The organism is Bradyrhizobium monzae (assembly GCF_021458635.1).
Classification (GTDB): Bacteria; Pseudomonadota; Alphaproteobacteria; order Rhizobiales; family Xanthobacteraceae; genus Bradyrhizobium.
Genome location: NZ_JAIRDQ010000002.1, coordinates 857,975 through 915,645, shown reverse-complemented (window position 1 = coordinate 915,645; position 57,671 = coordinate 857,975). Strand labels below are relative to the sequence as shown.

Genomic DNA, 57,671 nt, shown 5'->3' with positions numbered 1-57,671 from the left:
CGACGTCGTGGTCTGGGGCGGCGCCAACAGGCTCGCCTATCACGGCGTCGCGCCGCTCGCCGACGGCGAGCATGCGCTGCTCGGCCGCAAGCGGATCAATCTGACGTTTCGCAGGACGCGCTGACGTTTAAGGTTTCGGCGGGTGAATGAACGCCCACGGACTGACTTCGGAGTCCCGAGTCACCTCGACCGAGATCAGATACGGTCCGCCATGGCTAAGCGCCTTCTCCATCGCCGCCTTGAACTGGTTCGGCGCGGTGACGCGCGCGGCAGCAACGCCGAAAGACTCTGCAAGCTTGACGAAGTCCGGATTGACGAGATCGGATGCCACCACGCGGCCGTCAAAGCGTTCGCGCTGGTCGCGGCGGACATTGCCGTAGGCGTTGTTGTTGAACACCAGCGTCACCACGCCGATGTTGAACTGCACGGCGGTGGCAAGCTCCTGCACGCCGAACATGAAGCCGCCGTCGCCGGTGATCGCCACCACCGGCTTGTCGGGATTGGCGACCTTGGCGCCGAGCGCGGTCGGGAAGCCGGAGCCGAGCGTGCCCTGATAGCCCGAGGTGATGAAGGTGCGCGGCTCGTAGATCGGAAAGCCGTACCAGGAAGCGAAGCCGAACTGCGACAGCTCGTCGGTCACGATCGCGTTCGCCGGCAATACGTCGCGCAGGATGTTCAGATACGCCATCTGCGGCTGGATGCGCTGGATCTCCTGCTGTGCGATCGCCGTCGCCTCGCGGATCGCGGCGCGGCGGCCGGCGGTCTTGCTGTAGCCGGCCTTGCTGACGGCGGCGGCGAGATCGGCCGTGGCCGCCTTCGCATCGGCGACGATGGCGGTGTCGGAGATGAAGCGCCGCATCTCGACCGGATCGATGTCGATGCGGATGCTCTTCAACCCGTCGGGGCGATAGGGCCAGCGCGACATGGTCGGCAGCTCCAGCCGCGAGCCGATGCCGATCATCAGATCCGTCTTCGGCCACAACTTGTAGGCGGCGGCCATGGTGAGGCCGAGGTCATGCGCATTGGAGACGATGCCGCGGCCGCTGCGGAAGGCGACGACGGGTGCGTCGATCATCTCGGCGAGCTCGAGGATCTCCTCGCGCGCGTCGATCGCGCCGCTGCCGACGAAGATCATCGGCGCCTTACTGCGCTTGATCAGCGCTGCGGCCTGCTTGATCATGTCAGGGTCGGGCCGGGGTGCGGGCAGGGGCTCCAGCACCTGCGCGGCGGCCGTGTCGGCGCGCTGAGTAAAAATGTCCCAGGGCATTTCGACCGAGGCGGGGCCGCGCCGTCCCGATGTCATCTCCTGGAAAGCACGCGCCACGGTCGTCGGCGCATTGCCGGGATGTTCGATGCGATCGGCCCATTTCACATAGGTGCGCAAGGTGGCGAGCTGGTCCGGCATCTCGTGCAGATGGCCGCGGCCCTTGCCGAGAAACTGCGTCGGCACCTGGCCGGTCACGCACAGCACCGGCTCGTTGCAGCCGTAGGCGGTGAGTAGCGCCGCGCTGGCGTTGAGCACGCCGGGGCCGGGCACAACGCTGAACACGCCGGGCCTGCCGCTGGCGCGTGCATAGCCGAACGCCATGTAGCCACAGGCCTGCTCGTGCCGTGCCCCGATCACCTTGAGCTGGGCCTGGTGGAAGGCGTCGAACAGGCCGTAGACCTGCGCGCCGGGCAGGCCGAACACGGTGTCGACGCCATGGGCGACGAGCCCGCTTACGATCGCTTCGCCGCCGGTGAGGGTGGTCATCATATTATTCCACTTCGATTGTTAGGCTTCGTCGACGACACCGTTGCGTAAGGATCCGATGCCCTCGGCTGCGACCTCGATGACGTCACCAGGCTTCAGGTAACGCGGCGGATCGAACCGCGCACCGGCGCCGGTCGGCGTGCCCGTGACGATGATGTCGCCGGGAACCAGCGTCGCGAAGGTCGAGATATAGCTGATGAGATAGCGGAACGGAAACATCAGGCGGCTGGTACGGTCGTCCTGCCGCAGTTCGCCGTTGACATGCGTGGTGAGGCGGATGTCGGCGATCTGGGATTCCCTTGTGTAGGGTACGAGCCACGGCCCGAGGCTGCCGCTGGAATCGAAATTCTTGCCCTGCGTGACGTTGAATTTGGCGTGGCGCAGCCAGTCGCGCACCGAGCCTTCGTTGCAGAGCGTGAGCGCCGTGATGTGGTCGAGTGCGGCACTCTCCTTGATGTGCCGGCCGGGCTTGCCGATCACCAGCACGATCTCGCCCTCGTAGTCGAGCTGCGCGGATGCGCGCGGCCGCACCAGCGGCGTGTCGTGGCCGACGAAGGAACGGGGCGAGCGCATGAACATGCTCGGATATTTCGGCGCGTCCTGGCCGTCCTTGTACTCGGCATTGCGGTCGGGATAGTTGACGCCGATGCAGATGATCTTTTCCGGCGCCGGCACCGGCGGCAGCCAGGTGATCTCGCTGAGCGCATGAACTGGCGTGCGGCCAGCGGCCTCTTCGGCGAAGCTCACGAGCTTTCCGGCTGCGATGACTTCGCGCAACGTCGGATAGTCTTTTGCGTAGCGCGCGGAGAGATCGACGATGCCACCCTCCAGGACGGCGCCGTAGCGGGTTTCACCCTTCACGGAATAGGTGGCGAGGCGAGGGAGCTTCATTGCTTAATCCGCCACCAGCACATCGGCCACGAACTTTGGCTCACGCACGGCCTGCCCCGAGAACGGCGAGCCTTGCTCGAACCATGAGCGCGGCGCCGGCGCGCCCCACAGCGTCTGGCGGCGCGGATCGCGCAGCGACCAGCGCAGCGGCTCGTGGTCGTGATCGCCTGTAAAGTAATCGCTGGTGTAGAGCTCGAGGCGGTGCCCGTCAGGATCGCGGACGTAGAGGAAGAACGCGTTCGAGATGCCGTGGCGGCCGGGGCCGCGCTCGATGTTCTTCACAAAGCCTGCCGAGGCCATGACGTCACAGAGATGGATGATGTTCATCGCCGTTGGCGTCCAGTAGGCGAAGTGATGCAGCCGCGGGCCCTTGCCGTTGGTGATGGCGAAATCGTGGACGTTGCCCTTGCGATGCATCCAGGCGGCGGCGATGCGGCCGTTCGGCCCGTCTTCCTCGGCGTATTCGGTGAGGCGGAAACCCAGCCGCGCATAGAACTCGACGGTGTCCTGCACTTCGGCGGCGAAGACGTTGAAATGGTCGAGCCGCTGCGGGTGACAGCCCTTGTAGAGATCGAAGCGACGGAGCAGATGCGGCCGCCGGTCCATCGACGCATAGAGCTCGATCTGGAAGCCGAAGGGATCGGTGAATTGCAGCGTGCGGCCCTGGAACGGCTGATCAGTGAAAGCGTAGCCGAGGCCGTTCTCGGAGAGGAACTTTGCCGCCTTGTCGAGGTCTCCGTCGTTGCCGACCTTGAAGCCGAGCCTGTTACAGGCGGACACGGCGGCCTTGCGCAGCACCAGCGAGTGATGCTGGTGCTCTTCGGCCGCGCGCAGGTACACCACATTGTCGTCGGCGTCTTCGACATGCAGGCCGACGACGGTCTCGTAGAACGCGCGGCTCAGCTTCAGATCGGTCACGTCGAGCACGACATGGCTGGAGCGGATGATGTTGAACGGCGGCTCGAAGATGTGTTGCGGTACGGGCATTGCGTTTCCCCTCGGAACGACGAGCGTCAGATTCCCAGTTTCTGAATCTTGTGCGTGCCCCGCGCCAGCGAGACGTGCTTGGTTTCCATGTAGAAGTCGAACGAGTAATCGCCGCCGTCGCGGCCGATGCCTGAGGCCTTCATGCCGCCGAACGGGGTCGGCAGATGGCGGACGTTTTCCGAGTTCAGCCAGATCATGCCGGCCTCCAGCGCATCGGCAACACGCAAGGCGCGACCGACATCGTTGGTCCAGACATAGCCGGTCAGGCCATAGCGGATGTCGTTGGCGATCTCGATCGCCTCTGCCTCGTCCTTGAAGGGCAGCACGGTGAGGAAGGGACCGAACACCTCCTCCTGCGCCACGCGCATCTTGCTGCTCGCGCCGGTCACCAGCGTGGGCTCGACATAATGTCCGCCGCCCGGGCCGTCATAGGCCTTGCCGCCGACCGCGATCGTGGCGCCGTCCTGGCGTGCGACGTCGAAATAGGAGCAGACTTTTGCAAGGTGCCGCTCGTGGATCAGCGGCCCGATCTCGGTGGCGGGATCGAGGGGATGACCGACCCTGAGCGCCCTCACGCGCGCGGTCAGCTTCTCCACGAACTTTTCGGCAGTGCTCGCCTGGATCAGCAGGCGGCTCGACGAGGTGCAGCGCTCGCCGTTGAGCGAGTAGATCATGAACACCACCGCATCGAGGGCGCGGTCGAGATCGGCGTCGTCGAACACGATGACAGGGTTCTTGCCGCCGAGCTCGAAATGCACGCGCTTCAAGGTCGGTGCGCCCTGAACCATGATCGCGGAGCCCGTCGCGCTCTCTCCGACGAAGCCGATCGCCTTGATCGCGGGATGCTCGGTCAGCGCCTTGCCGGCCTCTTCGCCAAAGCCGTGCACGGTGTTGAGCACGCCGTCGGGAACGCCGGCTTCCTTGACGAGCTTGGACAGAATGGATGCCGTCACCGGCGACCATTCGGCCGGCTTGTGCACGACGGTGCAGCCGGCCGCCAGCGCGGGGGCGATCTTCCAGGTCGAGAGCATGAATGGCGTGTTCCACGGCGTGATCACGCCGACGGGGCCGATCGGCACGCGGGTCGAGACATTCCAGTGCTCGTCGCTCGGCGTGTTGAGGCCATCGCGTGCCTCCGCGCATTTGTCGGCGAAGAAGCGAAAGTTTTCGGCGGCGCGGATCGCGGCCTTGGCCATGAAGCGATAGGCTTGGCCGGTGTCGATGCATTCGAGCACTGCGATGTCTTCGGCATTGTCCTCGATCGCATCAGCCACCCGATGCAGCAGCTTCTTCCGCATCGCCGGTCCCATGTCGCGCCAGGACTTGAAGGCAAGCGCTGCAGCAGTGGCGGCAGCGTCGATGTCCTCGGCATTGCCGCGGGCAACGCTTGCGAGCGTCGCACCATCGACCGGCGACTTCGTCTCAAACCTCTCGCCGGCGATCGAGGGCACGATCTTGCCGTCGATCATGTGACCGATGCCGTCGGCGCCGAGCTTCTTCAGCAGAGGTGCTGCGCGATCGCGGTTGGCCTGGAAGACATCGGCTTTGGGCGTGGGCTTATCCATGGGCAGTCTCCACTTTCAGAGCTTCGTGGATGTTGTTGCGCTTCCAGCTGGTGTCCTTGTCATTGATCTGCATGTCGAACGACAAAGCGAACTTGCTGGCGGCGAAGACGGGATCGAGATGTTTTGACAACGCCTGGAACACATGCTCTCCGGCCTTCTGTCGCGTCGGAAGGTCGCGGCCCTCGCCGATGCGCAGCACCATGTCGAGAAAGCCGTAATCGTGCCTGGCATCGGCGACCGCATAATGCTCACACCTGACGGCGCGGACGCGGATGCCGCCGAGCGGGAAGATGCCAGTCTCGACCGCCGCCTTGCGCACGACTTCGCAGACGGCGGCAATGTCGAGACGGCTGTCGAGGTTGGCGGAATATTCGATCGTGAAATGCGGCATGGCGGTTTCACTCCCCGTGTATTCTTGTTGCTTTCTAAGCGAAGTAGCAGCTGACCGAGCCGTAGGCGCCATAATCGGCCTGAATTGTGTCGCCCTTGCGGGTCTCGATCGGACGGATGAAGGAGCCGGCCAGCACGACCTGACCCGGCTCGAGCGCGAGGCCGAGCGGCGCGATCTTGTTGGCGAGCCAGGCCACAGCAGTCGCGGGATGATTGAGCACGCCGGCGGCAAGGCCGGTCTCTTCGAGCTGACCGTTCTTGAAGCAGAGCGCGCCGATCCAGCGCAGGTCGGCGTCGAGCGGGCGGATCGGCCGCCCGCCGAGCACGATGCCGGCATTCGCGGCGTTGTCGGCGATGGTGTCGTAGATTTTGCGCGTGGCTTTGGTCTTGGGATCGACGCGTTCGATCCGTGTATCCAGAATCTCCAGCGCCGGAACCACGAAGTCGGTGGCGTTGAGCACGTCGAACATCGTGCAGTCCGGTCCCGCCAGCCGCTTGCTCATGACGAAGGCAAGCTCGGCCTCGACACGCGTGGCGATGAAGCGCTCGGTCGGAACGAGGCCGCCGTCGGCGAAGAACATGTCGTCGAGCAGCACGCCGGAATCCGGCTCGTTGATGTCAAGCGCGCTCTGCATCGCCTTCGACGTCAGTCCGATTTTGTGGCCTTTGACGAGGCGCCCTTCGGCGATCTTGATGTCGACCCACGCCTTCTGAATCGCGTAGGCATGGGCGATAGTGATGTCAGGGAAATCCTGCGAGAGCTGCCGGATCTGCACGCGGGTCTTCTCCGCCTGGTGCAGACGGTTCGCGCAAGCAAGGATATCGTCTTTGGAAAGCGCCATTGATGATCGGCCAAAATCGTGGTGCCCGGAAATACTTAACATGTTAAGTGAATCCGTCAAACTGAATCTGGGCTTGCTGCACTGCAAACTTTTTGCGGCTTGAAAGGGCGATATGGCGAAGAGACCGGCTGATCCCACCAACGGAAGCGCGACTGCCGCGCGCCAGGTGCCGATGCGCGATTTCTCGCGATCGCTGCCGATGTCGCTGCTGCGGGCACGCGAGGCTGTCATGCGGCAATTTCGCCCAGCGCTGCGCGAGCACGGCCTGACCGAGCAGCAATGGCGCATCCTGCGCGCGCTTGCGTCCATCGAGGCCGCCGAGGTCACGGAACTCGCGCGCACCGCGTTTCTCCTTGGGCCGAGCCTGTCGCGCATCCTGCGCGATCTCGAGGCGCGCAATTTGATCGAGCGCAAGACGGCGAAGACGGATCAGCGCCGCAGCATGGTCTCGATTTCGAAAGAGGGCGTGAAGCTGATGGCCTCCGTCGCGCCGTCGTCCGAGGCGATCTATGCCGAGATCACGGAGCGCTTCGGCGCGCGCAAGCTCGCCGAGTTGCAGGAGATGCTCGGAGAGTTGGAATTCTGCCTCGCTTCCGCGAATGCGCGTGACGAAGTCACGGACGATGCGTAGCGGCAAATTTGCATGATGACGTTCCTGCCACGCATGACTGTCATCATTGCATAGTGCGTGGGCAGCGTGCGTGACGTGAAATGCGGGAAAAGCCCGGAAAAAGTAGCTGAGAATAGATCGCCGTCGCAGGTGTTAATCATCTCTGGGACGCGCGCTCTCCGTAGTTAGTCGATGATCTCTCAATATCAATTTACTCACGCCGGGAGAGTCCGTAAGTAGCATCCGGCTCTGTATTCAGTGACAAAGCCAAGATAGCGCTAAGACCAAGAAGGGCCGACAAGGATGCCCGGCCCCAGGGAGGAATTTATGAGACTGACGAGACGCGATTTCGCTGCCGGAATTGCTGCCGGTGTTGCCGCGCCATACCTCATCAAGAGCGCAAATGCGCAGGGTGCCACCATCAAGATCGGCATGTGTGCGCCCGTCACGGGTCCCGCCGCCGAATCCGGCGGTTACGCCATCAAGGGCGCCAAGCTGGCGCTCGAAGCCGTCAACAAGGCCGGCGGTATCCTGGGAAAGCAGGGCGAGCTGATCGTCGAGGACGACCAGACCACCAATCCGGGCATCGTGCTTGCGTTCTCCAAACTCGCAGCACAGTCCGACATCGTCGGTTTCCTCGGCTCGATTCGTTCGACCCAGGTGCATGCGATGGCGCCTGACGTCATCAAGCTCGGCAAGCCCGTGATGATCGGTGGCACCGATCCGAACCTCACCCATATGGGCAATCAATGGCTGTTCCGCTGCCGTCCCAATGACAGCTATTCCGGTCGCGTCATCGCCGAATACGGCGTCAACACGCTTGGCAAGAAAAAGTGGGCCGTGCTGCACTCGACCGACGCCTTCGGCACCGCCGGCGGCAAGGCGCTGACGGCCGCGCTGGAAAAGCTCGGTGCCCCCTCGGTGCTCGACCAGGGCTACGCCAACCAGAGCCAGGATTTCACCCCGGTCGTGCTCGCCATCAAGCAGTCGGGCGCGGACATTCTCGGCTCCTACTTCACCTTCGAGAACGATCTCGGCATCTTCGCCCGCCAGCTCCGTCAGCTCGGCGTGAACATCCCGTGGGTCGGCTCGCCCTCGATCGTCAACATCACCGCGCTGAAGCTCGCCGGTCCCGCGCTCTACAACACCTATGGCGTGGCCGACTATGCTGAGGATTCCAGCGACGGCTCGAAGGCGTTCGGCAAGATCTACCGCGACACGGTCAAGGTCGCACCGGATAACCAGAGCTCCTGGACCTTCGATGCGATCAGCGTGCTGGCTCAGGCGATCAACAAGGCCGGCACGACCGATCCGACCAAGATCCGCGAAGCCATCCTCGCGATCAAGAAGTTCCCGGGCGCCGAGGGCGAATACAATTTCGACCAGAACGGCGACGGTCTCCACGGCTACAACATCGTGAAGAACGACAAGGGGAATATCGTCTTCGACAAGCACATCGAGTTCAACGACTGACGTCGAATCGACCTCCCCGGTTCCGGTCGGGGAGGTCGAAACGTCATCGGCGGACGAATCTGACCTCCAACAGAAGCTTGTCATGGATCTCGCCCTACAATTGCTCTTTACCGGCATCGGTATCGGCGCCGTCTACGCGCTTGTCGCGCTCGGCTTCGTGCTGATCTTCCGTGCCACCAACGTGGTGAATTTTGCCCAGGGCGAATTCTCCATGGTCGCGGCCTATCTGATGGTCGTCGCGGTCGAGGCCGGTCTGCCCTATTGGGCGGCGTTCATCGTCGCGCTGCTCGGCATGGCGCTGCTCGGCGTGGTCTTCAATCTCGGCGTCTATTATCCGCTGCGCCACCGCACCTATCTGCCCGTGATCATCGCCACCATCGGCGCCTCGATCCTGCTGGCGAACTCCGTGCTCGCGATCTACGGGCCGCAGCCGCAGGTGCTGCAGGGCTGGTTCGACACGCCCGGCATCCAGCTCGGACCGGTCTATCTCGACAGCCAGTACCTGCTGATCATCGGCGTCACCATCTGTCTCGTGATCTTCAATTTCTGGTTCTTCGAGAAGACGCTGCTCGGCAAGAAGCTGCAGGCGACCTCGCAGGACAAGGAGATGGCCTCGCTGCTCGGCATTTCCGTGTCGACCATGATCATGATCACCTTCATCTATTCCGCGGTACTCGGCGGCCTGGCCGGCATTCTGGTCGCCCCGGTGCTGTTCGTCTCGATCCAGATGGGCTCGACCATCGCGCTGAAGGCGTTCGCAGCCACCATTATCGGTGGCTTCGGCGACGTCGCCGGTGCCATCATCGGCGGTCTGGCGCTTGGCGTGATCGAGACGTTTGGCGCAGCCTATATCTCGGTGCCCTATAAGGACGGCTTCGCCTTCCTGGTGCTGATCGCCTTCCTGATCTTCCGGCCGCAGGGCATCTTCGGCGAACGCGTGGCGGAAAAAGCATGAGCGCCCCCAGCGACAACATGTCGATTCCGGCACCCGCCATCCACTCGAAGCCCTTGCTGGTTCGCCACCTGCCGTACTTCATCGGCGCGGCGATCCTGGTCGTGCTCGCGGCGACCCTGCGCTTCGACGGATACGTCCACAACATCCTGCTTCAGGCGACGACGTTCGCGATCGCGGTGTTCGGGCTCTCCGTCGTGCTCGGTCTGTGCGGCCAGATCAACCTGGCGCAGGCCGCGTTCTTCGGGCTCGGTGCCTATGCGGTCGGCATCGGTACGACGGACCTGCAAATCAGCTTCTGGCTGTGCCTCGTCGGCGGCTGCGTGATCTCGCTGCTTGCGGGCGCGCTCCTGGGCATGTCGACGCTGCGGCTCGGTGGTCACTATCTCGCCATGGTCACGATCTCGTTCCAGCAGATCGTCACGCTGGTCATGATCAACGCGATCTGGCTGACGCGCGGCCCCGACGGCGTCCCCAACATCAAGCGTCCGGAGCTGTTCCAGTCGTCGCAGAGCTATCTCGCCTTCTGTGTTGCGATGCTGGCGATCGTCGGCTATCTGGTCTGGCATCTCGCCGACACCAAGCTTGGCCGCGCCATGCGCGCGGTGCGCGACAACGAGCTTGCGGCCGGCGTCAACGGCATCGACGTTTTCCGCACCAAGATCTACGCGTTTGCGCTCTGTGCGCTGCTCGGTGGTCTAGCTGGCGGATTGTTCGCCGGCGGCTTTGCCTATGTCAGCCCGGATCAGTTCTCGTTCGCGGAATCGATCGTGTTCCTGACCATGTCGCTGCTCGGCGGCGTGGCCTCGCCGATCGGCTCTGCGATCGGCACAGGTCTGTTGATCCTGATCCCGGAATGGCTGCGCTTCCTCAAGAGCGTGCCGGGGCTTTACCTCGCGATCTACGGCCTGTTCGTGATCCTGATCATCCGCTTCATGCCCGATGGTATCTGGGGCTTTGTCGCGGATGGCTTCACGCGCTGGCGCGCCAAGATCAAGGCGCCGCCCGCAGCTGCCGCGCTGCAATTGAAGCCGGCGACGGTTGGCGGCGACACCGTGCTGGAAGTCACGGGCCTGTCGAAGCATTTCGGTGGCCTCAAGGCCGTCGACGGCGTCGACATCGCCGTGAAGCGCGGCGGCGTGCATGCGCTGATCGGGCCGAACGGCTCGGGCAAGACCACAACGCTCAACGTGCTCTCGGGGCTCTATGTCGCGACCGCCGGCAAGATCGTGCTCGACGGCACCGACATCACCCACATGCCGCCGCATCAGCGTACGGCGTCGGGCCTCGGCCGCACCTTCCAGAACATCCGCCTGTTCCGTTCGATGACGGCGCTGGAGAATGTCGAGATCGGCGCCGAGCGGCCCGGCAACACCATGGTCGGGAAGGGCGATGACGCGCTGACCGAGCGTGCGATGGAAGCGCTCACCTTCGTCGGCCTCGGCAGCCGCGCCAACGAGCTCATCTCGAGCTTCTCCTACGGCCATCAGCGCCTGATCGAGATCGCGCGTGCGCTGGCGTCGAACCCGACGCTGTTGCTGCTCGACGAGCCCGCGGCCGGCCTCAACTCGACCGAGAAGCTCGAGCTGCACGAGCTGCTCAAGCGCATCGCCGCGCAAGGGCTCACCATCCTGATCATCGATCACGATATGACGCTGGTCTCGGAAGCGGCCCAGCACATCACCGTGCTCAACTTCGGACGCCGCATCGCGGACGGCGAATCCATGGCCGTGCTTCGTCATCCCGACGTCGTCTCCGCCTATCTCGGGAGCGAATGATGCCGTTGCTCGAAATCCGCAATCTCGTGGTGCGCTACGGCGAGATCGAAGCGCTGCGCGGCGTGACCTGCGCCGTGGAGCAGGGCCAGGTGGTGACGCTGCTCGGGGCCAACGGCGCCGGCAAGTCGACGACCCTGCGCGCCATCTCCGGTCTCGCCAAGCCGACCTCCGGCGACATCCTGTTCGACGGCAAGTCGATCGCGGGCCTCGGCCCGGAGGCGATCGTCCGTATGGGCATCAGCCACGTGCCGGAAGGGCGCCGTGTGTTTCCGGGTCTCACGGTAAAAGAGAACATCATGCTCGGCGCCTCCAATCGCCGGGCCGCAACCTCGGAGATCTCGCGCGAGGCGGATGCGATGTTCGATCTGTTCCCTGACATCCGCAAATTCTCCAACGCGCTCGGCTGGACGCTGTCCGGCGGCCAGCTCCAGATGGTCGCGGTCGCGCGCGGCCTGATGGCCAAGCCGCGACTGTTGCTGCTGGACGAGCCGTCACTCGGGCTGGCGCCCGTCATCGTGCAGGCCGTGTTCAAGATCATCTCCGAGATCCGGCGCAACACGACCGTGCTGCTGGTCGAGCAGAATGCGCGCATGGGCTTGTCGGTGGCCGATTACGGCTACGTGCTCGAGACCGGACGTATCGTGCTCGGCGGCAAGCCCGACGAGCTCTGGGGCAATGAAGCGATCCGCGCCGCCTACCTCGGCGGCCATGCCAAGGTGAGTGCGTAGACGGAGGGTTCCGTCCAGGGGGCACGATCCGGGTTGGCATCCCCTTGCGGGATGGCACCCGGGCGGCGATAGTGTCGCCGCCCGCGAGGCCCGCACCCAATGGGCGACTGCATAGGTCTTACGTCATCGCGAGCGTAGCGCGGCGCCCCGGTTCGCGGTAACAGCGAGGGCGTGCCGTCGCGGCGCTCTGCGTGGTGACGACGGTCCAAACAACGCGGTCCAAAAAACACGGTCCAAACAACGAAGAAGGAAGGCAACGTGGCGAACAAGGTCAAGGAAATCTGGAAGTCGGGCAAGGCCGTGGTCAACGCGTGGCTCGCTATTCCCTCCGGCTTCTCGGCTGAGATGATCGCGCAATGCGGCTTCGACAGCGTCACCGTCGACATGCAGCACGGCGTGCAGGATTATCTCTCGATGGTGCAGTGCTTCCAGGCCATGGACAAGCATCCGGTCACCCCGATGGTCCGCGTGCCCTGGAACGAGCCCGGCATCATCGGCAAGGTGCTCGACGGCGGCGCCTATGGCGTGATCTGCCCGATGGTCAACACGCCGCAGGAAGCCAAGAACCTCGTCTCCTATTCGAAATATCCGCCGAAGGGCGTCCGCTCCAACGGTCCGATCCGCGCCGGGATGTACGGCACCGCGGGCTCCTATCAGAAGACCGCAAACGACGACATCGTGCTGCTGCCGATGATGGAGACCAAGACCGCGGTCGAGAACATGGAAGCGATCCTCGACGTCGAAGGCCTCAACGGCGTCTATATCGGCCCGTCCGATCTCGGCTTCTCTTACGGGCTCGAGCCCAAGCTCGATCGCACCGAGCCGGAAATCCTCGCGATCTACGACAAGATCATCAAGGAATGCGACAAGCGTGGGCTCTTCCCCGGCATCCATTGCAGCGGCGCCGAAGGTGCGGCGCGCGCCATCAACATGGGCTTCAAGCTGGTGACGCTCTCGAACGAGGTCGGCATGATGACCACCTACGCCAAGATGCAGGTCAACGCGACCCGCAAGGAGTCCGGCGGCAAGGCCTGATTGCTCTCTCTGTGTCCCGGACGCGATGCAGCGCGAAGCGGTGCATCGCAGAGCCGGGACCCAGAAGCTGGTGAAGTGCACTGACGTGATAACTCGGCCCCGGCTCAGCAGCGCACCGTTTCACGTTGCGCTGCGTCCGGGTCACGATACTTGAAGACCCAAGGAGATACCCATGACCATCAGCCCCGTCATCCGCCTGCACCCCGCTGATGGCGTGCTGATCGCGCGCGCGAGCCTGCCGCCGGGGACGGTGGTGGCTGACGGCGTGACCACGGTCGAACGCATTCCCTCCGGCCACAAGGTCGCGATCAAGCCGATCGCGGTGGGCGAGCCTGTCATCCGCTACGGCCAGATCATCGGCTTTGCCACCGCGCCGATCGCGCCGGGCCAGCACGTGCACGTGCAGAACATCGGCATGGGCGATTTCGCCAAGGACTACGCCTATTGCGCCGACGTCAAGCCGACGCCGAATTTCGACCTGCCGGCAACCTTCGAAGGCATCCGCCGCCCGGACGGCCGCGTCGCCACGCGCAACTATATCGGCATCCTCACCTCGGTGAATTGCAGCGCGCATGTCGCGGGCCTCGTCGCCGACGTCTTCAAGAAGAATCCTTTCACCGGCGACAATCCGCTGGCCGAATTTCCCAATGTCGACGGCGTGGTCGCGCTGACCCACAAGACCGGCTGCGGCATGACGCAGAACGAGCCCTTGGCGCTGCTCCGCCGCACGCTCGGCGGTTATGCGCGGCACGTCAACTTCTCGCACGTCATCGTGCTCGGGCTGGGCTGCGAGGTGAACCAGATCGGTGGGCTGATGGAGGAGCAGAAGCTCGCCGGCCGCCTGCGCGCGATGGACATCCAGGAGGTCGGCGGCACCCGCAAGACGGTCGAAGCCGGCATCGCCTTCGTGCGTGAAGCGCTCGCCGACTCCAACAAGGTGAAGCGCGAGTCCGTGCCGGCGAGCGAGCTCACCGTGGCGCTGCAATGCGGCGGCTCCGATGGCTATTCCGGCGTGTCGGCCAATCCGGCACTGGGTGCGGCCAGCGATCTCATCGTGCGTCACGGCGGCACCGTGATCCTGTCGGAGACGCCCGAGACCTACGGCGCCGAGCATCTCTTGACGCGCCGCGCCGTCAGCCGCGAGGTCGGCGAGAAGCTCGTCGATCTCATGCGCTGGTGGGACGAATACACCGAGCGCGAGGGCGCCGAGATGAACGCCAATCCGAGCCCCGGCAACAAGGCCGGCGGCCTCACCACCATCCTGGAAAAGTCACTCGGCGCGATGGCCAAGGCCGGCACCACCAATCTGGTCGACGTGCTGCGCTACGCCGAGCCCGTGACGAAGCGCGGCTTCGTGTTCATGGACACGCCCGGCTACGATCCGGTCGCGGCAACGGGGCAAGTCGCCGGCGGCGCCAACCTCGTCTGCTTCACCACCGGCCGCGGCAGCGTGTTCGGCTGCAAGCCCGCGCCGTCGATCAAGCTCGCCACCAACACGCCCATGTACAAGCGCATGGAAGAGGACATGGACGTCAATTGCGGCACCATCCTCGAAGGCGAGGAGAGCGTGCAGGAGTGCGGCCAGCGCATCTTCGATCTCATCCTGAAGACCGCATCCGGCCAGCCGACCAAGAGCGAAAGCTTTGATTTCGGCGGCGCCGAATTCGCGCCCTGGGTGCTTGGCGCGACGATGTGATTGAGCGAGCAGCCCGTGCCGTAGGCACGGTCTGCCCGTTGTTAATGCTTGATCGAGGTCACCAGCGGTGTTCTGCTCAAAAAAGCTGCTGGAGCACCGTACCCCGTGTCGATCTACGTCGCACTACATCACGTCACGCACTACAAATACGACCGCCCGATCGATCTCGGACCGCAGACCATCCGCCTGCGGCCGGCGCCGCATACGCGCACGCCGATCCTGAGCTATTCGCTCAAGGTCACCCCAGCCAATCATTTCGTGAACTGGCAGCAGGATCCGCAGGGCAACTGGCTCGCGCGCTACGTCTTTCCGGAGAAGACCACCGAGCTGAAATTCGAGGTCGACTTCACGACGCAGATGACCGTGGTCAACCCGTTCGACTTCTTCGTCGAACCCTACGCCGACGGCTTTCCGTTCGAATACCCGAAAGATCTCAAGACCGAGCTGGCGCCGTATCTGGAGACCATCAAGCCCGATCCCGCCTTCGCAAAATATCTCGCCTCGATCCCGCGCGAAGCGCCGAACACGGTCAACTTCCTGGTCGATCTCAATCGCGAGCTGCAGCAGAAGATCAACTACGTCATCCGCATGGAGCCCGGCGTGCAGACGCCGGAGGAGACGCTCACCTCCTGCGCCGGATCGTGCCGCGACTCCGCCTGGCTCCTGATCCAGACCTTCCGTCATCTCGGTCTCGCTGCGCGCTTCGTCTCCGGCTACCTGATCCAGATCCGCCCCGACATCGATCCGATCGAGGGACCGCCTGAGGTCGAGAACGACTTCACCGATCTGCACGCCTGGGCCGAGGTCTATCTGCCGGGCGCGGGCTGGATCGGTTTCGACGCGACCTCGGGCATGCTCGCAGGCGAGGGGCACATTCCCGTCGCTGCCACGCCGCATTATCGTTCGGCCGCGCCGATCTCCGGCGGCGCCGGCTTCGCCGAGGTCGAGTTCGCCTTCGACATGAGCGTCCGCCGCATCCGCGAGGCGCCGCGCATCACGAAGCCGTTCTCCGACGAATCCTGGGGGCGCCTCAACGATCTCGGCGAGCAGGTCGACGGCGATCTCGCTGCGCAAGATGTGCGGCTCACCATGGGCGGCGAGCCGACCTTCGTCTCGGTCGACGATCTCGAAGCGGCGGAGTGGAATACGGAAGCCGTCGGCCCGACCAAGCGCGCACTCGGCGACGATCTGATCCGCCGCTTGCGCAACCGCTTCGCGCCGGGCGGTCTGCTGCATTACGGCCAGGGCAAATGGTATCCGGGCGAGAGCCTGCCGCGTTGGGCCTTCGGTCTGTACTGGCGCAAGGACGGCGTGCCGATCTGGAAGAACGGCGATCTCGTCGCCAAGATCGAGAATCCCAAGCGCGCCATGACCGAGGACGCCGAGGATTTCATGGAGGGCACGGCGGCGCGGCTCGGGCTCGATCCCGGCTACATCATTCCGGCCTATGAGGACACCGCCTACTGGCTGCTGAAGGAGGCCGAGCTTCCCGTCAACGTCGATCCCTCCGACTCCAAATTGTCCAATCCGGAGGAACGCGCGCGCATGGCGCGCGTGTTCGATGAGGGCCTCCGCAAGCCACGCGGTTTCGTGCTGCCGGTGCAGCGCTGGAACGCGCCGCCGCGCTGGCGCAGCGAGCGCTGGCAACTCCGGCGCAATCATCTGTTCCTGATGCCGGGCGATTCCCCTCTCGGCCTGCGCCTGCCGATCGGCTCGCTCGGCTACGTCCCGCCCGGTGAATATCCCTACATCGTCGAGCAGGACCCGATGGAGGCGCGCGGCAAGCTGCCGGTGTTCACGCTCCCGGAGCGCCCGAAAGCGCCGCCGCGGGTTGCGCCCGAGAAGCTGAATATGTCCGTCCCCGTCCGCACGGCGCTGTCGATCGAGGTCCGCGACGGCGTGATCTGCGCTTTCATGCCGCCGGTCGAGCGTATCGAGGACTACCTCGAAATGATCGCGGCGGTCGAGGCCACGGCCGAGGAGATGCAGCTCCAGGTCCATGTCGAGGGCTATGCGCCGCCGTTCGATCCGCGCATCGAGGTCATCAAGGTGACGCCTGATCCCGGCGTCATCGAGGTCAACGTTCAGCCGGCCAAGAACTGGCGCGAGGCGGTCGACATCACCGTCGGGCTCTATGAGGATGCCGGCAAGATACGCCTCGGCGCCAACCGCTTCCTGGTCGACGGTCGCCACACCGGCACCGGCGGCGGCAATCACGTCGTCGTCGGCGGCTCCAGCCCGCAGGATTCGCCGTTCCTGCGCCGGCCCGATCTGCTCAAGAGCCTAGTGCTGTATTGGCAGCGGCATCCATCGCTGTCCTATTTCTTCTCCGGCCTCTTCATCGGCCCGACCAGCCAGGCGCCGCGCATCGACGAGGCGCGCCACGACAGCATCTACGAGCTCGAGATCGCGCTCTCGCACGTGCCGCCGCCGGGTTACCAGACGCCGCTGTGGCTGGTCGATCGCCTGTTCCGGCATCTGCTGGTCGATATCACCGGCAACACCCATCGCGCCGAGATCTGCATCGACAAGCTCTATTCACCTGATGGTCCGACAGGCCGGCTCGGGCTCGTCGAATTCCGCGCGCTCGAAATGCCGCCGGATCCGCGCATGTCGCTGGCGCAGCAGCTCCTGATCCGCGCGCTGATCGCAAAGTTCTGGCGCGAGCCGCAGCAAGGCAAGTTCGTGCGTTGGGGCACCGCGCTGCATGACCGCTTCATGCTGCCGCATTTTATCTGGGAAGATTTTCAGGACGTGCTCTCCGAGCTCAAGAGCTCCGGTTATCCGTTCGAGCCGGAATGGTATCTGGCCCAGCTCGAATTCCGCTTCCCCGCCTTTGGCCGCATCCATCATGGCGGCGTGACGCTGGAACTGCGCCAGGCATTGGAGCCCTGGCACGTGCTCGGCGAGGAGGGCTCGGCCGGCGGCACCGTACGCTATGTCGACTCGTCGGTCGAACGGCTGCAGGTCAAGGCGGAAGGTTTCATCGAGGGCCGCCACGTCGTCACCTGCAACGGCCGCCGCCTGCCGATGACGTCGACCGGACGCTCCGGGGAGGCCGTGGCCGGCGTCCGCTTCAAGGCCTGGCAGCCGGCCTCCGGCCTGCACCCGACCATTCCCGTCCACGCGCCCTTGACCTTCGACCTGATCGACACCTGGAACGGCCGCTCGCTCGGCGGCTGTGTCTATCACGTCGCTCACCCCGGCGGCCGCAGCTACGACACCAAGCCGGTCAACACCTATGAGGCCGAGGCGCGGCGGCTGGCGCGCTTCCAGGACCACGGCCATACGCCCGGTCCAATGCAGCCGCCGCCCGAGGAACGCACAAATGAATTCCCGCTGACCCTCGACTTGCGGACACCGCTCCTGCAATGAATATGATGGCGGGGCAGGGAGAGGCGCATGGGCGAGGGCGCAGCCGAACAGGACAAGGCGGGTAAGGCGCCAGGACAGCGCGAGAGCCAGCGCGACGGTCAGCGCCGCCTCGCGCAATGGGTCCGCGACTATCGCCGTCTTCCCGGCATCCCCGACGAGTTCCTGGGAGCCGACGGCGCTCCGCGCGCGGTCTGGAGCCGCTTCTTCGATGCCTTCGGCACGCTCGCGCCCGACGAGGTCGAGCGGCGCTTCGGCATGGCCGACCGCCATCTCCGTGAGGCCGGCGTCACCTACCGCGCCCCCGGCGACAGCGCCGACCGGCCATGGTCTCTCAGTCATCTGCCGCTGCTGATCGACGAGGCCGACTGGAAGCAGCTCTCCGCCGGCATCACCCAGCGCGCCGAGCTTTTGGAGCTCGTGCTGCGCGACATCTATGGCGAGGGCCGGCTGGTCGCGGAAGGCGCGCTGCCCGCGGGTGCGATCGCCGGCAGCCCCGAATATCTCCGTCCCGTCTGCGGCGTGCCGCCGCCGGGCGGGCGTTACCTCTCGCTCTACGCCGCCGACGTCGGCCGCGGGCCCGACGGCCGCTGGTGGGTGCTCGGCGATCGCACGCAGGCGCCGTCAGGCGCGGGCTATGCGCTGGAAAACCGCCTGGTGCTGTCGCGCGCCTTCTCCGATCTCTACAAGTCGATGAACGTGCCGCGCGTCGCGCCGTTCTTCGAAGCGTTTCGCGACTCGCTTCGCGCGCGTGCCGATCGCGACGAGCCGCGCATCGGCGTGCTCTCGCCCGGCAGCTTCAGCGAAACCTATTTCGAGCACGCGACGCTCGCGCGCTATCTCGGCTTCCTCCTGGTCGAGGGCGACGATCTCGCCGTCAGCGACAATCGCATTCACATCCGCACTGTTGCGGGCCTGAAGCGCCTCGACGTGCTGCTCCGCCGCGTCGATTCCAACTCGCTCGATCCGCTCGAGCTCGACGCCTCCTCGCATCTCGGCGTGCCCGGCCTGATCGACGTGCTGCGCAAGGACGGCGTCGTCGTCGCCAACATGCCCGGTTCGGGCGTCCTGGAGGCGAGGGCGCTGCTTGGTTTCCTGCCCGCACTCAGCCGTCGTCTGCTCGGCGAAGAGCTGAAGATGCCGCACATCGCCACCTGGTGGTGCGGGCAGAAGTCGGCGCGCGACGAGGTGTTGTCGCGGCTCGACGAAGTCGCGATCGAGGGCGCCTACCGGCGCGGCGTTCCCGGCTTCGAGCGCAACGGCCCGGTGCTGGCGAGCGAGCTCGACGCCGCCGGACGCCAGCGCCTGACCGACGCCATCAGCGCGCGCGGCATGGACTATGTCGGCCAGGAGGTGGTGCGCCTGTCCACCATGCCGGTGTGGGAGCAGGGGCAGATCACGCCGCGTCCCTTCGTGCTGCGCGTGTTTGCTGCCGCGACGCCGGACGGCTGGGCCATCATGCCCGGCGGCTTCTGCCGGATCGCCGAGCAGGCCGATGCGCGTGCGGTGTCGATGGGGGACGGCGCACGTTCCGCCGACGTCTGGGTGATCTCGGAGAAGAAGGTCGCCACCGCATCGCTGCTGCCGGCGACCGACAAGGTCCGCATTCGCCGCATCGCCGGCGTGCTGCCGAGCCGCGCCGCCGACAATCTGTTCTGGCTCGGCCGTTACCTCGAACGCGCCGAGGCGACACTGCGGCTGGTGCGCGCGTTGGGCTCGCCGAGCGGGCCCAACAAGGGCACCGCGGCCTCGTTGCAATCGGCCGAACGGATCCAGCGCCTGCTGGTGACCTGGGGCGCGATCTCGCAGACCTCGCGCGCGGCGCCGGGGCGCATCGTCGCCGAAGCGTTGCAGAGCGAGGCGCGTTTCGGCTCGGCGCTCTCGCTGGTGCGCTCGGCGCAGCGCACGGCGACCTCGCTGCGCGAGCGATTGTCGCCCGACGCCTGGCAGGTCATCACCGAGATGACCGATCGGCTCTCCTACGAGGTCGAGGACGACGACAGCGTGCTGAGCGCGGCCGAGCTGACCTTGCAGGAGCTTGCGAGCTTTGCAGGCCTTGCGCAGGAGAACATGAACCGCGCCGCCGGCTGGCGCTTCCTCGATATCGGCCGCCGCACCGAGCGCGCCATCAACACCGCGCGTTTTGCGCGACAGTTCGCCTATGACGAGGCCGGCGACGAGGACCTCGATATCCTGCTGACGCTGGTGGATTCCCAGATCACCTATCGCTCGCGCTATCTGCTGGCGCCGATCCTGGCGCCGGTGCGCGATCTTGCCGTGCTCGATCCCTACAATCCGCGTTCGGTGGCGTTCCAGGTGACGACCTTGAACGAGCATATCGCGGCGCTGCCAAGCCTGAAGGAGCACGGCCTGATCGAGCAGCCGCAGCGGCTTGCGGTGGCGGTGCAGTCCATGTTGGCCACGGCTGAGGCCGAGAAGCTCGAGGTCAAGACCTTGTTCGCGCTGGAGCAGGATCTGCTCAGCCTCGCCGAGGCCATCGGACTGCATTACTTCCCGCACGGTACCAATGCGAGCCGGCCGGAAAAGCTGACGGGGCTGGCGTGATCTACGACATAAGGCACGTCACCACTTACGAGTATGAGAGCCCGGTCAGCTTCGCGCGCTGCACGCTGCGGCTCGAGCCGAGGGACGGCCATGGCCAGGAGCTGATCTCGCACAAGATCGAGATCCGTCCGCGCCCGTCCGAGCGCAACGTCCGCCGCGATTTCTTCGGCACGCTGACAGAGAGCATCGTGATCGAGGCCGCGCATCGCAATCTACGCATCGACTCGCGCTCGCGCGTCTCCGTCGAGCGCAAGCCTCCGGCACGCAATGCCGCGAGCCCGCCTTGGGAGAGCATCCGCGACATCGCGTTTGAAGCGACCAGCCTCGGGCCGTCCTCGCCGGTCGGCTATGTCTTTGCGAGCCCGCTGGTGCCGGTGCTGCGTCCCGTCAGTGCCTATGCTGCCGAGAGCTTTGCGTCCGGCACGGGTATCCTCGCCGGCGCGGTCGATCTCATGCATCGCATCCGCGCCGAGTTTCGCTACGACCCCAAAGCCACCGTGATTTCGACGCCACTCAACGAGGTCTTCGACAAGCGCCATGGCGTCTGCCAGGATTTTGCTCATGTGATGATCGCGGGACTGCGCGGGCTCGGCCTGCCTGCGGCCTATGTCAGCGGATATCTGCGCACCGTTCCGCCCGCGGGGCAGCCGCGCCTGCAGGGCGCGGACGCTACGCATGCCTGGGTTTCGCTGTGGTGCGGCGCGGAGCTCGGCTGGATCGACTTCGATCCGACCAACGATCTCCTCGTTGCCAACGACCACGTCGTGCTGGCGGTCGGCCGCGACTTCTCCGATGTGTCTCCCGTGGACGGCATCATCGTCGGCTCGCCGAAGCAGAAGCTCGGCGTTGCCGTGGACGTGCTGCTGGTGGAGTGACCGTTGCGAGTCATTCCCGATCGCATCGGATCCGTACCTCCGCAGGATCAAGCTCGCGTTCCACGGGATGCTCTGACGCTTCGCGCGTGGGAATTGACGCCGCCGTCCGCAACGCGGTGCAGGCGCCTTGGCCCGATCGCGATGAGGACCCACCTCGCGCACCGTCCTCTCCATCAAAACGACGTTTGATGGTCGGCCATTGGCCGGGCTGGCGAGCCCCCGCACGGCCTGGCCGCCAGGTGCATCGAAACCTGACCGCAACCATGATGCGGCGCGGCGGCACAATATCATATTTACGTATTTTTGGTCCCGGATTTGGCCAGTCGCCCCAGATTGGGCTATGCTGAACCTGCGTCGAGGGCGAGTATGAGGCGTCAGGAGCTAGCGTGCGACACCACCGACAGACGGGGCTGCATCCATGATGACGTTACCGCGACTGGCGGCTGAGTCCCTGGAGAAGCTGCTCGGTACGTTTATGCGGCGCAGGTACGACGAAACGTCTGCGAGTATGGTCGAAAGCGCAACCCGCACGGCAATGGAATGCATCGGCAACAGCGATGCGCTCTACCACAACATCGAGCATACGATGCTGGTGACGCTGGCGGCGCAGGCCATCCTCAGTGGCCGAAGTCTTCATACTCATCTCTCGGCCGGGGACTACGTCCATATCCTGATCGCCTGCCTCGCCCACGATATCGGCTATGTCCGCGGTCTGTTCGAGGAGGATGATATTGACGGCTTCGTGGTCGATGCCGCCGACACCAAGATTTCGTTGCCGCGCGGTGCATCGGACGCCAGCCTGATGATGTATCACGTCGACCGCTCGAAGCTCTATGTGACGCGGCGACTGCGACATATTCCAGGGCTCGATCCCGAACGCATCGCCCGCGCCATCGAGGGGACGCGTTTCCCGGCCCGCCAGGGCCAGGAGTACGACGACGAAGCCTCGATCCTGCGCGCAGCCGACTTCATCGGGCAGCTCGGCGATCCCAACTATCTGCGCAAGGCCAATGCGCTTTATTACGAGTTCGAGGAAGTCGGGATGAACCGCCAACTCGGCTACGACTCGCCGGCCGACATCGTGAACCGTTATCCACAATTCTACTGGAACAGCGTCGCGCCGCACATCCAGAAGGAGATCAGCTATCTCAACAAGACCGAGATCGGCCGGCAGTGGATCGCCAATCTCTACAGCAACGTGTTCCGCGCCGAGCGCGAGATCTCGCTGTCCGGGCCGCAGAAATAGCGGCGTGCCCTTCTAGCCCGGATTGCGCTGCGCTCCGTTCAGGCTGCTGGAGCGCCCAACTCCGTGAGCAATCATGCAACAAAAAATCATCACCACGGACGTCCTCGATATCGCCTATCTCGACTACGGCGCGCCGGACGGCTGGCCCTGCATCATGGGCCACGGCTTTCCCTACGACGTGAACGCCTATGCCGAAGCCGCGCCGCTGATCGCGCAAGCCGGCGCGCGGGTGCTGCTGCCGTATTTGCGCGGCTATGGGCCGACGCGATTTCGCTTCGCCGCGACGTTGCGGTCCGGCGAGCAGGCGGCGCTCGGCGCCGATCTGCTCGCCTTCATGGATGCGCTTGGCATCCAGCACGCCGTCGTCGGCGGCTATGACTGGGGCGGGCGCGCGGCCTGCGTCGTTTCGGTGCTGTACCCCGAGCGCGTCGTCGGGCTCGTCTCCGGCAATTCCTACAACATCCAGAACATCGCCCGCTCCATGGAGCCGGCCTCGCCGCCCGAAGAAGCGGCGCTGTGGTACCAATATCTCTTCCATAACGAGCGCGGCCGCCGCGCGCTGGAGCGCAATCGCCGCGGCTTTGCCCGTCAACTCTGGGCGATGTGGTCGCCGACATGGCCGTTCGACGATGCGACCTTCGAGAAGAGCGCGGTGTCGTTTGACAACCCTGATTTCGTCGACGTCGTGATCCATTCCTATCGCCATCGCTACGCGCTGGTCGACGGCGATCCCGCCTATGCGGCGATCGAGGCGAAGCTTGCCCGGCAACCGCCGGTCCGCGTCCCCACGATTGCGATCGACGGCGACAGCGACGGCGTCAATGCCGGCACCGCGCATCATGCACGCAAGTTCGAGGGCTTTTTCGAGCGGCGCGTCTTCACCGGCGCCGGCCACAATCTGCCGCAGGAGCGGCCGGCCGAATGGGCGCAGGCGGTGATTGACGTGCGGAAAGCGGCCGCGAAACCCTGATTTTCGCGATCGCAGGAACTTTTCGCCGCCGCCGTCGTCCAATCCTGAGCTGCCAGGGAGATGACCATGACCGAGGAGAAAAAGCCAAGCGGCCCCGACCTGACCAAAGGCGTGTCGCTGAGCGAGTTCAGGGATAGCAAGCTGCTCGGGCATGTCGGCGAGGAAGACGTCCTGCTCGTACAGGCCGGCGGCGAGATCTTCGCGATCGAGCCCGAGTGCAGCCATTGGCACGGGCCGCTCGCCGAAGGGCTGGTGGTCGACGACACCATCCGCTGCCCCTGGCATCACGCCTGCTTCTCACTTCGCTCCGGCGAGGCGACGCGTCCGCCGGCACTCAGTACGCTGGCGCTGTGGGACGTGACGCGCGATCAGGACAAGTTCATCGTTCAGCATAAGCGCGAGGCGTCAAGACCAGCGGCGTCCCACCGCACCGCGCCGACACCGGAAAAATTCGTCATCGTCGGCGGCGGCGGCGCCGGTTTTGCCGCGGCCGAGATGCTCCGCCGCGAGGGCTTTGCCGGCAACATCACGATGCTCAGCAATGACGGCGCGATGCCGGCCGACCGGCCGAACCTGTCCAAGGATTATCTCGCCGGCAATGCGCCGGAGGAATATCTGCCGCTGCGGAGCGAGGATTACTATCAAGACGCCGGCATCGATCTCCGCCTCGACACCAACGTCGTGGCGATCGATCCGAAGACGCGCAGCGTGACGCTCGGCAATGGCGACAAGCTCCCGTTCGACCGGCTGCTGCTCGCCACCGGCGCGGAGCCCGTCAAGCTCCGGATCCCCGGCGCCGACCAGCCGCATGTCCACACCTTGCGCTCGGTTGCCGACAGCCGTGCCATCATCAAGGCCGCCGGCAGCGCCAGGCGCGCGCTGGTGATCGGTGCAAGCTTCATCGGCCTCGAAGTCGCGGCGTCGCTTCGCGCGCGCAAGCTCGAGGTCCACGTGGTGGCGCCGGAGGAGCGGCCGATGCAGAAGGTGCTCGGCCCCGAGATGGGCGATTTCATCCGCAAGCTTCACGAAGAGAACGGCGTCAATTTTCACCTGAAGGACACCGTAACGACGCTCGATGGCATGCGCGCCACGCTGAAGGGCGGAGCCGTGATCGAGTCCGATCTGGTCGTCGTCGGCATCGGCGTCAAGCCGCGCCTCGCGCTCGCCGAACAGGCCGGGCTCGCGGCCGACCGCGGCGTCAGCGTCAGCGAATATCTGGAGACCAGCGTCGCCGGAATCTTCGCGGCCGGCGACATCGCGCGCTGGCCCGATCCGCATTCGCGGCAAACCATCCGGGTCGAGCACTGGGTGGTGGCCGAGCGCCAGGGCCAGACCGCCGCGCGCAACATGATGGGCAAGCGCGAGCGCTTTGACGCGGTGCCGTTCTTCTGGAGCCAGCACTACGACGTGCCGATCAACTATGTCGGCCACGCCGAGAGCTACGACCACATCGAGATCGACGGCAGCATTGCCAAACGGGACTGCATGCTGCGGTACATCAAGGGCGGTCGCGCGCTGGCCGTCGCCTCGATCAACCGCGATCTCGACAATCTCAAGGCCGAGCTCGAGATGGAGCGCTCGCGCGCTTGATCTGCGTCAATGCTGGGGGCCGCCGGCGCTGTTGTGCTGGCTGTCGTCCCGGCACGATCGGTGCTATCCTGAGATGTGCCTTGGGGCCTCACATGCAGGAGTAGCCGTCATGACAAGCGCTTCGGATACGTCTCCCAACCTCGGCCTGGGCTCAGGCTTTGCCACGCTGCACGCCAAATGGGGCTGGATCGTCGCCCTCGGCGTCGTCTATCTCGTCACCGGCTTCATCGCGCTCGGCAGCATGATGATGGCCACGGTGGCGAGCGTGATCGTGGTCGGCGCGATGATGATCATCGCAGGGTTCACCGAGGTGATCGGTGCCTTCCAGATGAAGAGCTGGGGCAAGTTCGTGCTCTGGGCCCTGCTCGGCGCGCTCTACATCATCGCGGGCTTCCTGACCTTCGAAAACCCGCTGTTTGCAGCAGCGCTGCTGACCCTGTTCCTCGGCGCCTCGCTGCTTGCCTCCGGCGCTGTTCGGCTGTTCCTCGCCTTCAGCATGAAGCGCGAAAGCCCATGGGTCTGGGTGGCACTGTCGGCCGTCGTCACGCTGCTGCTCGGGCTGTTGATCCTGGCGCGCTGGCCGGTCAACAGCGTCTATATCCTCGGCCTGTTCCTCGGCATCGATCTCATCATGGCCGGTGCCGGCTGGATCAGCCTGGGCTTCAGCCTGCGCCGGCGGCATTGACCAGCAGCTCGACGCAAGACCATCCTGCGGAACTCCGCTGATCTGACGTGCTGACAAAAGGCAGCACGTCGCGCGGTCGCCTCGCGCGGACGATGAAGCTCCGGGGAGAAACCATGAAAGCCGCTTTGGTCCTGGCCGCAGCGCTGGCTGCCGCCTGTCTGTCCGCGCCTGCCTCTGCACAAAAATCCTACGGTCCGGGCGTCACCGATACCGAGATCAAGATCGGCAACACCATGCCCTATAGCGGGCCGGCGTCGCCGCTCGGCATCACCGGGCGGGTGCTCACGGCCTATTTCGACGAGATCAACGAGAAGGGCGGCGTCAACGGCCGCAAGCTCAATCTCTTGTCGCTCGATGACGCGTTCTCGCCGCCCAAAACGATGGAAGCGGCGCGGCGGTTGGTTGAGGGCGACGGCGTTGCCTTCATCTTCGCGACCATGGGCACCGCGCCGAGCTCGGCGATCGCAAAATATCTCAACAGCAACAAGGTGCCGCAGCTGTTCCTGATCAGCTCGGCCTCGAAATGGAACGATCCGGCCAACATGCCGTGGTCGATGGCGCTGCCCTGGGCGCCGAACTACACCAGCGAGGCCGCGATCGACGTCGCCTACGCCCGCGCCAAGAACCCGAATGCGCGCTTCGCCGTGCTCTACCAGAACGACGACGCCGGCAAGGAATACTTTCGCGGCGTCAAGGAAGCACTCGGCGCCGATGCCGACAAGGCGATCGCGATGGCCTCGAGCTTCGAGGTCAGCGATCCCACCGTCGATTCCCAGGTGCTGACGCTGGCCAACACCAAGGCCGATGTCTTCATGATCTATTCGGTGACGCCGCGCGCCTGCGCGCAGGCGATCCGCAAAGCCCATGAGGTCGGCTGGCAGCCGACGCGCTTCCTCGCCTCCGGCTGCGCCAACAAGGCGACCGTGATGGCGCCGGCCGGGCTCGATGCCGGCAAGGGCGTGCTGTCGCTGGGCTCGTTGAAGCCATTTACGGCCGAGCCGAAGGACGATCCGGCGATGTCGGCCTATATCGACTTCATGAAGCGGCGGCTGCCCAATGCCGACATCAACAACGTCGCCGCGCTCTACGGCTATACGGTCGCCGAGGCGCTGGTGGTGGTGCTGAAGCAGTGCAAGGACGATCTGACGCGCGAGAACATCATGGCACAGGCCTCGAACCTGAAGAGCGTGCCGCTGTCGCTGCTGCTGCCCGGCATCACCCTCAACACCACCCCGCAGGATTTCCGCCCGATCAAGGACGGCTATATGCTCCAGTTCGACGGCAACGACTGGGTGGTGGCAAGCGAGCTGCTGCGCGGGACGTGAGGGGGGCGGGAGAGAGGGTGTCCCCTCTCTCCTTGCGGGAGAGGGTGGATGCGCGAAGCGCAGCCGGGTGAGGGGTATCTCTCCACGAGTCCGACTCTCATTTGAATGTGCGGATAGAACCCCGGTGCTTCGCGCCACCTTCTCCCGCAAGGGGAGAAGGGAAGAAGGAGACCACCATGGACTTTCAACACTCCGCTCGTTCGCTGCAGCTGCAGGAGCGCGTCGGCCAGTTCATGCGGACGCATGTCGAGCCGGTCGAGGAGCTCTATTACGAGCAGGTGAAGCCGGAAGCCGCGCGCTACAGGACACCGCCTGTGCTGCAGGATTTGAAACGACTGGCACGGGAGCAGGGGCTCTGGAACCTGTTTCTCTCCGGCGAGCACGGTCCAGACCTTACTAATCCAGACCTTACTAATCCAGGCCTGACCAATCTCGAATATGCGCCGGTGAAGGAGATCATGGGCCGCATCCTCTGGGCGCCGGAAGTGTTCAACTGCTCGGCCCCCGATGTCGGCAACATGGAGGTGCTGGCCAATTACGGCACCAAGGCGCAGCAGGAGCGCTGGCTGAAGCCGCTGCTGGAAGGCCGCATCCGTTCCGGCTTCTCGATGACGGAGCCGCAGGTGGCCTCCAGCGATGCCACCAACATCCAATGTGCGATCACACGCGACGGCGACGATTATGTCATCAACGGACGGAAGTGGTTCACCTCAGGCGCGATGAACGAGGATTGCGAGATCCTGATCGTGATGGGCAAGTCTGCGCCCGACCATCCCGACCGCCATCGCCAGCAATCCATGATCCTGGTGCCGAGAAATACACCGGGCGTTCGCATCGTCCGCGACATGCTCACCTACGGCTATGACGACGCGCCGGTCGGCCATCCCGAGATCGTCTACGAGAACGTCCGCGTGCCCGCCGAGAACATGCTGCTCGGCGAGGGCCGCGGCTTCGAGATCGCGCAGGGGCGGCTCGGCCCCGGCCGCATCCATCATTGCATGCGGCTGATCGGCTGCGCCCAGCGCGCGCTGGAATTGATGTGCCAGCGCGCAGTCTCACGCACAGCCTTCGGCAAGCCGCTCGCCGAGCAGGGCTCGGTGCGCGAGGACATCGCGCATTCCTTCTGCGAGATCGCGCAGGCGCGGCTGCTCACGCTGCAGGCCGCCGACAAGATGGACCGCGAAGGCAACAAGGCCGCGCGCGATTTGATCGCAGCCGCCAAGATCGTGGTCCCCAGCATGGCCGCGCGCGTGATCGATCGCGCGATCCAGATCCACGGCGCCGCCGGCGTCTCGCAAGACACGTTCCTCGCCCGCGCCTATGTCTATGCCCGCTTCATCCGCATCGGCGACGGACCGGATCAGGTGCATCTTGCTGCCGTCGGCAAGGAGTTGATCAAGCGTGGCGGAGTGATGGGGTAGGGCGCGCCGCGCGATCCTTCCCAAGGCTCTACGATGTCGTCACCATCCAGCGGAAGCGTCACATCGGGCAGCGGGCATACACCATTTCCACCGGCACCGGCTCCTTGGAGCTAAGCGTGACCTTATCCTCTCCCGAAAGTTTCAGGTCGAATGTGACGTCCGAGATCGAGACACCGTCCGAGCAGGACGCAACCACGCGCACGTTCGGCCCGTCTTCATGCATCGATTTGACAGTGCATTTTTGAAATGTGCCGGATATCTGTTTTCCCTGGACGATCAAACCGCCCGCGTAGAGATCAGCATCTTTCTTGAACGCAAGCTTGTTGTTCTCTTTGGTAAACATGCTGCCGCAGGCCGTAGCGTCGATCGACCATGCTCCGTTCAAATCTCCAGCCTGTGCGGCGGCGGATTGCGTCGCGAGGAGAATTAACAACGCCAGCGGATTGAGGTTTTTCATGAAACTCTCCGATGAAATAGCCAGGAGGCTACTGGATCCGTTCGATTGGACGTGGAATGTCGCCAAGGTGGTTTCCTGGAAGCGGGCAACCGTCACGCACACGGCCTTTCGTGTCACTTTTGCTAAGCTTGCCTGCAGGGAGTCGGCGGATCTTTGGTTGATCCAGGTCAATGAACCTCGGTAACGCATTTTGTCAGCTCACTGTTGCACCGCAATATCCTGGGTGTCCTCGCGGATTATAAAGAGGGCTCTGCCGATCGGGCGGCAATTTGGCGAGTATGTGACTGGCCATGCCTGAGCCGGCAAGCTTTTCATTTCGCGACCGCAGTGATCCGACATTGCGATCAACTATGAGTTGTTATAATTTCCCTTCTTTGAGCCGAGCTTCCACCTGAGAACCCGTACCGTAGGTTGCGCAAGGTGCTTAAAGGCGGCTGGCATCCTCTGCGTTCCTGACTGTTGCCGCCGCTATCGACCGGCTGCGCGCAATGCCGAGCTGTTCGACACCCGTGCAAGCCATGCAGGCTTCAGGTGCATCGCCAGGAAGAGGATCGCGTCATGAGTAATGATAAGATTCCGGAAACGGCCAGGAAGAGCACGGGACACGGCAGCGCAGGTTTGAAGCGCCGCGATCTCCTGTTGAGCGGCAGTTCTATCGTCGCGGCGTCGGCACTGGCTGCCGTCGGTGGGACAAGCTTCGCGCAAGCGCAGCAATCAACGCCGGCCTCAGCGGCGGCGCAGCGGCCCAATATCGTCGTCATCATGGGAGACGATATCGGCATCTGGAATATCGGTGCTTACCATCGCGGCATGATGGCCGGCCGGACGCCGAACCTCGACAAGATCGCGGCAGAGGGCATGCTGTTTACCGATTACTACGCCGAGGCGAGTTGCACTGCGGGGCGCGCCAACTTCATCACCGGCGAGCTGCCGATCCGTACCGGCATGACGACGGTCGGCCAGGCGGGCGCCCCCACGGGCTTGCCTGCCGAAGCCGTGACCATTGCCACCGCGCTCAAAGGCATGGGCTATGCCACCGGCCAATTCGGCAAGAACCACCTCGGCGATAAGAACGAGTTTCTGCCGACAGTGCATGGCTTCGACGAGTTCTTCGGCTACTTGTATCACCTCGATGCAATGGAAGATCCGGCCCATCCCGCTTATCCGCAAGATCTGCTGAACGTCGTCGGTCCGCGCAACATGGTCCATTCGTGGGCAACGAATGCGGACGATGCCACTGTGGATCCACGCTGGGGCAAGGTGGGTAAGCAAAGGATTGAGGATGCCGGAACGCTCTATCCCAAGCGGATGGAAACCGTGGACGATGAAATCCGGGACCTTGCCTTGTCGTTCATTGAAAGGTCCAAGGCCGACAACAAGCCCTTCTTCCTGTGGCTCAATCCGACCCGCATGCACATCGTCACGCACTTGTCGCCAAAGTACGAGGCGATGCGCAACTCCAAGAACGGCTGGTCGATTCACGAAGCCGGCATGGCGCAGCTCGACGACGATGTCGGCATCGTCATGCAAAAGCTCAAGGACATGGGCGTGGATGACAACACCATCGTGATCTTTACCACCGATAACGGAACGGAGGTCTTTACGTGGCCGGATGGCGGGCAGACGCCTTTCGCGCAGAGCAAAGGGACGGTCTTGGAAGGCGGCTTTCGCGCGCCGGCGATGATCCGTTGGCCGGGCAAGGTGCCAGCCGGCAAGGTCGAGAACGGTATCATCTCCGGGCTCGACTGGTTTCCGACCTTGCTGGCCGCTGCCGGCAACCCGAACATTGTCGACGAACTGAAGACGGGCAAGAACATCGGAGGCCGCACCTACAAGTGCCATCTGGACGGTTACAATCAGATGGACATGATCACCGGAAAGGGGCCGTCAAACCGACACGAAGTTTGGTACTTCGGCGAGAGCGAGCTGGGTGCTGTGCGCATCGACGACTACAAGTATCGTTTCATCGACCAGCCCGGAGGCTGGTTGGGCGAAAAGACGAAGGTTGACGTCCCCTACCTCACCAACCTTCGCCTGGACCCGTTCGAGCGAACAGGCTGGCCCGACAACGGGACCAAAAACGGAGCGCAGCAATATTTCGACTGGTTCAAATATGAATTCTGGCGCTTCGTCTTCGTCCAGCAGGAGGTGGAGAAGCTGGCGAGGACCGCGGTCGAGTTTCCGCCGATGCAGAAGGGCGCAAGCTTCAACCTCGATGCCGTAAAGGCGAAAATCGAGGCCGCAAGGACGGCGATGGCAAAATAGGATCTGTGATCGTGAGGCGGGGCGGCCGGCGTCCAGGGCCGTCCCGCGTCGTATTGAGGAAATATCTTCGCCGCGAATTTTCCGCAACATCGTGAGCTCAACGCCTGTTGCCGAGCAACCAGATGCAATGTGTGCCGCTGTCTCGCGCGGTTGCGGTGTTCACGGACGTCGCGTAATGCGCTTGTGCTGCTGAACACGTAAGATTCCGGGGGTCGGACTCTGTTAATCCAGGAGTCATGTTGCTGACGCAATCCCCGTCTTAGACGGCGATAACGAAAGCAATGTGCGGGACCGCTCTGGTTCCCACAACGGTTCCGTGGCCAAGGGGTTGGCTCGAATCCGCAAATGACTGGCGCAAGTTCGCAAACGCTCTCGCGTTCGCTTGGCCATGTTCTGCGGCATCGGGAACCGGACGAAAAATCAAAGGAGATGTAATGGTGTTCCGCTCGAGCGCCGCAATTTGCGGCGCCCTGGTTACGCTTGCCGTTTCTGTCAGCGTTGCACGTAGTGAAACAAGTGGGGTTCATTCAAGCGCCGCCGTCGATGCCGCCTCCGGGGCTGCGGTCGTTGGCGCGGCATCGACGTATAATCCGTTCAAGCCCGGCAAGGAGGAGGGCGGCCCGAGCACCGCCTCCGGCGAGCGTTACGATCCCGAGGTCTGGACGGCTGCCATCAAGACCAGCTTGCGTCAGAAATTTGGTGGGGTGCAATTCGGAGCGAGACCGAAATATGCGCTGGTCGAAGCCGTCGGCAAGAAGGTCATCGTCAAGATCAATGACGTGGGGCCGCTCAGGCCGGGCCGAATCATCGACCTCAATGAACGGACGATGCGCCATTTCGATCCGGACATGGAGCGGGGGGTGATTCCCGACGTCACCGTGACGCCGCTGTCTGGCGACGATTGGACTCCGGGGCCGGTCGGATAGCGGCAACGCCGCGCGAGGCTAGCCGCGTTTTCTCCGCGCGTCGTGATGCCGCAGCGCATCGACGACCACCTTGAACGCCGCCGAGTTCTGCCGCGAGGTTGGATAATAGATATAGTAGCCGTCGAACTTCGGCGACCAGTCGTCGAGCACGATGACGAGCTCGCCGGAGCGGACATGCGCCGTCACCATGTCTTCGGGAAGATAGGCGATGCCGAATCCTTTGACGGCGGCTTCAATCATGGCGCGGGAATCGTTGAAGGTCAGTTGCCCCTCGACTCGCACCCGGAGGTCGGGACCGTTTTTGGCGAACTCCCAGACGTAATGACCGCCGGCCGCCGCGCGCCGCTTGATGCAGACATGATCGAGGAGATCCTGCGGATGCTTCGGTTTGGGATGCTCCTTCAGATAGGCGGGCGAGGCGACAGCGACCAGCCGCCAATCCGGGCCGACGCGCACCGCGATCATGTCCTTCTCGACGCTTTCGCCGAGGCGGATGCCGGCATCGAAGCCGTCTTCGACGATGTTGCGAAAGGCGGTGTCGAGGCTGAACTCGACCTTGATGTCGGGGTACTTTCTCAGGACCGGCGCCAGCTTCGGCCAGACCACCTTGTCCAGCGCGTGGTCCGAGAGCGTGATACGGATCGTGCCCGACGGCGTGTCGCGCAGCGACATCAGCGCGGCGATATCGCGCTCGATCTCTTCGATGCGCGGTGCGACTGACTGCTGCAGCCGCACGCCTGCCTCGGTCAGGCCGACGCTTCGCGTCGTGCGCGTCAGCAATCGCAGGCCCATCTGCGATTCCAGCCGCTTGATGGTGTGGCTGAGCGTCGACTGCACGACGCCCAGTTTCGCGGCGGCCTTGGTAAAGCTGCGCTCGCGGGCGACGGCCACGAAGGCCAGCAAATCGTTGAAATCCTGAGCTGCCATGGCCGCCAACATTCATGGCCTACATCGATTAATGCAAGCAAATTATAGCGGCTAATCGAACGCCGCAGGGGGCTCTATGTGTTGCCGTGAACCGGTGCCGGGCTTGGGCGCTTTGCGAGATACGGAACCCCCATGGACGTCACGACAGATCAGACAACAACGCAGCCAGTGGCCGCGTGGAGCGCGGTTTTCGCGGTTTCTCTTTGCGCCTCGAGCCTCGTCGCAACCGAGTGGATGCCGGTGAGCCTGCTCACGCCGATCGCGGAAGGTCTCCAGTTGACGGAAGGACAGGCCGGCCAAGCCATTTCCATCTCAGGCCTGTTCGCCATTCTCACCAGTCTTTTCATCTCGGCTTCGACGCGCGGGATCGACCGCCGATCCGTGCTGCTGTGGCTCACGGGGATCACGCTCGTCTCCGGGGTCGTCGTGGCCTTCGCGCCGAACTATCCGGTTTTCATGATTGGGCGCGCCCTCGTCGGTATGGCCGTCGGCGGTTTCTGGTCGATGTCCGCCGCAACCATGATCCGCATCGTGCCGGGCAAGGACGTGCCGCGCGCGCTTGCGGTTCTCAACGGCGGCAATGCTCTGGCCACCACGATTGCCGCGCCTCTCGGCAGCTTCCTTGGCCAGTATATCGGCTGGCGCGGCGCGTTCTTCTGTGTTGTTCCCGTCGCTGCGCTGACCCTTGTCTGGCAACTCCTCTCGCTGCCGAGAATGCCGAGCCAGGAGCGTGCAAGCGCGGCAGCAGCCTTCAAGGTCTTGCGTCGCCCGGAGGTGCCCTATGGCATGCTCGCAGCAGCGCTGTTCTTTCTCGGCCAGTTCGCGCTCTTCACCTATCTGCGGCCGTTCTTCGAAACGATCACGCGCGTCGATGTCACGACCATTTCGGCCCTGCTGCTCGTGATGGGCGTGGCCGGTCTCATCGGCACATCGCTGATCGGATTTGTCATCCGCGAACGCCTCTACACGTCACTCGTCGTCATGCCGTTTTCAATGGCCGCCATAGCGGTCGCGCTCACGGCGTTCGGGGCCTCGCTTGGCGCCACGGTCGCGCTGATGTTCCTGTGGGGCTTTATTGGCACTGCGGCTCCGGTCGGTTGGTGGACCTGGCTCAGCACCGCTTTGCCGGATGACGCGGAAGCTGGCGGTGGCCTGATGGTCGCGGTGGTTCAGCTTGCCATCACCATGGGAGCGGCAGGCGGCGGTGTGCTGTTCGACAGCAGCGGCTACCGGGCCACGTTCCTGTTCAGCGCCGTCATCCTCGCGCTCTCGTCGACCGTCATTCTGGTCGGAGCGCTGCGCCGCAAAGCGAAAGCTGACCCGCGCTGCGCCGCGTGCGTGCCGGCAAGCGCCACTTCGTAACGCAACTCCTCGAGGAGACAACAGATGCAAATTCGGCAAGCAGGTTCCCAACCGTCAACCCGCGCCCCGGTAGACTATTTCACGGGCACGGTCCGGATCGATCCGCTGTTTCCGGCGGTCGATCCCTCTCGCGTCGCCGGCAATCACGTTACCTTCGAACCCGGCGCGCGCACGGCGTGGCACACGCATCCTTTCGGGCAGACCCTCATCGTCACGTCCGGCCGCGGCTGCGTGCAGCGCTGGGGCGGAGCGATCGAGCAGATCCGCCCGGGCGACGTGGTGTCGTTCGCGCCTCGCGAGAAGCACTGGCATGGGGCGTCGCCAACCACGGCCATGAGCCATATCGCCATCCAGGAAGCACTCAACGGCAACCCCGTCGATTGGATGGAGAAGGTCAGCGACGCGCAATACGACGCGTCCGCGATCAACGGAGAGCAACAATGAAGGCAACCGTCCTCTACGGCCCCGGCGACGTCCGTTATGAGCGGGTCGACGATCCCAAGATCATCCATCCGACCGACGCCATCATCAAACTGTCGGCCACCTGCATCTGCGGCTCCGATCTCTGGCCCTATCGCGGACTGCAGCCGAAGGAGGGCCCTGCGCATATGGGCCACGAATATTGCGGTGTGGTCGTCGAGATCGGCAGTGCGGTACGGACCATCAAGCCCGGTCAGTTCGTCGTCGGCTCGTTCTGCCTGTCGGACAATACCTGCCCGCATTGCAAGTTCGGTTTCCAGTCGTCGTGCGAGCAGCGGGAGTTCATGTCGGGCGCGCAGGCGCCTTACGCCCGCGTCGCCCTTGCCGATGGTACGCTCGTTGCGACCAGGGAGATGCCGGGCAGCGATCTCATCCCGCATCTGCTCGCGGCCTCCGACGTGCTCGGGACCGGCTGGTATGCCGCTGACGCCGCGAACGTGACCGAAGGTGCCACCGTGGTGGTGGTCGGTGATGGCGCAGTCGGCCTCATGGGCGTGCTCGCGGCGAAAGAGATGGGTGCGGAGCGCATCATTGCCATGAGCCGCCACGAGACGCGGCAGGCTCTGGCCCGGAAGTTCGGCGCCACGGATATCGTGGTCGAGCGCGGCGCGGAAGGCATCGCGCGCGTCAAGGAGCTGACCCGGGGCGTCGGCGGGGACTCGGTGCTCGAATGCGTCGGCACGCAGGAAGCCATGTCGCAAGCGCTCGAATGCGCGCGACCCGGCGGCTCTATCGGCTATGTCGGTGTTCCCCATGGGGTGACCTTCGAAGGCCAGGCGTTGTTCTTTGCGCAGCGCCGCATGATGGGTGGTCCAGCGCCTGTGCGGCGGTTCTTGCCCGATCTGATGGACCGCGTGCTCAATGGACGCATTCAGCCCGGCAAGGTGTTCGATCTCACACTGCCCATCGACCAGGTCGCGGAAGGCTACAAGGCGATGGATCAGCGTCGTGCGATCAAGACGCTGTTGACGGTGTGAGGGCGAATATTGCTTCCGGCTCCGCGGCGGGTGGAGATTTATCTTCGGGATGGGATCAGGCGATCTGGTTCCGACCCGTCGCGACATCTTGTCGACCCAACCCCGTCATCATCTGTTCAAAATTCGCAGCTAGTCTTTGCCTCGACGATCGGTTCGCCGGATGTACGCGGACTGCATCGCAAGCCTCGGCCCTCGTGCCGGGGCTTTTCGTTTGAAGCACACATCAGCGCGGATATTCGCGCTATGGCGCGCTAGTCTGCAGGCGCCTGATCAGCCGCCCGACCAGCTCATCGATCTTGCCTAGTGCCGTTGGCGGATCGAGGAACTCGATGTCGTCCACGTTCCAATATTCGACGCGATGGGCGACAGCGGCAAAGCGTCGCTCGATCATGGGGCGATGCTCGGAATCCTTCAGCGCGACGACAAGCGCCGCGTCCGCAAAGTCGTCGACCGTGCAGAGCGCCGGACCGCGCACGGCGTCTCCCGGCGTAATGCCTTTCGCCTGCAGGGCATTCAGCGTGAAGGGCGACATCGGCCCCACGTTTTCAGGAAAGAGGTTTTCGGCGACGGCGCGCGAGAAGGCGTGCCACCTCAATCCGTCGAGCCCGGCCTGATGGTTGAAAAGCTCTTCGGCGTAGCGGCTTCGATAGTAATTGCCGGTGCAGAGAAACAGCACGCGATTGGTCTTGGTCATCAAGTCGTGTTTTCCACCCACGATCTGCCACATGCCAGAAGGCCGTCATGTAGTCCCGCAATCCGAAGACGCTAACACGGCTTCGCGCCGATGGACACGTGGCTCTTTGAGCCCCCTCAACAGCGCAGCCGCGTAACGACCTGTGGCAGCGACGTCAGGAGCAGCACGACGCAGACGCAAAACAGGACAATGTCCTTGAACAGGAACTCTCCCGCCAGATTCCAGGCCATCGGGTTGGTTGAGATGCTCCATGTCACGACGCCGGGCGTGGTGAAAAAGAACGACCAGGTGACGGCGAAGGTGACAACGCCCATGAGCGATCCCAGCGCCGAGAGGATCGGGCTGAATGCACCGGCAGCCAGCAGGGCTGCGATCACGAATTCGGTGACACCGAGAACGTAGGCTTCGCCCCTCAATCCGAAGATCGATAGCCATGAGACAAACGGGCTGTTGCTGATGAATTGCGCGATGCCCTGGGCCGATTGTGGCGTGAATTTCTGCATGCCGAACGACACGAAGATCACGACCATGACCCAGCGCAGGATCGCCAGCGGTCGATAGGACCCAGCCCCGTCCTCTGCGATGTGGAAGTTTGTTCTCACGAGCTCTGTCATTTCACCGGCCTTTGATGATGCATTGCTGCTGGTACGGCCTCGCGCCTGGAGCCGTTACGCGCGCTGGGCGCGTTTCAGTTCACGATTGTGTGCGTGCAGCCTGGCGAAAATAGTCATGGAGCGCGGGAATAATTGATCCCGGCACGTAATATTGCGGTGCGCGCCCTCGAATATGCTCTTGGGCTGGAATTGAATAGCGGAGAATGAGAATGCTTGGAGAGGTGATCGTCATTGGAGATCTCAAGCTGCGGGACGGCGCGTCGGGCGACGCGTACGATCGCTTGGGGGAGCGCATGTATGGAATCGTCAGCGGCCTTCCTGGATTTCTGTCCGTGAAATCATTCACGGCTCCTGACGGAGAGGAGATCACCGTCTTTCGATTCGCCTCGGAGCAGGCGCTCGAAGGCTGGCGGACCCATCCCGACCATGTCGAAGCCATGAAGCGAGGTCACGCTGAGTTCTACGCCAGTGGATTTTTGCAGGTCTGCCGGGTCATCCGGGAAGTTGGTCCGTTCGATCACGGGTGATGTGGCCCGGGTACCGGATGGCGTCCGTGGAACGTCGGCCCCGGTCGTTTCCAGGCGCGCCCGGAGTTTGGTTCGGGGAGCATCGCCATGATCACATCATGCCGGTGTTTTGCCCGACGTGTCAAATAGATTTCGTAAAATCAGCAATCGCGTGACGCTAGCGGTCAAGCCATTGATTTGGCTCACTCCGTCTACAGTGCATGGGGTTGTTTCGCGTTTTAGGTTACGCGACACGGCTCTCCGCCGCGCCCGAGCGCAGGTTCTGGAAGAACTTTTCCACCTCGCGCGACAGCGTGTCCGCCGTGGCAGTCAGGCTGCTCGCCGCCGTCAGCACGGACGTCGCCGCCGTGTCGGTCTCGCCGATGGCGTCGCGCAGCGAGGTGATGTTGGCGACCAGCGTCTCGTTGCCCTGGGCGGCCGATTGCGCGTTTGAGGAGATCTCGCGGGTGGCGGCGTCTTGCTGGCCGACGGCGCCGGCAATCGCGGAGGTGACCTCGTTGATCTCGCGCACCGCGCCGCCGATCTCGCGGACGGCATTGACCGCGTTGCGGGTGGAGGACTGGATCATTGCGACGTTCTGGCTGATGTCGGCGGTCGCCTTCGCGGTCTGTCCGGCCAGCGCCTTGACCTCGTGCGCGACGACGGCAAAGCCGCGGCCGGCATCACCGGCACGCGCGGCCTCGATGGTGGCGTTGAGCGCGAGCAGATTGGTCTGCTCGGCGATGGTCTGGATGAGGGTCAGCACGCCGTCGATGCGCTGCGTGGCGGCGGCGAGGCTCTCGATCTCGGCGATCGATTTTTCGGTGCGCTGGCCGGTCTGCTCGACCGCGCTCGCGGATTGCCGCACTTGGCGACCGATCTCTTCTACCGACGCCGACAGCTCCTCGGCGGCACCTGCCACGGCCGTGACGTTGTCCGAGGCTTGCTCGGTTGCGTTCGCCGCCGTGCCGGCGCGGTTGCTCGCATCCGCGGTGACACGGGTGATGGTCTGCGCGGTCTCGCGCATGACGGCGGCGTTGTCGCTCAGCCCGCGCATGATCGTGCCGATTGCCTCGCGGAACGCTTCGACGGACCGTTCGATGTGGTGTGCGCGCTGTTCGCGGGCCGCGGAATCCTGCGAGACCTGCGAGGCGAGGTTGCGGTTGCGCCCCATCGCGTTCTGGAACACTTCGATGGCGCGGGCGAGCGCGCCGATCTCGTCGGCGCGTCCGGAGTGCGGCACCACGACATTCTCGGCGCCGTCGGCGACCTGCTTGATGGTCGCGGTGATCGCGGCGAGCGGCCGCGCGATCGAGCGGGCGATGATGATGATGCCGATCACGACCAGCGCCAGCGCGACGCCGCCGAGGCAGGTCAGCACGAAGGACAGCGTTCGGTTGGTCTCGGTCTCGCGCGCGATCTGCCTGGCGCGCTCGGCGTAGACCTTCGACAGCGCCTCGAGGTCCTTGTTCAGCGCAGAGCGCACGGCGCGGTTGGCGTCGTTGTCGCCCCATTCGCGGCCGGCGGCCGCATTGATCTCGACGCCGCGGCGCACCAGCTCCTTGCGGAAGTCGACGAACTGCTCGATGCGTTTCTTGAAGGTGGCGAACTGCTCGGCATCGTCGGACTTGACGATGGTCTCCCAGCCTTTCACGACATTCAGGATCTGCTCGTTGAACTTGAGCAGGCCGTCGCCGTATTTCTTCACGACGGCCGGTTCGGTCGACATGTAGACGCCGCGCGACTCCATCACGACCGCATAGACCAGCGAGTTGACGCGCTCGACGTTGAGCGCCGCCGCATTCGCCGTCTCGATCGCACGGGTCAGCTCGGCGCCGCGGCGGCTGTTGTAGTCGGATAGCATCGCGATCGCCGCGGTGAGCAGGGCGAACAGCGCGAAGATCGCATAGAGCTTGGTGGTCAGCGTGAAACGGCCTGCCAGGCCGGCGGCATTCCCAGATCGGTCTGATGTCATGATGCGGAGGGCCCGAATGGCCGGGAGTGGCCGGACTGCGCGGTCTTCTAAAAATGATGCAAAACTATGCAGAATGAAGATGGACGCAGGGTTAACGCGGCTCTCGGCCCCCTTCGTCCTTGGTCGAAGGAAAGGTAAGATGTTTCAGCGTCTTGATCCGAAGGTATAGTCTTGGGATCGCCTTGGAGTCGGTCACTGGCCGACGAACCTGCGGAGCTGCCTTTGGTCTACCGCCACGCCATCGACGCCACGACCTACACCTTCCCCGACCTGCGCGACCTCCTCGCCAAGGCGACGCCGGCGCGCTCGGGCGACCGGTTGGCCGGCATCGCCGCTGCCAGCGCCGGGCAGATGATCGCCGCGCGGATGGCGCTTGCCGACGTCCCCCTCGGCCAATTCCTCAACGAGGCCGTCATCCCCTATGAGGCCGACGAGGTTACCCGCCTCGTCATCGACAGCCATGACGCCAGGGCGTTTGCCCCTGTGGCCTCGCTGACGGTCGGGGCTTTCCGCGACTGGCTGCTGTCGGACGCCGCGACACCGGAGATCCTGCGCAAGCTCGCGCCCGGCATCACGCCGGAGATGGCGGCCGCGGTGTCGAAGCTGATGCGCAACCAGGACCTGATCCTGGCGGCGCGGAAATGCGAGGTCGTCACCGCCTTCCGCAACACCATCGGCCTCAAGGGCCGGATGAGCACGCGGCTGCAGCCCAACCATCCCTTCGATCATGCCAGGGGTATCACGGCCTCGATCCTTGACGGCCTGCTGCTCGGGGCCGGCGATGCCTGCATCGGCATCAACCCGGCAAGCGACGATCCGGCCGTCATCGCGCAATTGCTGCGGCTCCTTGACGAGATCATCGCGCGGTTGAAAATCCCGACCCAAGGCTGCGTGCTGACCCATGTCACCACGACGCTTTCGCTGATCGGGCAGGGCGTGCCGGTCGACCTCGTCTTCCAGTCCGTCGCCGGCACCGAAGCCGCCAATCGCAGTTTTGGCATCGACCTTTCGCTGCTCAAGGAAGCGCACGAGGCCGGGCTGTCGCAGAAGCGCGGTACGGTCGGCGAGAACGTGATGTATTTCGAGACCGGGCAGGGCTCGGCGCTGTCGGCCAACGCGCATCACGGCGTCGACCAGCAGACCTGCGAGGCGCGTGCCTATGCGGTGGCCCGTGCCTATGCGCCGTTGCTGGTCAACAGCGTGGTCGGCTTCATCGGCCCGGAGTACCTCTATGACGGCAAGGAGATCATCCGGGCGGGGCTCGAGGATCATTTCTGCGGCAAGCTGCTCGGGCTGCCGCTCGGCATCGACATTTGCTACACCAACCATGCCGAGGCGGACCAGGACGACATGGACAATCTCCTGACGCTGCTCGCCGCCGCCGGCGTCACCTTCATCATGGGGGTGCCCGGCGCCGACGACGTCATGCTGAACTACCAGTCCACCTCCTTCCACGATGCGCTCTATGCCCGCGAGGTCTTCGGCGCGGCCCGTGCGCCCGAGTTCGACGACTGGCTGGTCCGGACCGGAATTGCGGGTGCCGACTACCGGCTTGCAGGTGACGCAGGCCTCTTGCCCGATTTTGCCTCCCGGCTGATTGCGTGACGCGAAAAACGCCAAAAACTTCCACCCGCCGGCGTGAACCGGGGAAACCATTGGCGCGTCTCACGAATTAGTTCGGTGCCACAATATTGAGGAATTCCAGTTGCAGCGTTACGCTATGTTTCTGGAGACCTCGTCAGTACCGTTCGTAGAACGTGGTTGGGGGAAGTTCGATGCGCGCTGAAAGCAACGGAACGAGTCGGCAAATTCTCTGCGTCTTCCCGCGTTACACGTCGTCCTTCGGCACCTTCGAGCACGCCTATCCGCTGACCGACGGCGTTCGCGCCTTCATGCCTCCGCAGGGCCTGCTGTTGCTCGCGGCCTATCTGCCCAAGGAATGGCAGGTCAAATTCGTCGACGAGAATCTTCGCCGCGCGACCAAGGAGGAGTTCGAATGGGCGGAGGCCGTGTTCGTCAGCGGCATGCACATCCAGCGCCAGCAGATGAACGACATCTGCCGCCGCGCCCATGAGTTCGACCTGCCGGTTGCGCTCGGCGGCCCGTCGGTCAGCGCGTGCCCGGACTATTACCCCTCGTTCGACTATCTCCATGTCGGCGAGCTCGGCGACGCCACCAATCAGCTGCTCGAAATCCTGTCGCGCGATACGTCGCGCCCCGGGCAGCAGGTCGTGCTGACGACCAAGGACCGCGTGCCGATGACGGAGTTTCCGATCCCGGCCTATGAGCTTGCGGACGTGAAACGATATTTCCTCGGCAGCATCCAGTATTCCAGCGGCTGTCCCTATCAGTGCGAGTTCTGCGACATCCCCGGCCTCTACGGCCGCAACCCGCGCCTCAAATCGCCCGAGCAGATCATCGCCGAGCTCGACCGCCTGCGCGAATGCGGCATGACCGACACGGTTTATTTCGTCGACGACAATTTCATCGGCAACCGCAAGGCGGCGATGGACCTGCTGCCGCATCTGATCGAATGGCAGAAGAAGACCGGCTACGTCGTGCGGCTCGCCTGCGAGGCGACGCTTAACATCGCCAAGCGCCCCGAAATCCTCGAGAAGATGCGCGAGGCCTATTTCGTCACCATCTTCTGCGGCATCGAGACGCCGGACCCCGACGCGTTGAAGGCGATGCACAAGGATCACAACATGATGGTCCCGATCCTCGAGGGCGTGCGCACCATCAATTCCTACGGGATGGAGGTGGTGTCCGGCATCATCATGGGGCTCGACACCGACAAGCCGAACACGGCGGAGGCGCTGCTCGCCTTTGTCGATGAGTCCCGGATTCCGCTGCTCACCATCAACCTGCTTCAGGCGCTGCCCAAGACGCCGCTATGGGACCGATTGGAGAAGGAAGGGCGCCTGGTCGATGACGAGGGGCGCGATTCCAACGTCAACTTCCTGCTGCCTTATGAAGATGTCGTCGCATCCTGGAAGCACGCCATGGGCGTGGCTTACGAGCCCGAGAAGGTCTATGCGCGCTTCCAGTATCAATGCGACGAGGTTTATCCCCATCGCCTCAAGATGCCGGTGCCCGACGAGATGAAGGCCTGGCCGAACATCAGGCGCGGGCTCGTCATGCTGCGCAATATCTTCTGGAAGGTCGGCGTGCTCGGGGACTACAGGCGCGTGTTCTGGAAATTCGCGCTGGGGCGGATCCGCCGTGGTGACATCGAAGGTCTGATCGGCTGCACCATGATCGCGCATCATCTCATCACCTTTGCGCGCGCCGCATCGAGCGGCAAGCAGAACGCTTCGAACTATTCGATCCGGCTGCGCGAAGCGTCCGTTCCCGCCGAATGAGCGACAAGCCCGTCCCGGCGCGCCCGACCGTCGACCTGAGATCGTACACGCCCGCCCGCGTCGCGCTCGGACGCAGCGGCGCGAGCTTGCCGACAAAACCGCTGCTCGACTTCACGCTGGCGCATGCCCGCGCCCGCGATGCCGTGCATACAGCCTTCGATGCGCCGGGTCTGCTCGCCGGGGTGAGGGCAATCGGCCTTGGTGCCACCGGGGTCACGAGCCGGGCCGCCGATCGCAGGAATTATCTGCGCCGGCCGGATCTGGGACGGCAGCTCGACGCTGGTTCCGCCGCGGCGCTGGCGGATGGCGCCGCCGCGCCGTGCCAGCTTGCGATCGTCATTGGCGATGGATTGTCGGCGGCGGCTGTCCATGCCCATGCAGTCGCGCTGCTGCAAAGCCTGCTGCCGCGGCTCAGGGAAGGCGACGCTGTCGCGATCGGCCATGTCGTCGTCGCCTCAGGCGCGCGGGTTGCGCTCGGCGACGAGATCGGGGCCATTCTCGGCGCCCGCATGGTCTTGATGCTGATCGGCGAGCGGCCGGGCCTGTCCGCGCCCGACAGTCTCGGTGCTTACCTCACCTTCGCACCGAAGCCCGGGCTGACCGATGCAGACCGCAACTGCGTGTCCAACATCCACAAGGCCGGGTTGAGCTATCATGAGGCAGCCCTCAAGATTGCCTGGCTGGTCCGCGAGGGACTGGCGCGAGAGGTCACGGGCGTGGCGCTCAAGGAGGAGAGCGCCGACCGCGCGGCGCGTCGAATTGGCACGGCTTTGCCCGAATGACGGGCATTCCGGCAAAATCGCCGCATCTTGATCGATTTGGAGACCCTTCGCGTGCTTGCGAGTCGGGCTCATCACCTGCTAAACCGCTGCCGGCGATTTTCCGCGCATTTTCAAGGGGCAAGCCTCCCATTGGTATGGCGTTTTCAAGCCGTTCGCGGGGCGCAATAAGCTCACTGACCGAACCGATTTAGGAACTGGACAAGGCATGCTCGAAAAGCACCGCGAGAATGAGGTTCATGTCGACAAGGTCGAACAGGGACCTACGTCCTCCATCGCCTTCGGACTGGAGCGCATCGGGCTGATCGCGGTCCGCGCGCCGATCGTTTCCTGCATCGTCCTGGTCGCGCTGATCGTCGGCGCGGTGTTCGGCATCTATCGGATCAAGATCGACGATTCGCTGTCCCAGCTGTTCCGCTCCAACACCCCCGAATTTCGCCAGTATGAAGCGGTGACAAAGAAGTTCCCGGCTGAGGAATTCGACGTTCTCGTCGTGGTCGAAGGCCAGAAGCTCCTGGCGCGGAACAACCTCGAGAAGCTGCGCGACTTCGTCACCGACATGCAGCTGGTCGAGGGCACCCGCGGCCTGGTCTCGCTGTTCTCCGCGCGCCAGGCGCCGGCGCCGGGCAAGTTGCCGGCCGCGTTGTTCCCGGCCGAACTGCCCGAGGGCGCGGCCTATGACCAGTTCATCGAGACCGTCAAAAACAACGAGATCATTCGCGGCAAGCTCCTGTCCGAGGACGGCACGCTCGCGCTGATCGTGCTGTCGCTCGATCCGGAAGTGGTCGCCTCCAACAAGCTCACCAAGACCGTCGGCGACATCCGCGCGCTGATGAAGGAGGATCTCGGCGACACCGGGCTCAGCGTGCAGCTCTCCGGCGTACCGGTGATGCAGCTTGAGATCCGCAACGCGGTCGAGCGTGACGGCCTCACCTACAACATCCTCGGCATTCTTGCCGGCTGCGTCATCGCGATCATCTTCTTCCGCAAGATCTCGTTCATGGTGGTGGCGGCGTTCCCGCCGATGATTGCGATCCTGATCGCGCTCGGCGCGCTCGGCTGGGCCAACTTCAATCTCAACATGTTCCTGAACGTGATGACGCCGCTCATCATGGTGATCTCGTTCTCGGACTCGATGCAGCTTACCTTCGCCGCGCGCGACCGGCTGATCGCAGGCCAGGACAAGTTCACCGCGTTCAAGAACGCGGTGCTGGTGGTGGGCCCGGCCTGCGTGCTGACACACGGCACCGCCGGCATTTCCTTCATCGCGCTCCAGTTCTCCGACTCCGACCTGATCCGCAAATTCGGCGAAGCGGGACTGGCCGCGACGATCATCGCGCTGGTCACGGTGCTGTCGCTGGTGCCGGTGTTCGGCGTGCTGTTCGTGCGCAACGAGAAGCTCTTTGCGGTCAAATTCCAGAGCGCCGATGCCGGCGTGCAGGCGCTGCGCAATTTCTGCTACTGGATCGCGGTGCGCATGGTCGGCCGGCCCGGCCTGTTCAGCCTGATCGCACTGCTGTTCGTCGCCAGCCTCGGTGTCGTCTACGCCAATCTGCAGCCGCGCTATCGGCTTGCCGACCAGGTGCCGGACAAGCGTCAGGCGGTTGCTGCGAGCAACCGGCTCGACGCCAAGCTGACCGGCGCCAATCCGGTCAACGTTCTGATCCAGTTCCCCAAGGGTGAAACGCTCTACTCGCCGGAGACGCTGCAAACCATCGCGGACGTGCATGCGACCGTCGAGAAGGCTGCCGGCGTCGGCAACGTCTGGTCACTGGAGACGCTGCGCCGCTGGCTGGCGGAAAAGGCCGGCAGCGATGACGTCGCAACGCTCAAGGAATATGTCAACGTCATCCCCGAGCATCTGGTGCGACGGTTCATCGATGCCGAGCAGGATGCGGTGGTTGTGGCCGGCCGCGTGCCGGACAAGGACTCCAGCCAGCTCTTGCCGATCGTCGACAAGCTCGACTCCGAACTCGACGCCGTCCGCAAGAAGCACCCCGGCTACGAGGTTGCCGTTACCGGTCTCGCCGCCATCGCCGCGCGCAACTCGGCCGGCATGATCGAGAAGCTGAACCGCGGCCTCACCGTCGAATTCGCGCTGGTTGCGATCTTCATTGGGCTGGCCTTCCGCTCATGGGTGGTGATGTTTGCCTGCATTCTGCCGGGCATCTTCCCGGTGGTGATGTCGGGAACGGTGCTGTGGGCGATGGGCGAGGGGCTGCAGTTCGCCAGCGTCGTGGCGCTCACCGTCTCGTTCGGCCTGGGTCTCTCCGCAACCATCCACTTCCTCAATCGCCTCAGGCTGGAGAGCAAGCCCGGCATCGGTTCGGCGCTCGCGGTAGAGCGCGCAACCGTGCTGGTCGGCCCGGCGCTGATCCTGACCACAGTGGTGCTGGCCTGCGGCCTTGTCGTCACCGTGTTCTCGGATTTGCCGTCGCTGCGGCTGTTCGGCTGGCTCAGCGCCTTCTCGATGGTGGCCGCACTGGTGGCCGACCTCTTCATCCTGCGGCCGACGGCGATGTGGTTGATCAACCTGCACGCCAAGCTCCATGGCCCCGACAAGCCCGCGATCTGAATCGATTGCGACGAGCGATCGACCAAATTCTGATACAAGAAAAACCCCCGGCTTGCGAAAGCCAGGGGTTTGTTTTGATTTGAAGTCTTGGAAGCAGGGAGGGCGGTCAGCCCTTCGTCATCGTGATGTTGACGCCGCGAATCTCGCCCTTGGACGAGATCTGCACCGTCTGCTTGGAGCCGCTGGTGCGCAGCGACAGGTTGGCGGCGAAGCCGTTGGCCTCGACGAACACGTCGATCGAGCCGCCGCCGGCGGTGCCCTGCAGATTGCCGAAGATGTTGCGGTTGGACTCGCTCCAATTGCCGGAGATCCGCTCGCCCTGGCTGGTCACGTCGCTGGTGAGGTCGAACTTGTAGCTGTCGGATGCGCAGTGCAGCGCCTGCTTGAGGCTGAGGCCGGTGCCGGCGACCTTGTAGTCCGCCTTGCAGCGGATGCGCTCGGTCGAGCCGTCGGACAGCGATACCGTGCCGGTGCCGGTCCACGCCCCGTCGAAGCCGGCGAACGGCCCGGACGACTGAGCGTGGCTCGCAGCAACTGAGAAGAGCAGCGCCGCAGCAATGCCGGCCGCCTTGATCGCCAGTTCAGTTCGCCCAAAGAATTTCATCATCAATATCCCGTTTTAGAACGACGCCCGTTCATGAAAGGACGTCTCGCCACATCGAAAGTTTAGTGTTGCGAGCCCGTGGCAGGTTCAAGAGCCTGCGTCGGGTTCAAAGCCTGACCGCTCACAATATCAGGCTCGCGAAGCGGTCTTGCTACGGTCTGGCCCCGGATTTCCTGTGTTTCCATGTGTTTCCGGCCGAAATGGCCGGTCGGACAGATGCAGCTCTGCAACAGGTATGCAGTAAAACGTCAACTGCCAGAATTATGACGTAGTATCAAACCCTTACATCTGCCAATGAAGATCGAGGGAAGACCTGATTTGGTGGGCGCGGCGCCAATTTGGCCGCATTTACCAGCGCTTGTGCCTTCTCCGGTGCCGCTCTTTCCGCGGCAACTTGCCATCAGAACAATCCGTTCCCGTCGTCCGCCCTGTGCTGTCCGAGATTGGTGCGATTCTGCCGTCAGAATGAAGGAATACAATGCGTAAGCTTCTCGTCGCTCTCACCGTGCTGTCGGCAACCCTGTCCACGGCTGCGTTCGCCCAGCAGGGGCGTGGCACGGACAGCGAGCAGAAGGCCTGCACGCGCGATGTGCAAAAGTTCTGCCGTCCGGTCATCGACCAGGGCGATTTCACCATCCTGGCCTGTCTCAAGGAGAACCGGGCCAAGATCTCGCAGGCCTGCGACCAGGTCCTGAAAAACCACAACCAGTAAGCTCGGCCACTGGCCCACAAAGGCGGCCGTGGGGCCGCCTTTTTCAGGCCGGATCCGCAGGGCTGCCATCGAGAGACAGGATTGGTTTTGCGGCCGTATTCCCCTATATGGGGGCCGCGGCGGCGCCGGCATGAGGCCCGCGCGAGCGCAAAAGCCCTTCCTGTCCAAACGATTGTTGATCAGCCCTCGATGACCTCTGCGAGCGAATTGCGATCCGGCAAGGGTGACCACGACGAGAATTTTCCCGTCGCGTCCTGGATCATTCATCCGCGTCATCGCGCGCTGATCCTGGCGTATTACAACTTCGTCCGCACTGCCGACGACATCGCGGACCACGCGACCCTGCCGGCGGACGAAAAGCTGCGCTATCTCGACCTGTTCGAGGCGGAACTGCTCGGCAAGGGCGATACTCAGGCTGAAGCGGTCGCGCTGCGGCGCGCGCTGGCCGAGCGGGGCATGGCACCGCGCCACGCGCTCGACGTGCTCATCGCGTTCCGTATGGACGTGACAAAACTGCGCTACGAGACCTGGGACGAGGTCATCCACTATTGCCGCTATTCGGCGATGCCGGTGGGCCGCTTCATGCTCGACGTCCATGGCGAGAGCACCTCGACCTGGGCCGCGTCGGATGCGCTTTGTGCGGGCCTTCAGATCAACAACCACCTCCAGGATTGCGGCAAGGATTTCCGCGAGCTCAATCGCGTCTATCTGCCGCGAGATGCACTGACCGCAAGCGGCGCCTCGGTCGAGCAGCTCGGACTTGCGCAGTCGCCGCCGGCGATGCTGGCCTGCCTGCAGGGGCTGGCCGTGCGCAACGAAGCGCTGCTGGGCGAGGGCAGGTCGCTGAGTGCGGAGATCAGGGATTTCCGCCTCGGCGTCGACGTCGCGGTGATCCAGGCCTATGCCGACCGCATCGTGCGCCTGTTGAAGATGCGCGATCCCCTGCGCGAGCGCGTGCATCTGAACAAGCTTGAACTGCTCACCTTCAGCCTCGCCGGCATGATCGGCGAAGCCGGCCGTCGTGCGATCGGCCGCAAGGCCATCTCGAATCCGGGGACTGCCCATGACGCTTGAGGCGACCGCGCCCGGCGCCAATTATGGCTCGTCCGCATCGAACAGCTCCTTCTACGCTGCGATGCGCATCCTGCCGCGCGACCAGCGCGAGGCGATGTTCCAGATCTACAGCTTCTGCCGCCAGGTCGACGACATCGCCGATTCCGACGGTCCGCGCGACGAACGGCTCGCCGCGCTCCAGGAATGGCGCAACGACATCGACGCGCTCTACCAGGGCAATCCGCCGCCGCGGCTTGCCGACTATGTCGGGTCCGTGAAGACCTTCGGCCTGAAGCGGGAGGATTTCCTCGCCATCGTAGACGGCATGGAGATGGACGTGCCCCAGGACATCCGCGCGCCCGACATGGCGACGCTCGATCTTTATTGCGATCGGGTCGCCAGCGCCGTCGGGCGGCTGTCGGTGCGGGTGTTCGGCCTGCCGGAAGCGGACGGCATCGAGCTCGCGCATCATCTCGGCCGCGCGCTGCAGCTCACCAACATTCTACGCGACATCGACGAGGACGCAACGCTCGGCCGGCTCTATCTGCCGCGCGAGGCGCTGCTGCATGCCGGTATCACGTCCAACGACCCGAACCGCGTGATCGCCGAGCGCGGGCTGCCGAAAGTCTGCCTGCCGCTGACGCAGCGCGCGAAGGCGCATTTCGAGAAGTCGGACGAGATCATGAACCGCAACAAGCGCCGCGCGGTGCGTGCGCCGCGGATCATGTCGAAGTATTATCATGCGATTCTGGACCTCCTGATCGCGCGCGGATTCAACGCGCCGCGCGAGCCGGTGCGTGTGTCGAAGGTCACACGCTTCGCGATCCTGTTCCGCTACGCTTTCATCTGATGCAAAACACAGCTCACATCATCGGCGCCGGAATTTCCGGCCTTTCCGCCGCCGTGCGGCTCGCCAGTGCCGGCTTCAAGGTCGCCGTGCACGAAGCGACGCAACAGGCCGGTGGTCGTTGCCGCTCCTATTTCGACGGCGCCACCAATCTCACCATCGACAATGGCAATCATCTGCTGCTGTCGGGCAACAGCCACGCGCGTGCCTATGCACGCTCGATCGGCACCGAGGCAGGACTGGTCGGTCCTGAAACCGCGCAGTTTCCCTTCGTCGATATCAAGACCGGGCAACGCTGGCAGATCGATCTCGGCGCCGGCCGGTGGCCGACCTGGGTGCTCGACGAAAGCCGCCGCGTGCCCGACACCGGGCTCACCGATTACCTCAAGCTGGCACCGCTGATCTGGGCCTCGGAACAGACGCTGGTCGGCAAGTCCATTCCCTGCGAAGGCATTCTCTATCAGCGCCTGGTGCAGCCGCTGCTGCTCGCCGCACTCAATGTCGATCCGCCCGAAGGCTCGGCCGGGCTCGCCGGCGCGATCGTGCGCGAGACGTTGCTCGCGGGCGGGCAGGCCTGCCGACCGCTGATCGCGCGCGATGGCCTCAGTGCCGTGCTGATCGAGCCTGCCGTGAAATTCTTGGCTGAGCGCGGACACTCCGTTCAGCTCGGCCATGAGTTGCGCTCCTTCGTCACCACTGACGGCAAGGTCACCGCGCTGAACTTCGGCGGCGAGGATGTGATCCAGCTTGCTGCGGGCGATGTGATCGTGATGGCGGTGCCGCCGCGCGCGGCGACGAGCCTGCTGCCGGGGTTGAAGGCGCCGACCGAATTCCGCGCCATTGTGAATGCCCATTTCCGCTTCGACCCGCCGCCGGGTGCGGCGCCGATCGTGGGCGTGATCGGCGGCGTCGTGGAATGGCTGTTTGCGTTCCCGAACCGGCTCTCCGTCACCATCAGCAATGGCGACCGCCTCGTCGACATGCCGCGCGAGGAACTCGCGCAGGCGATCTGGAACGATGTCTGCAAGGCGGGTGGTGTCTCCGGCGAGCTGCCACCGTGGCAGATCGTGCGCGAACGTCGTGCCACATTTGCGGCGACACCGGCACAGAATGCCCTGCGTCCGGGGCCGGTCACCGCGCTGAAAAACCTGTTCCTTGCCGGCGACTGGACTGCTACGGGATTGCCTGCAACGATCGAGGGGTCGGTGCGGTCCGGTGATCGCGCCGCCGATCTGGTTTTGGCCGCCAAGGAAACCTGACGAGCGGCCCTGATGGGCAATGTTCCCGTCACTTTCAATCGACTATCGGAGCAATCGAGCGCCATGGATTCCGTGAACGCGACCAGCCGCGAAGCTTTGGAATCAAACTTATTGGAATCGAGCATTGCGTCGGCGACGCAAGGCGTCCTCGGTTTGCAGCAGTCCGACGGCCATTGGGTATTCGAGCTCGAGGCCGACTGCACGATCCCGGCCGAATACGTCCTGCTGCGCCATTACCTCGCAGAGCCCGTCGACACCGCGCTCGAGGCCAAGATCGGCAACTATCTGCGCCGCGTTCAGGGCGCCCATGGCGGCTGGCCGCTGGTGCATGACGGTGCGTTCGACATGAGCGCCAGCGTGAAGGCCTACTTCGCGCTGAAGATGATCGGCGATTCCGTCGACGCCCCGCACATGGTGCGTGCGCGCGAGGCGATCCATTCACGCGGTGGTGCGATCAACAGCAACGTCTTCACCCGTTTTCTGCTCGCGACGTTCGGCGTCGTGACCTGGCGCGCGACGCCGGTGCTGCCGATCGAGATCATGCTGCTGCCGTTCTGGTTCCCGTTCCACATCAACAAGATCTCGTATTGGGCGCGCACCACCATGGTGCCGTTGATGGTGATCGCCGCGCTGAAGCCGCGCGCGAGGAATCCGAAGGGAGTCGGCATCGACGAGCTGTTTCTCCAGGATCCCCGCTCGATCGGCATGACCGCGAGGGCGCCACACCAGAGCAAGGCCTGGTTCGTGCTGTTCAGCGCGCTCGACAGCGTCTTGCGCGTGGTCGAGCCGATGTTTCCGAAACGCATGCGCCAGCGTGCCATCGACGCCGCGCTCGCCTTCACCGAGGAGCGGCTCAACGGCGAGGACGGCATGGGCGCGATCTATCCGCCCATGGCCAACATCGTCATGATGTACGACGCGCTCGGCAAGGACGAGAACTTCCCGCCGCGCGCGATCACGCGCCGGGGCATCGACAAGCTGCTCGTGATCAACGGCGACGAGGCCTATTGCCAGCCCTGCGTCTCGCCGGTGTGGGACACGACGCTGACGGCGCACGCGCTGCTGGAAGCCGGCGGCGACAAGGCCGTGCCTGCGGCCAGGCAGGGCCTCGACTGGCTGATCCCGAAGCAGGAGCTTCAGGTGAAGGGCGACTGGGCGGTGAAACGGCCCGACGTGCGTCCGGGCGGCTGGGCCTTCCAGTACAACAATGCCCATTACCCCGATCTCGACGACACTGCCGTGGTGGTGATGTCGATGGACCGCATGCGCCGGGAGCACGGTGTTGCCGGCTATGACGCGGCGATCGACCGCGCCCGGGAGTGGATCGAGGGCATGCAGAGCGACGACGGGGGCTGGGCTGCCTTCGACGTCAACAACCTCGAATATTACCTCAACAACATCCCGTTCTCCGACCACGCAGCGCTGCTCGATCCGCCGACCGAGGACGTCACCGCCCGCTGCATCTCGATGCTGGCCCAGCTCGGCGAGACCGAGACAACCAGCAAGCACGTCGCCGGCGGCGTGGCCTATCTGCGCAAGACCCAGCACCCCGAGGGGTCCTGGTACGGCCGCTGGGGCATGAACTTCATCTATGGAACCTGGTCGGTGCTATGCGCCCTCAACATGGCCGGCGTCGACCGCAACGACCCCATGATGCGCAAGGCGGCCGGCTGGCTGACCTCGATCCAGAACAAGGACGGCGGCTGGGGTGAGGACGCCGTCAGCTACCGGTTGGACTACAAGGGCTGGGAACCCGCCCCCTCGACCGCCTCGCAAACGGCATGGGCCTTGCTTGCCCTGATGGCTGCTGGCGAGGTTGATCACCCGGCCGTCGCCCGCGGGGTGGAGTACCTGATTGCAACACAGAACGAAAAAGGACTGTGGGACGAGAGCCGCTATACCGCCACAGGCTTTCCCCGCGTGTTCTATCTGCGGTATCATGGATACCCGAAGTTCTTCCCGTTGTGGGCGCTGGCGCGGTATCGGAACTTGCGGAACACCAACAGCAGGGTGGTAGGGGTCGGGATGTGACTTTGGGGATGGGGGACTATATTACCGCGGGCAATGCCATTGATCCGCGGCCGATCTTGATCGTGACCGGATTGGTTCAGGAGGCCCGCATCGCTGCCGGCCCCGGAATGGCGGTCATTTGCTCGTCCAGCAGCCCGACCCAGTTGCGGGCCCTCCTGACGGTGGTGGATCCCGAGACGATTCGCGGCGTGATCTCGTTCGGCGTGGCCGGCGGGCTCGACCCGACGCTGCGTTCCGGCGACGTGGTGGTGGCGACCGAGGTGCTTGCGGGCGATGCTCGCTGGGGCGCCGGCCTGTCGCTCAGCGACGATCTCATCGACAAGCTGACCTCCGGCCGCCGCCGGGTCGTGCGCGGTAGCCTTGCCGGTGCCGAGGAAGTGGTCACGGGCCGCACCTGCAAGGCGGCGCTGCATTCCGAGACCGGCGCCTCCGCCGTCGACATGGAAAGCCACATCGCGGCCGCCTACGCCGCCGAGGCCGGCTTGCCGTTCGCCGCGGTTCGCGTCATCAGCGATCCCGCTCATCGCGCGTTGCCGGCGCTCGCACGCGCCGCCATCAAGCCGAACGGCCAGATCGACCTCGCCGCCGTCCTGCGCGGCATCGTGCGCAATCCGGCGACGCTGCATGCGCTGGTCTCGACCGGCATCGACTTCAACCGCGCGCTGCGCTCACTGCGTGGCTGCCGTGACTTCCTGATCGGCACGGAGCTGCTGGACAGCGAGACGCTGGTGTCCAAGGCGGCCTGAGCGGCTACTTCGCGCTGACAAAAGAAAAGGCCCGGTCGCCATTGGCGATCGGGCCTTTTTGTTCGTGCCGACTTTGCGTGCTTACGCGGCGGTCGAGGCCTTCCGAGCGGCCTTCTCCGCGGCAGCGGCGGCTTCGTCCTTGCGAATCTCCGACAGGCGCTTCTGGACTTCCGCCGAGAAGATGTACTGCGCCGGGCGCTGCTTCGACATGTCGATCTCCGGCGCCATCGGGCCGGAGGTCCTGATGCCGCGCAGCGACACCCACATCGCCTTGATCGGGTTGTTGAGCGCGGCGGTCGCGGCCGTCGGCTCGTAGCCGCAATGGGCCATACAGTCGGCGCACTTCTCGTACTTGCCGGTGCCGTAGGTCTCCCAGTCGGTGGTGTCCATCAGCTCCTTGAAGGTTTTTGCGTAGCCTTCACCGAGCAGGTAGCAGGGCTTCTGCCAGCCGAAAATGTTGCGCGCGGGCATGCCCCACGGCGTGCACTCGTATTCCTGGTTGCCGGCGAGGAAGTCCAGGAACAGGCCGGAATGCATGAAATTCCACTTCTTGCCCTTGCCCATCGCAAAGACGTCGCGGAACAGCTTCTTGGTCTTGGTGCGGTTGAGGAAGTGCTCCTGGTCCGGCGCGCGCTCGTAGGCATAGCCCGGCGACATCGAGACGCCGACGCCGAGCTCGACGGTGAGGTCGAGGAATTTTGCGATCTCCTCGGCCGGATGGCCGTCGAAGATGGTGGCGTTGACGTTGACGGTGAAGCCGCGGGCCTTCGCCGCTTTGATCGCGGAGACGGCGCGGTCGAACACGCCCTTCTGCGACACGGCCTTGTCGTGATGGTCCTTCAGGCCGTCGAGATGCACGGAGAAGAACAGATAGGGCGAGGGCTCGAACAGATCGAGCTTCTTTTCGAGCAGCAGCGCGTTGGTGCAGAGCGAGACGAACTTCTTGCGCGCGACGAGGCCACGCACGATCTCGCCGATCTCCTTGTGGATCAGCGGTTCGCCGCCGGGGATCGCGACCATTGGTGCGCCGCACTCGTCGGCCGCGTCCCAGCACTCCTGCGCCGTCATGCGGCGGTTGAGGATCGCATCCGGATAGTCGATCTTGCCGCAGCCGACGCAGGCGAGGTTGCAGCGGAACAGCGGCTCAAGCATCAGCACGAGCGGATAGCGTTTGCGGCCAAGCAGTTTCTGCTTGAGCAAATAGCCGCCGATACGCATTTCCTTGAAGAAGGGGATTGCCATTACACGTTTCTTTCTGGGCTTGAAATTCGGGTAGGTCAGCTTGCAGCCAGCTCGGCCGGAAGCCTGAATTCGATGTTTTCCTCGCGGCCCGGGAGCACCGAGACCGTCACCGGTCCGATCCGCCGCAGCGCTTCGATCACGTCATCCACCAGCACCTCGGGCGCCGAGGCGCCGGCCGTGAGGCCGACGGTCCTGGCACCATTCAACCACTCCGGATTGAGCTCGCGGCCATCGGCGATCAGATAACTCGCGACGCCGGCTTCAGTGCCGATTTCGCGGAGCCGGTTTGAATTCGAGCTATTGGTAGCGCCCACCACCAAAATCACGTCGACCAGCTTGCTCAAGTCCCTTACCGCAGATTGGCGGTTCTGTGTCGCATAGCAGATATCCCGGATGTCTGGGCCTTGAATATCTGTAAATTTGGCTTGAAGAGCCCCGATAATGTCCTTTGTGTCGTCGACCGACAGCGTGGTCTGGGTGATGTAGGCCACTGGCGTATCCGCCGGCAGCGCCAGGGCCTTGGCCTCTTCAACGCTCTGGACCAGCAGAACGGGCCCGGGAACCTGGCCCATCGTGCCCTCGACCTCGGGGTGGCCGGCATGGCCGATCAGGATCAGGGTGCGGCCCTTGGTGATGTAGCGCTTCCCCTGATTGTGAACTTTCGTGACCAGGGGACAAGTGGCGTTCAGCACCGGAAGGTCACGCGTGGCGGCCTCTTCCTCGACGCTGCGGGCGACCCCATGGGCGCTGAAAACGGTGACCGCCTTCGGGGGAACTTCGGACAGCTCCTCGACGAAGATCGCACCTTTGTTCTTCAGGCTCTCGACGACATATTTGTTGTGCACGATCTCGTGGCGCACGTAGACGGGCGGGCCGTACTTCTCCAAGGCCTTTTCGACGATCTCGATCGCGCGCACCACGCCCGCGCAAAAGCCGCGCGGTTGCGCTAGATAAACTTCCATAGGACGCCCATCACGCAAATTGCACCAATCCGCTCAATTGTCCCAGGCGGCACCCCGATACGGGCCAATGCTGCAATTTCTGCACCATTGGTATCGCGACCGCGGTAACCGCCCACCCCATCCGGGCTCCGGCGCATGCAGGCACAGCACTTTGTGTCAAAAAATCGGCGGCAAGGAAAGGTGGAACAAGTCGGCGGTTCCCGGCCAAGCCGATTTTGGGTATTATAATACTTCATTTCGCGCGAGCAAGACGGCGACATTTGTGCTCACCCCTTCGTCACTTTACCGCCTCATCTCCCCGGCTATACCGGCCCTCCCGCATGATTTTGCCACGGTCTCCCGGCGTTTACTTCGAACCTTGTTCCCGCGAGAGCGACCCAAAACAGCAATAGGTTTCGCTGGGGAACTCCGATAAACAGCGGGCGTTTCCGGCAGGCTATTAACACTAGAAAGAAAATACGTGCTGCAAAGCGTAGTCGTTGCCATCGTCAGGGCCTGTACCCGGTTTGCCTCCCTCGTCGTCGTTCTCGGGCTCGTGCTGGCGGTGGGGGCGGGCTATTACACGTCCCGGCACTTCGCCATCAACACCGACATCAATTCGCTGATTGCCCAGAATCTGGACTGGCGCCAGCGCGACCAGCAGTTCGACCGTGCCTTCGACCGCGACGCGACGATTCTCGCGGTCGTCGAGGCCAGGACGCCGGAGATGGCGACCGCAGCCGCGGACGCGCTGTTTGCCAAGCTGAAGGACAACAAGACCGAATTCCAGTCGATGCAGCAGCTCGGCACCGGTGAGTTCTTCGAGAAGAACGGCCTGCTGTTCCTGCCGACCGAGGAAGTCGGCAAGATCACCGGCCAGTTCGAATCAGCAGCGCCCCTGATCGAGATCATGGCCGGCGATCCGTCGATCCGCGGCCTGACCGGCGCGCTGGAGACCGGGCTGGCCGGCGTCAAGCGCGGCCAGGTCAAGCTCGATAGCACCGAGCGGCCATTCAACCAGATCTCGCAGACGGTCGAGACCGTGCTCAACAAGGGCAATGCGAGCTTCTCCTGGCGCGAACTCGTCAGTGATCAGCCGCTGTCGGATTCGGACAAGCGTGCCTTCATCGAGTTCAAGCCGATCCTTGATTACAACGCGCTGGAGCCCGGCAAGGGTGCAACCGACGCGATCCGGAAGGCCGCGGTCGATCTCGATTTCGCGACCAAATACCAGGCGCGGGTGCGCCTGACCGGCCCGGTGCCGATCGCCAACGAGGAATACGCCACCGTCCAGGAAGGCGCTGTCGTGAACGGCGTCGGCACGGTGCTCGTCGTGCTCTTGATCCTGTGGCTGGCGCTGCACTCCTCGAAGATTATCTTCGCAGTGTTCGTCAATCTCTTCGTCGGCCTTGCGCTGACGACCGCCGCGGGCCTGATGATGGTCGGCTCGTTCAATTTGCTGTCGATCGCGTTCGCGGTGCTGTTCGTCGGCCTGGGCGTCGATTTCGGCATCCAGTACAGCGTCCGCTACCGCTCGGAGCGCTACAAGCACGACGATCTCTCCGGCGCGCTGGTGCTCGCCGCGAAG

At 64.1% G+C, this 57,671-nt stretch carries 48 protein-coding genes and 1 pseudogene (2 of these 49 running past the window's edge); 35 read left to right on the top strand and 14 right to left on the bottom strand.

The window, feature by feature from the left end:
- Positions 1 to 124, top strand: the 3' portion of a protein-coding gene (gene alkB, locus K3F49_RS13275; RefSeq protein WP_234681359.1) for a DNA oxidative demethylase AlkB. It extends 530 nt beyond the left edge of the window; only the last 124 of its 654 coding nucleotides appear in the window; its start codon lies beyond the left edge, outside the window; its stop codon occupies positions 122 to 124.
- A 3-nt stretch (positions 125 to 127) separates the two neighbouring features.
- On the opposite strand, the gene K3F49_RS13270 is transcribed toward alkB, so the two are convergent.
- From K3F49_RS13270 to hpaH, 6 genes are read right to left on the bottom strand one after another with little or no spacing between them, the layout of a single operon-like run.
- Complete coding sequence (locus K3F49_RS13270) at positions 128 to 1,753, bottom strand: thiamine pyrophosphate-dependent enzyme (RefSeq protein ID WP_234681358.1); 1,626 nt, start codon at positions 1,751 to 1,753, stop codon at positions 128 to 130.
- A 21-nt stretch (positions 1,754 to 1,774) separates the two neighbouring features.
- Positions 1,775 to 2,644, bottom strand: coding sequence for a fumarylacetoacetate hydrolase family protein (locus K3F49_RS13265; protein ID WP_234681357.1), 870 nt, complete (start codon positions 2,642 to 2,644; stop codon positions 1,775 to 1,777).
- 3 nt (positions 2,645 to 2,647) lie between these two features.
- Positions 2,648 to 3,631: a 3,4-dihydroxyphenylacetate 2,3-dioxygenase gene (hpaD, locus tag K3F49_RS13260; RefSeq protein ID WP_234681356.1), complete on the bottom strand. Its 984-nt coding sequence runs from the start codon at positions 3,629 to 3,631 to the stop codon at positions 2,648 to 2,650.
- A 26-nt stretch (positions 3,632 to 3,657) separates the two neighbouring features.
- Positions 3,658 to 5,196 carry a 5-carboxymethyl-2-hydroxymuconate semialdehyde dehydrogenase gene (gene hpaE, locus K3F49_RS13255; RefSeq protein WP_234681355.1) on the bottom strand — a complete coding sequence of 513 codons (1,539 nt, stop codon included), beginning with the start codon at positions 5,194 to 5,196 and terminating at the stop codon, positions 3,658 to 3,660.
- Positions 5,189 to 5,587, bottom strand: a complete 399-nt coding sequence (locus K3F49_RS13250) for a 5-carboxymethyl-2-hydroxymuconate Delta-isomerase (RefSeq protein WP_234681354.1) — start codon at positions 5,585 to 5,587, stop codon at positions 5,189 to 5,191. The genes hpaE and K3F49_RS13250 overlap by 8 nt, the downstream gene beginning before the upstream one ends.
- Positions 5,588 to 5,621: 34 nt before the next feature.
- Positions 5,622 to 6,428, bottom strand: a complete 807-nt coding sequence (gene hpaH, locus K3F49_RS13245) for a 2-oxo-hept-4-ene-1,7-dioate hydratase (RefSeq protein WP_234681353.1) — start codon at positions 6,426 to 6,428, stop codon at positions 5,622 to 5,624.
- A 112-nt stretch (positions 6,429 to 6,540) separates the two neighbouring features.
- Here hpaH and hpaR point away from each other — a divergent pair, with 112 nt between their 5' ends.
- From hpaR to K3F49_RS13165, 16 genes are all read left to right on the top strand, one after another.
- A complete protein-coding gene (gene hpaR, locus K3F49_RS13240; RefSeq protein WP_234681352.1) occupies positions 6,541 to 7,059 on the top strand; it encodes a homoprotocatechuate degradation operon regulator HpaR in 519 nt (172 codons plus the stop codon).
- Positions 7,060 to 7,365: 306 nt separating this feature from the next.
- Positions 7,366 to 8,511, top strand: a complete 1,146-nt coding sequence (locus tag K3F49_RS13235; protein ID WP_234681351.1) for an ABC transporter substrate-binding protein — start codon at positions 7,366 to 7,368, stop codon at positions 8,509 to 8,511.
- A gap of 82 nt (positions 8,512 to 8,593) precedes the next feature.
- Positions 8,594 to 9,466 (top strand): branched-chain amino acid ABC transporter permease, encoded by an 873-nt coding sequence (locus tag K3F49_RS13230; protein ID WP_234681350.1) that lies wholly within the window; start codon positions 8,594 to 8,596, stop codon positions 9,464 to 9,466.
- The gene (locus K3F49_RS13225; protein ID WP_234681349.1) at positions 9,463 to 11,241 is read left to right on the top strand and encodes a branched-chain amino acid ABC transporter ATP-binding protein/permease; all 1,779 of its coding nucleotides are present in this window, start codon (positions 9,463 to 9,465) and stop codon (positions 11,239 to 11,241) included. Before K3F49_RS13230 ends, K3F49_RS13225 begins: the two co-directional genes overlap by 4 nt.
- The gene (locus K3F49_RS13220) at positions 11,241 to 11,969 is read left to right on the top strand and encodes an ABC transporter ATP-binding protein (protein WP_234681348.1); all 729 of its coding nucleotides are present in this window, start codon (positions 11,241 to 11,243) and stop codon (positions 11,967 to 11,969) included. Before K3F49_RS13225 ends, K3F49_RS13220 begins: the two co-directional genes overlap by 1 nt.
- 258 nt (positions 11,970 to 12,227) lie before the next feature.
- Positions 12,228 to 13,004, top strand: coding sequence for an HpcH/HpaI aldolase family protein (locus K3F49_RS13215; RefSeq protein WP_234681347.1), 777 nt, complete (start codon positions 12,228 to 12,230; stop codon positions 13,002 to 13,004).
- Between the two features lie 172 nt (positions 13,005 to 13,176).
- On the top strand, positions 13,177 to 14,700 hold the full coding sequence (locus tag K3F49_RS13210) for a UxaA family hydrolase (RefSeq protein WP_234681346.1): 1,524 nt from the start codon (positions 13,177 to 13,179) through the stop codon (positions 14,698 to 14,700).
- Positions 14,701 to 14,805: 105 nt separating this feature from the next.
- Positions 14,806 to 18,075 (top strand): transglutaminase family protein, encoded by a 3,270-nt coding sequence (locus tag K3F49_RS13205; RefSeq protein WP_234681345.1) that lies wholly within the window; start codon positions 14,806 to 14,808, stop codon positions 18,073 to 18,075.
- A gap of 27 nt (positions 18,076 to 18,102) precedes the next feature.
- Positions 18,103 to 20,637 (top strand): circularly permuted type 2 ATP-grasp protein, encoded by a 2,535-nt coding sequence (locus K3F49_RS13200; protein ID WP_234681344.1) that lies wholly within the window; start codon positions 18,103 to 18,105, stop codon positions 20,635 to 20,637.
- Complete coding sequence (locus K3F49_RS13195; protein ID WP_234681343.1) at positions 20,634 to 21,512, top strand: transglutaminase family protein; 879 nt, start codon at positions 20,634 to 20,636, stop codon at positions 21,510 to 21,512. Before K3F49_RS13200 ends, K3F49_RS13195 begins: the two co-directional genes overlap by 4 nt.
- A gap of 418 nt (positions 21,513 to 21,930) precedes the next feature.
- Positions 21,931 to 22,758, top strand: coding sequence for a metal-dependent phosphohydrolase (locus K3F49_RS13190; RefSeq protein WP_234681342.1), 828 nt, complete (start codon positions 21,931 to 21,933; stop codon positions 22,756 to 22,758).
- A 73-nt stretch (positions 22,759 to 22,831) separates the two neighbouring features.
- Positions 22,832 to 23,728, top strand: coding sequence for an alpha/beta fold hydrolase (locus K3F49_RS13185; protein ID WP_234681341.1), 897 nt, complete (start codon positions 22,832 to 22,834; stop codon positions 23,726 to 23,728).
- 66 nt (positions 23,729 to 23,794) lie between these two features.
- Entirely contained in the window at positions 23,795 to 25,318 is a 1,524-nt protein-coding gene (locus tag K3F49_RS13180; protein ID WP_234681340.1) for an FAD-dependent oxidoreductase, read from the top strand.
- 109 nt (positions 25,319 to 25,427) lie between these two features.
- Positions 25,428 to 26,003, top strand: coding sequence for an HdeD family acid-resistance protein (locus K3F49_RS13175; protein ID WP_234681339.1), 576 nt, complete (start codon positions 25,428 to 25,430; stop codon positions 26,001 to 26,003).
- Positions 26,004 to 26,116: 113 nt separating this feature from the next.
- Positions 26,117 to 27,328 carry an ABC transporter substrate-binding protein gene (locus tag K3F49_RS13170; RefSeq protein WP_234681338.1) on the top strand — a complete coding sequence of 404 codons (1,212 nt, stop codon included), beginning with the start codon at positions 26,117 to 26,119 and terminating at the stop codon, positions 27,326 to 27,328.
- A gap of 176 nt (positions 27,329 to 27,504) precedes the next feature.
- Positions 27,505 to 28,749 carry an acyl-CoA dehydrogenase family protein gene (locus K3F49_RS13165; protein ID WP_234681337.1) on the top strand — a complete coding sequence of 415 codons (1,245 nt, stop codon included), beginning with the start codon at positions 27,505 to 27,507 and terminating at the stop codon, positions 28,747 to 28,749.
- 58 nt (positions 28,750 to 28,807) lie between these two features.
- On the opposite strand, the gene K3F49_RS13160 is transcribed toward K3F49_RS13165, so the two are convergent.
- On the bottom strand, positions 28,808 to 29,206 hold the full coding sequence (locus K3F49_RS13160; protein WP_234681336.1) for a hypothetical protein: 399 nt from the start codon (positions 29,204 to 29,206) through the stop codon (positions 28,808 to 28,810).
- 414 nt (positions 29,207 to 29,620) lie between these two features.
- Between K3F49_RS13160 and K3F49_RS13155 the strand changes: the two are divergent.
- The 3 genes and pseudogenes from K3F49_RS13155 to K3F49_RS13145 form a co-directional block, all read left to right on the top strand.
- Positions 29,621 to 29,768 (top strand): annotated as a pseudogene (locus K3F49_RS13155) (SUMF1/EgtB/PvdO family nonheme iron enzyme); the annotation flags it as partial.
- Positions 29,765 to 31,471: an arylsulfatase gene (locus tag K3F49_RS13150; RefSeq protein WP_234681441.1), complete on the top strand. Its 1,707-nt coding sequence runs from the start codon at positions 29,765 to 29,767 to the stop codon at positions 31,469 to 31,471. The pseudogene K3F49_RS13155 and the gene K3F49_RS13150, both read left to right, overlap by 4 nt.
- 434 nt (positions 31,472 to 31,905) lie before the next feature.
- Positions 31,906 to 32,397, top strand: coding sequence for a septal ring lytic transglycosylase RlpA family protein (locus tag K3F49_RS13145; RefSeq protein ID WP_234681335.1), 492 nt, complete (start codon positions 31,906 to 31,908; stop codon positions 32,395 to 32,397).
- 18 nt (positions 32,398 to 32,415) lie between these two features.
- Here K3F49_RS13145 and K3F49_RS13140 read toward each other — a convergent pair whose 3' ends face one another.
- The gene (locus tag K3F49_RS13140) at positions 32,416 to 33,324 is read right to left on the bottom strand and encodes a LysR family transcriptional regulator (RefSeq protein ID WP_234681334.1); all 909 of its coding nucleotides are present in this window, start codon (positions 33,322 to 33,324) and stop codon (positions 32,416 to 32,418) included.
- Between the two features lie 132 nt (positions 33,325 to 33,456).
- Between K3F49_RS13140 and K3F49_RS13135 the strand changes: the two genes are divergently transcribed.
- The 3 genes from K3F49_RS13135 to K3F49_RS13125 are packed head-to-tail and all read left to right on the top strand — an operon-like array spanning position 33,457 to position 36,143.
- Positions 33,457 to 34,686: an MFS transporter gene (locus tag K3F49_RS13135; protein ID WP_234681333.1), complete on the top strand. Its 1,230-nt coding sequence runs from the start codon at positions 33,457 to 33,459 to the stop codon at positions 34,684 to 34,686.
- A gap of 24 nt (positions 34,687 to 34,710) precedes the next feature.
- Positions 34,711 to 35,130 (top strand): (R)-mandelonitrile lyase, encoded by a 420-nt coding sequence (locus tag K3F49_RS13130; protein WP_234681332.1) that lies wholly within the window; start codon positions 34,711 to 34,713, stop codon positions 35,128 to 35,130.
- The gene (locus tag K3F49_RS13125; protein ID WP_234681331.1) at positions 35,127 to 36,143 is read left to right on the top strand and encodes a zinc-dependent alcohol dehydrogenase family protein; all 1,017 of its coding nucleotides are present in this window, start codon (positions 35,127 to 35,129) and stop codon (positions 36,141 to 36,143) included. The genes K3F49_RS13130 and K3F49_RS13125 overlap by 4 nt, the downstream gene beginning before the upstream one ends.
- A gap of 241 nt (positions 36,144 to 36,384) precedes the next feature.
- On the opposite strand, the gene K3F49_RS13120 is transcribed toward K3F49_RS13125, so the two are convergent.
- The gene (locus K3F49_RS13120) at positions 36,385 to 36,837 is read right to left on the bottom strand and encodes an arsenate-mycothiol transferase ArsC (RefSeq protein WP_234681330.1); all 453 of its coding nucleotides are present in this window, start codon (positions 36,835 to 36,837) and stop codon (positions 36,385 to 36,387) included.
- 116 nt (positions 36,838 to 36,953) lie between these two features.
- Positions 36,954 to 37,451, bottom strand: a complete 498-nt coding sequence (locus K3F49_RS13115; protein ID WP_234681329.1) for a YkgB family protein — start codon at positions 37,449 to 37,451, stop codon at positions 36,954 to 36,956.
- 209 nt (positions 37,452 to 37,660) lie between these two features.
- On the opposite strand from K3F49_RS13115, the gene K3F49_RS13110 reads away from it, so the two are divergent.
- Positions 37,661 to 37,978, top strand: coding sequence for an antibiotic biosynthesis monooxygenase family protein (locus K3F49_RS13110; protein WP_234681328.1), 318 nt, complete (start codon positions 37,661 to 37,663; stop codon positions 37,976 to 37,978).
- A gap of 223 nt (positions 37,979 to 38,201) precedes the next feature.
- Here the strand turns inward: K3F49_RS13110 and K3F49_RS13105 are convergent, their stop codons facing one another.
- A complete protein-coding gene (locus tag K3F49_RS13105) occupies positions 38,202 to 39,932 on the bottom strand; it encodes a methyl-accepting chemotaxis protein (protein ID WP_234681327.1) in 1,731 nt (576 codons plus the stop codon).
- A gap of 222 nt (positions 39,933 to 40,154) precedes the next feature.
- Here K3F49_RS13105 and K3F49_RS13100 point away from each other — a divergent pair, with 222 nt between their 5' ends.
- From K3F49_RS13100 to K3F49_RS13085, 4 genes are all read left to right on the top strand, one after another.
- Entirely contained in the window at positions 40,155 to 41,537 is a 1,383-nt protein-coding gene (locus K3F49_RS13100; protein WP_234681326.1) for an ethanolamine ammonia-lyase subunit EutB, read from the top strand.
- 170 nt (positions 41,538 to 41,707) lie between these two features.
- Positions 41,708 to 43,294 carry a B12-binding domain-containing radical SAM protein gene (locus K3F49_RS13095; RefSeq protein WP_234681325.1) on the top strand — a complete coding sequence of 529 codons (1,587 nt, stop codon included), beginning with the start codon at positions 41,708 to 41,710 and terminating at the stop codon, positions 43,292 to 43,294.
- The gene (gene eutC / locus K3F49_RS13090; protein ID WP_234681324.1) at positions 43,291 to 44,076 is read left to right on the top strand and encodes an ethanolamine ammonia-lyase subunit EutC; all 786 of its coding nucleotides are present in this window, start codon (positions 43,291 to 43,293) and stop codon (positions 44,074 to 44,076) included. Before K3F49_RS13095 ends, eutC begins: the two co-directional genes overlap by 4 nt.
- 205 nt (positions 44,077 to 44,281) lie before the next feature.
- Positions 44,282 to 46,648: an efflux RND transporter permease subunit gene (locus K3F49_RS13085; RefSeq protein ID WP_234681323.1), complete on the top strand. Its 2,367-nt coding sequence runs from the start codon at positions 44,282 to 44,284 to the stop codon at positions 46,646 to 46,648.
- Between the two features lie 106 nt (positions 46,649 to 46,754).
- Here the strand turns inward: K3F49_RS13085 and K3F49_RS13080 are convergent, their stop codons facing one another.
- On the bottom strand, positions 46,755 to 47,252 hold the full coding sequence (locus K3F49_RS13080) for a hypothetical protein (RefSeq protein ID WP_234681322.1): 498 nt from the start codon (positions 47,250 to 47,252) through the stop codon (positions 46,755 to 46,757).
- Positions 47,253 to 47,730: 478 nt separating this feature from the next.
- On the opposite strand from K3F49_RS13080, the gene K3F49_RS13075 reads away from it, so the two are divergent.
- From K3F49_RS13075 to K3F49_RS13050, 6 genes are all read left to right on the top strand, one after another.
- On the top strand, positions 47,731 to 47,964 hold the full coding sequence (locus K3F49_RS13075) for a hypothetical protein (protein WP_234681321.1): 234 nt from the start codon (positions 47,731 to 47,733) through the stop codon (positions 47,962 to 47,964).
- Positions 47,965 to 48,153: 189 nt separating this feature from the next.
- Positions 48,154 to 49,038, top strand: a complete 885-nt coding sequence (gene hpnC, locus K3F49_RS13070; protein ID WP_234681320.1) for a squalene synthase HpnC — start codon at positions 48,154 to 48,156, stop codon at positions 49,036 to 49,038.
- Complete coding sequence (gene hpnD / locus K3F49_RS13065; protein WP_234681319.1) at positions 49,028 to 49,867, top strand: presqualene diphosphate synthase HpnD; 840 nt, start codon at positions 49,028 to 49,030, stop codon at positions 49,865 to 49,867. The genes hpnC and hpnD overlap by 11 nt, the downstream gene beginning before the upstream one ends.
- Entirely contained in the window at positions 49,867 to 51,123 is a 1,257-nt protein-coding gene (gene hpnE / locus K3F49_RS13060; RefSeq protein ID WP_234681318.1) for a hydroxysqualene dehydroxylase HpnE, read from the top strand. Before hpnD ends, hpnE begins: the two co-directional genes overlap by 1 nt.
- Before the next feature lie 63 nt (positions 51,124 to 51,186).
- Entirely contained in the window at positions 51,187 to 53,154 is a 1,968-nt protein-coding gene (gene shc / locus K3F49_RS13055; RefSeq protein WP_234681317.1) for a squalene--hopene cyclase, read from the top strand.
- The gene (locus tag K3F49_RS13050) at positions 53,151 to 53,900 is read left to right on the top strand and encodes a phosphorylase (protein ID WP_234681316.1); all 750 of its coding nucleotides are present in this window, start codon (positions 53,151 to 53,153) and stop codon (positions 53,898 to 53,900) included. The genes shc and K3F49_RS13050 overlap by 4 nt, the downstream gene beginning before the upstream one ends.
- Before the next feature lie 81 nt (positions 53,901 to 53,981).
- On the opposite strand, the gene hpnH is transcribed toward K3F49_RS13050, so the two are convergent.
- A complete protein-coding gene (gene hpnH, locus K3F49_RS13045) occupies positions 53,982 to 55,142 on the bottom strand; it encodes an adenosyl-hopene transferase HpnH (RefSeq protein ID WP_234681315.1) in 1,161 nt (386 codons plus the stop codon).
- A 35-nt stretch (positions 55,143 to 55,177) separates the two neighbouring features.
- A complete protein-coding gene (gene ispH, locus K3F49_RS13040; protein ID WP_234681440.1) occupies positions 55,178 to 56,104 on the bottom strand; it encodes a 4-hydroxy-3-methylbut-2-enyl diphosphate reductase in 927 nt (308 codons plus the stop codon).
- Between the two features lie 460 nt (positions 56,105 to 56,564).
- Here ispH and hpnN point away from each other — a divergent pair, with 460 nt between their 5' ends.
- Positions 56,565 to 57,671: the beginning of a hopanoid transporter HpnN gene (gene hpnN, locus K3F49_RS13035; RefSeq protein WP_234681314.1), read on the top strand. The gene runs 1,482 nt beyond the window's last position; only the first 1,107 of its 2,589 coding nucleotides appear in the window; the start codon lies at positions 56,565 to 56,567; its stop codon lies off the right edge, out of view.

Coding starts and splice junctions, on each gene's coding strand:
- K3F49_RS13105 (WP_234681327.1), bottom strand. CDS start 39,932: ATGACATCAGACCGATCTGGGAATGCCGCCGGCCTGGCAGGCCGTTTC.
- K3F49_RS13230 (WP_234681350.1), top strand. CDS start 8,594: ATGGATCTCGCCCTACAATTGCTCTTTACCGGCATCGGTATCGGCGCC.
- K3F49_RS13220 (WP_234681348.1), top strand. CDS start 11,241: ATGCCGTTGCTCGAAATCCGCAATCTCGTGGTGCGCTACGGCGAGATC.
- K3F49_RS13140 (WP_234681334.1), bottom strand. CDS start 33,324: ATGGCAGCTCAGGATTTCAACGATTTGCTGGCCTTCGTGGCCGTCGCC.
- K3F49_RS13225 (WP_234681349.1), top strand. CDS start 9,463: ATGAGCGCCCCCAGCGACAACATGTCGATTCCGGCACCCGCCATCCAC.
- K3F49_RS13095 (WP_234681325.1), top strand. CDS start 41,708: ATGCGCGCTGAAAGCAACGGAACGAGTCGGCAAATTCTCTGCGTCTTC.
- eutC (WP_234681324.1), top strand. CDS start 43,291: ATGAGCGACAAGCCCGTCCCGGCGCGCCCGACCGTCGACCTGAGATCG.
- hpnE (WP_234681318.1), top strand. CDS start 49,867: ATGCAAAACACAGCTCACATCATCGGCGCCGGAATTTCCGGCCTTTCC.
- hpaR (WP_234681352.1), top strand. CDS start 6,541: ATGGCGAAGAGACCGGCTGATCCCACCAACGGAAGCGCGACTGCCGCG.
- K3F49_RS13150 (WP_234681441.1), top strand. CDS start 29,765: ATGAGTAATGATAAGATTCCGGAAACGGCCAGGAAGAGCACGGGACAC.
- K3F49_RS13270 (WP_234681358.1), bottom strand. CDS start 1,753: ATGACCACCCTCACCGGCGGCGAAGCGATCGTAAGCGGGCTCGTCGCC.
- K3F49_RS13080 (WP_234681322.1), bottom strand. CDS start 47,252: ATGAAATTCTTTGGGCGAACTGAACTGGCGATCAAGGCGGCCGGCATT.
- K3F49_RS13165 (WP_234681337.1), top strand. CDS start 27,505: ATGGACTTTCAACACTCCGCTCGTTCGCTGCAGCTGCAGGAGCGCGTC.
- K3F49_RS13160 (WP_234681336.1), bottom strand. CDS start 29,206: ATGAAAAACCTCAATCCGCTGGCGTTGTTAATTCTCCTCGCGACGCAA.
- K3F49_RS13075 (WP_234681321.1), top strand. CDS start 47,731: ATGCGTAAGCTTCTCGTCGCTCTCACCGTGCTGTCGGCAACCCTGTCC.
- K3F49_RS13210 (WP_234681346.1), top strand. CDS start 13,177: ATGACCATCAGCCCCGTCATCCGCCTGCACCCCGCTGATGGCGTGCTG.
- K3F49_RS13135 (WP_234681333.1), top strand. CDS start 33,457: ATGGACGTCACGACAGATCAGACAACAACGCAGCCAGTGGCCGCGTGG.
- K3F49_RS13200 (WP_234681344.1), top strand. CDS start 18,103: ATGGGCGAGGGCGCAGCCGAACAGGACAAGGCGGGTAAGGCGCCAGGA.
- hpaE (WP_234681355.1), bottom strand. CDS start 5,196: ATGGATAAGCCCACGCCCAAAGCCGATGTCTTCCAGGCCAACCGCGAT.
- K3F49_RS13130 (WP_234681332.1), top strand. CDS start 34,711: ATGCAAATTCGGCAAGCAGGTTCCCAACCGTCAACCCGCGCCCCGGTA.
- K3F49_RS13235 (WP_234681351.1), top strand. CDS start 7,366: ATGAGACTGACGAGACGCGATTTCGCTGCCGGAATTGCTGCCGGTGTT.
- hpaD (WP_234681356.1), bottom strand. CDS start 3,631: ATGCCCGTACCGCAACACATCTTCGAGCCGCCGTTCAACATCATCCGC.
- K3F49_RS13250 (WP_234681354.1), bottom strand. CDS start 5,587: ATGCCGCATTTCACGATCGAATATTCCGCCAACCTCGACAGCCGTCTC.
- hpnC (WP_234681320.1), top strand. CDS start 48,154: ATGACCTCTGCGAGCGAATTGCGATCCGGCAAGGGTGACCACGACGAG.
- K3F49_RS13110 (WP_234681328.1), top strand. CDS start 37,661: ATGCTTGGAGAGGTGATCGTCATTGGAGATCTCAAGCTGCGGGACGGC.
- K3F49_RS13190 (WP_234681342.1), top strand. CDS start 21,931: ATGATGACGTTACCGCGACTGGCGGCTGAGTCCCTGGAGAAGCTGCTC.
- ispH (WP_234681440.1), bottom strand. CDS start 56,104: ATGGAAGTTTATCTAGCGCAACCGCGCGGCTTTTGCGCGGGCGTGGTG.
- K3F49_RS13085 (WP_234681323.1), top strand. CDS start 44,282: ATGCTCGAAAAGCACCGCGAGAATGAGGTTCATGTCGACAAGGTCGAA.
- K3F49_RS13115 (WP_234681329.1), bottom strand. CDS start 37,451: ATGACAGAGCTCGTGAGAACAAACTTCCACATCGCAGAGGACGGGGCT.
- K3F49_RS13265 (WP_234681357.1), bottom strand. CDS start 2,644: ATGAAGCTCCCTCGCCTCGCCACCTATTCCGTGAAGGGTGAAACCCGC.
- K3F49_RS13120 (WP_234681330.1), bottom strand. CDS start 36,837: ATGACCAAGACCAATCGCGTGCTGTTTCTCTGCACCGGCAATTACTAT.
- K3F49_RS13175 (WP_234681339.1), top strand. CDS start 25,428: ATGACAAGCGCTTCGGATACGTCTCCCAACCTCGGCCTGGGCTCAGGC.
- hpaH (WP_234681353.1), bottom strand. CDS start 6,428: ATGGCGCTTTCCAAAGACGATATCCTTGCTTGCGCGAACCGTCTGCAC.
- hpnD (WP_234681319.1), top strand. CDS start 49,028: ATGACGCTTGAGGCGACCGCGCCCGGCGCCAATTATGGCTCGTCCGCA.
- K3F49_RS13170 (WP_234681338.1), top strand. CDS start 26,117: ATGAAAGCCGCTTTGGTCCTGGCCGCAGCGCTGGCTGCCGCCTGTCTG.
- hpnH (WP_234681315.1), bottom strand. CDS start 55,142: ATGGCAATCCCCTTCTTCAAGGAAATGCGTATCGGCGGCTATTTGCTC.
- K3F49_RS13145 (WP_234681335.1), top strand. CDS start 31,906: ATGGTGTTCCGCTCGAGCGCCGCAATTTGCGGCGCCCTGGTTACGCTT.
- K3F49_RS13125 (WP_234681331.1), top strand. CDS start 35,127: ATGAAGGCAACCGTCCTCTACGGCCCCGGCGACGTCCGTTATGAGCGG.
- K3F49_RS13180 (WP_234681340.1), top strand. CDS start 23,795: ATGACCGAGGAGAAAAAGCCAAGCGGCCCCGACCTGACCAAAGGCGTG.
- K3F49_RS13185 (WP_234681341.1), top strand. CDS start 22,832: ATGCAACAAAAAATCATCACCACGGACGTCCTCGATATCGCCTATCTC.
- shc (WP_234681317.1), top strand. CDS start 51,187: ATGGATTCCGTGAACGCGACCAGCCGCGAAGCTTTGGAATCAAACTTA.